This window comes from Amorphus coralli DSM 19760 (genome assembly GCF_000374525.1).
Classification (GTDB): Bacteria; Pseudomonadota; Alphaproteobacteria; order Rhizobiales; family Amorphaceae; genus Amorphus; species Amorphus coralli.
The window spans coordinates 1-56,948 of sequence record NZ_KB894575.1 but is presented as its reverse complement, the minus strand read 5'-3'; the positions used below and the strand labels follow the sequence as shown (position 1 = coordinate 56,948).

At 67.0% G+C, this 56,948-nt stretch carries 49 protein-coding genes and 1 pseudogene (1 of these 50 running past the window's edge); 17 read left to right on the top strand and 33 right to left on the bottom strand.

Annotated elements, in window-relative coordinates; genetic code table 11:
• Together dapE and C507_RS0115410 are read left to right on the top strand one after the other, a co-directional pair.
• On the top strand, positions 1 to 750 hold the 3' portion of the coding sequence (gene dapE / locus C507_RS21625) for a succinyl-diaminopimelate desuccinylase (protein ID WP_425386857.1). 462 nt of this gene lie to the left of the window's left edge; 750 of the gene's 1,212 nt are visible here — the last part of the coding sequence; the start codon falls outside the window, past its left edge; it ends in the stop codon at positions 748 to 750.
• Positions 750 to 1,340, top strand: coding sequence for a hypothetical protein (locus C507_RS0115410; protein ID WP_018700612.1), 591 nt, complete (start codon positions 750 to 752; stop codon positions 1,338 to 1,340). The genes dapE and C507_RS0115410 overlap by 1 nt, the downstream gene beginning before the upstream one ends.
• A 138-nt stretch (positions 1,341 to 1,478) precedes the next feature.
• Here C507_RS0115410 and C507_RS0115405 read toward each other — a convergent pair whose 3' ends face one another.
• From C507_RS0115405 to petA, 6 genes are all read right to left on the bottom strand, one after another.
• Complete coding sequence (locus tag C507_RS0115405; RefSeq protein WP_018700611.1) at positions 1,479 to 2,795, bottom strand: TRAP transporter large permease; 1,317 nt, start codon at positions 2,793 to 2,795, stop codon at positions 1,479 to 1,481.
• Between the two features lie 2 nt (positions 2,796 to 2,797).
• Positions 2,798 to 3,268, bottom strand: a complete 471-nt coding sequence (locus tag C507_RS0115400) for a TRAP transporter small permease (protein WP_040401279.1) — start codon at positions 3,266 to 3,268, stop codon at positions 2,798 to 2,800.
• 43 nt (positions 3,269 to 3,311) lie between these two features.
• Entirely contained in the window at positions 3,312 to 4,268 is a 957-nt protein-coding gene (gene dctP / locus C507_RS0115395; protein ID WP_018700609.1) for a TRAP transporter substrate-binding protein DctP, read from the bottom strand.
• A gap of 227 nt (positions 4,269 to 4,495) precedes the next feature.
• A complete protein-coding gene (locus tag C507_RS0115390) occupies positions 4,496 to 5,344 on the bottom strand; it encodes a cytochrome c1 (RefSeq protein ID WP_018700608.1) in 849 nt (282 codons plus the stop codon).
• Positions 5,345 to 5,375: 31 nt separating this feature from the next.
• Positions 5,376 to 6,653 (bottom strand): cytochrome b, encoded by a 1,278-nt coding sequence (locus C507_RS0115385; RefSeq protein ID WP_018700607.1) that lies wholly within the window; start codon positions 6,651 to 6,653, stop codon positions 5,376 to 5,378.
• A gap of 21 nt (positions 6,654 to 6,674) precedes the next feature.
• Positions 6,675 to 7,226 carry a ubiquinol-cytochrome c reductase iron-sulfur subunit gene (gene petA, locus C507_RS0115380; RefSeq protein WP_425386859.1) on the bottom strand — a complete coding sequence of 184 codons (552 nt, stop codon included), beginning with the start codon at positions 7,224 to 7,226 and terminating at the stop codon, positions 6,675 to 6,677.
• A 276-nt stretch (positions 7,227 to 7,502) separates the two neighbouring features.
• Here petA and C507_RS0115375 point away from each other — a divergent pair, with 276 nt between their 5' ends.
• Entirely contained in the window at positions 7,503 to 7,982 is a 480-nt protein-coding gene (locus C507_RS0115375; protein WP_040401258.1) for a tRNA (cytidine(34)-2'-O)-methyltransferase, read from the top strand.
• Between the two features lie 19 nt (positions 7,983 to 8,001).
• Here the strand turns inward: C507_RS0115375 and C507_RS0115370 are convergent, their stop codons facing one another.
• Both C507_RS0115370 and C507_RS21620 read right to left on the bottom strand, forming a co-directional pair.
• A complete protein-coding gene (locus C507_RS0115370; protein WP_018700604.1) occupies positions 8,002 to 9,852 on the bottom strand; it encodes an ABC transporter ATP-binding protein in 1,851 nt (616 codons plus the stop codon).
• A 272-nt stretch (positions 9,853 to 10,124) separates the two neighbouring features.
• Positions 10,125 to 10,985: pseudogene (locus C507_RS21620) on the bottom strand (GNAT family N-acetyltransferase).
• Between the two features lie 130 nt (positions 10,986 to 11,115).
• Here C507_RS21620 and C507_RS21615 point away from each other — a divergent pair.
• From C507_RS21615 to C507_RS0115345, 4 genes are all read left to right on the top strand, one after another.
• Complete coding sequence (locus tag C507_RS21615; RefSeq protein WP_018700601.1) at positions 11,116 to 12,114, top strand: sensor domain-containing diguanylate cyclase; 999 nt, start codon at positions 11,116 to 11,118, stop codon at positions 12,112 to 12,114.
• Positions 12,115 to 12,123: 9 nt separating this feature from the next.
• Complete coding sequence (locus C507_RS0115355; RefSeq protein ID WP_018700600.1) at positions 12,124 to 12,477, top strand: VOC family protein; 354 nt, start codon at positions 12,124 to 12,126, stop codon at positions 12,475 to 12,477.
• 226 nt (positions 12,478 to 12,703) lie between these two features.
• Positions 12,704 to 13,489, top strand: coding sequence for a Crp/Fnr family transcriptional regulator (locus tag C507_RS21610; protein ID WP_018700599.1), 786 nt, complete (start codon positions 12,704 to 12,706; stop codon positions 13,487 to 13,489).
• 121 nt (positions 13,490 to 13,610) lie between these two features.
• Positions 13,611 to 14,603, top strand: a complete 993-nt coding sequence (locus C507_RS0115345; RefSeq protein WP_018700598.1) for an aldo/keto reductase — start codon at positions 13,611 to 13,613, stop codon at positions 14,601 to 14,603.
• Between the two features lie 127 nt (positions 14,604 to 14,730).
• On the opposite strand, the gene C507_RS0115340 is transcribed toward C507_RS0115345, so the two are convergent.
• The gene (locus C507_RS0115340; RefSeq protein WP_018700597.1) at positions 14,731 to 15,141 is read right to left on the bottom strand and encodes a cupin domain-containing protein; all 411 of its coding nucleotides are present in this window, start codon (positions 15,139 to 15,141) and stop codon (positions 14,731 to 14,733) included.
• 134 nt (positions 15,142 to 15,275) lie between these two features.
• Here C507_RS0115340 and hemF point away from each other — a divergent pair, with 134 nt between their 5' ends.
• Genes hemF through C507_RS21605 form a run of 3 tightly spaced genes read left to right on the top strand, consistent with a single transcriptional unit; the run spans position 15,276 to position 17,861 of the window.
• Complete coding sequence (gene hemF, locus C507_RS0115335) at positions 15,276 to 16,193, top strand: oxygen-dependent coproporphyrinogen oxidase (RefSeq protein WP_018700596.1); 918 nt, start codon at positions 15,276 to 15,278, stop codon at positions 16,191 to 16,193.
• Positions 16,194 to 16,234: 41 nt separating this feature from the next.
• A complete protein-coding gene (locus tag C507_RS0115330) occupies positions 16,235 to 16,861 on the top strand; it encodes a trimeric intracellular cation channel family protein (protein ID WP_018700595.1) in 627 nt (208 codons plus the stop codon).
• A gap of 25 nt (positions 16,862 to 16,886) precedes the next feature.
• Positions 16,887 to 17,861 carry an FUSC family protein gene (locus C507_RS21605; RefSeq protein WP_018700594.1) on the top strand — a complete coding sequence of 325 codons (975 nt, stop codon included), beginning with the start codon at positions 16,887 to 16,889 and terminating at the stop codon, positions 17,859 to 17,861.
• A 72-nt stretch (positions 17,862 to 17,933) separates the two neighbouring features.
• Here C507_RS21605 and C507_RS21600 read toward each other — a convergent pair whose 3' ends face one another.
• The 5 genes from C507_RS21600 to C507_RS0115300 form a co-directional block, all read right to left on the bottom strand.
• A complete protein-coding gene (locus C507_RS21600) occupies positions 17,934 to 18,434 on the bottom strand; it encodes an MmcB family DNA repair protein (protein ID WP_040401273.1) in 501 nt (166 codons plus the stop codon).
• A gap of 125 nt (positions 18,435 to 18,559) precedes the next feature.
• Positions 18,560 to 19,774 carry a chromate efflux transporter gene (gene chrA, locus C507_RS0115315; RefSeq protein ID WP_051089792.1) on the bottom strand — a complete coding sequence of 405 codons (1,215 nt, stop codon included), beginning with the start codon at positions 19,772 to 19,774 and terminating at the stop codon, positions 18,560 to 18,562.
• 143 nt (positions 19,775 to 19,917) lie between these two features.
• Entirely contained in the window at positions 19,918 to 23,466 is a 3,549-nt protein-coding gene (locus C507_RS22500) for an AsmA family protein (RefSeq protein WP_018700591.1), read from the bottom strand.
• 164 nt (positions 23,467 to 23,630) lie between these two features.
• Positions 23,631 to 24,179, bottom strand: a complete 549-nt coding sequence (locus C507_RS0115305) for an ActR/PrrA/RegA family redox response regulator transcription factor (RefSeq protein ID WP_018700590.1) — start codon at positions 24,177 to 24,179, stop codon at positions 23,631 to 23,633.
• An 87-nt stretch (positions 24,180 to 24,266) separates the two neighbouring features.
• Entirely contained in the window at positions 24,267 to 25,646 is a 1,380-nt protein-coding gene (locus tag C507_RS0115300) for an ActS/PrrB/RegB family redox-sensitive histidine kinase (RefSeq protein WP_018700589.1), read from the bottom strand.
• A gap of 117 nt (positions 25,647 to 25,763) precedes the next feature.
• Here C507_RS0115300 and C507_RS0115295 point away from each other — a divergent pair, with 117 nt between their 5' ends.
• The 4 genes from C507_RS0115295 to C507_RS0115280 all read left to right on the top strand — a co-directional run bounded on the left by C507_RS0115295 (position 25,764) and on the right by C507_RS0115280 (position 29,906).
• The gene (locus tag C507_RS0115295) at positions 25,764 to 26,546 is read left to right on the top strand and encodes an ABC transporter ATP-binding protein (RefSeq protein ID WP_018700588.1); all 783 of its coding nucleotides are present in this window, start codon (positions 25,764 to 25,766) and stop codon (positions 26,544 to 26,546) included.
• Positions 26,547 to 26,555: 9 nt separating this feature from the next.
• Positions 26,556 to 27,392 carry an ABC transporter permease gene (locus C507_RS0115290; RefSeq protein ID WP_018700587.1) on the top strand — a complete coding sequence of 279 codons (837 nt, stop codon included), beginning with the start codon at positions 26,556 to 26,558 and terminating at the stop codon, positions 27,390 to 27,392.
• Positions 27,393 to 27,726: 334 nt separating this feature from the next.
• Complete coding sequence (gene phaZ / locus C507_RS0115285) at positions 27,727 to 29,409, top strand: polyhydroxyalkanoate depolymerase (protein ID WP_018700586.1); 1,683 nt, start codon at positions 27,727 to 27,729, stop codon at positions 29,407 to 29,409.
• Between the two features lie 164 nt (positions 29,410 to 29,573).
• Positions 29,574 to 29,906: a c-type cytochrome gene (locus C507_RS0115280; RefSeq protein ID WP_018700585.1), complete on the top strand. Its 333-nt coding sequence runs from the start codon at positions 29,574 to 29,576 to the stop codon at positions 29,904 to 29,906.
• A 69-nt stretch (positions 29,907 to 29,975) separates the two neighbouring features.
• On the opposite strand, the gene C507_RS0115275 is transcribed toward C507_RS0115280, so the two are convergent.
• From C507_RS0115275 to ccrA, 9 genes are all read right to left on the bottom strand, one after another.
• The gene (locus C507_RS0115275) at positions 29,976 to 30,926 is read right to left on the bottom strand and encodes an endonuclease/exonuclease/phosphatase family protein (protein WP_026319136.1); all 951 of its coding nucleotides are present in this window, start codon (positions 30,924 to 30,926) and stop codon (positions 29,976 to 29,978) included.
• 18 nt (positions 30,927 to 30,944) lie between these two features.
• Positions 30,945 to 32,594, bottom strand: coding sequence for an AMP-binding protein (locus C507_RS0115270; protein ID WP_018700583.1), 1,650 nt, complete (start codon positions 32,592 to 32,594; stop codon positions 30,945 to 30,947).
• An 81-nt stretch (positions 32,595 to 32,675) separates the two neighbouring features.
• Positions 32,676 to 33,200, bottom strand: a complete 525-nt coding sequence (locus C507_RS0115265; protein WP_018700582.1) for a CAP domain-containing protein — start codon at positions 33,198 to 33,200, stop codon at positions 32,676 to 32,678.
• Positions 33,201 to 33,226: 26 nt separating this feature from the next.
• Positions 33,227 to 35,860 (bottom strand): DUF3772 domain-containing protein, encoded by a 2,634-nt coding sequence (locus C507_RS0115260; protein WP_156829339.1) that lies wholly within the window; start codon positions 35,858 to 35,860, stop codon positions 33,227 to 33,229.
• A 146-nt stretch (positions 35,861 to 36,006) separates the two neighbouring features.
• Positions 36,007 to 37,224: a quaternary amine ABC transporter ATP-binding protein gene (locus C507_RS0115255; protein ID WP_018700580.1), complete on the bottom strand. Its 1,218-nt coding sequence runs from the start codon at positions 37,222 to 37,224 to the stop codon at positions 36,007 to 36,009.
• Between the two features lie 39 nt (positions 37,225 to 37,263).
• Positions 37,264 to 38,145 carry an ABC transporter permease gene (locus C507_RS0115250; protein WP_018700579.1) on the bottom strand — a complete coding sequence of 294 codons (882 nt, stop codon included), beginning with the start codon at positions 38,143 to 38,145 and terminating at the stop codon, positions 37,264 to 37,266.
• Positions 38,146 to 38,357: 212 nt separating this feature from the next.
• Positions 38,358 to 39,401, bottom strand: coding sequence for an ABC transporter substrate-binding protein (locus tag C507_RS0115245; RefSeq protein WP_018700578.1), 1,044 nt, complete (start codon positions 39,399 to 39,401; stop codon positions 38,358 to 38,360).
• A 298-nt stretch (positions 39,402 to 39,699) separates the two neighbouring features.
• The gene (locus tag C507_RS0115240) at positions 39,700 to 40,725 is read right to left on the bottom strand and encodes an ABC transporter substrate-binding protein (RefSeq protein WP_018700577.1); all 1,026 of its coding nucleotides are present in this window, start codon (positions 40,723 to 40,725) and stop codon (positions 39,700 to 39,702) included.
• A 206-nt stretch (positions 40,726 to 40,931) separates the two neighbouring features.
• Positions 40,932 to 42,209 (bottom strand): crotonyl-CoA carboxylase/reductase, encoded by a 1,278-nt coding sequence (gene ccrA / locus C507_RS0115235; protein ID WP_018700576.1) that lies wholly within the window; start codon positions 42,207 to 42,209, stop codon positions 40,932 to 40,934.
• Between the two features lie 221 nt (positions 42,210 to 42,430).
• Between ccrA and C507_RS0115230 the strand changes: the two genes are divergently transcribed.
• A complete protein-coding gene (locus C507_RS0115230; RefSeq protein ID WP_018700575.1) occupies positions 42,431 to 44,422 on the top strand; it encodes a protein meaA in 1,992 nt (663 codons plus the stop codon).
• A gap of 271 nt (positions 44,423 to 44,693) precedes the next feature.
• On the opposite strand, the gene C507_RS0115225 is transcribed toward C507_RS0115230, so the two are convergent.
• The 7 genes from C507_RS0115225 to ffh all read right to left on the bottom strand — a co-directional run bounded on the left by C507_RS0115225 (position 44,694) and on the right by ffh (position 51,393).
• Positions 44,694 to 46,625, bottom strand: coding sequence for a hypothetical protein (locus C507_RS0115225; RefSeq protein ID WP_156829338.1), 1,932 nt, complete (start codon positions 46,623 to 46,625; stop codon positions 44,694 to 44,696).
• A 235-nt stretch (positions 46,626 to 46,860) separates the two neighbouring features.
• Complete coding sequence (locus C507_RS0115220; RefSeq protein WP_018700573.1) at positions 46,861 to 47,136, bottom strand: BQ00720 family protein; 276 nt, start codon at positions 47,134 to 47,136, stop codon at positions 46,861 to 46,863.
• A 281-nt stretch (positions 47,137 to 47,417) separates the two neighbouring features.
• Positions 47,418 to 47,849 (bottom strand): Hsp20 family protein, encoded by a 432-nt coding sequence (locus tag C507_RS0115215; RefSeq protein WP_018700572.1) that lies wholly within the window; start codon positions 47,847 to 47,849, stop codon positions 47,418 to 47,420.
• A 173-nt stretch (positions 47,850 to 48,022) separates the two neighbouring features.
• Positions 48,023 to 48,721: a tRNA (guanosine(37)-N1)-methyltransferase TrmD gene (gene trmD / locus C507_RS0115210; RefSeq protein WP_018700571.1), complete on the bottom strand. Its 699-nt coding sequence runs from the start codon at positions 48,719 to 48,721 to the stop codon at positions 48,023 to 48,025.
• Positions 48,718 to 49,371, bottom strand: coding sequence for a ribosome maturation factor RimM (rimM, locus tag C507_RS21590; protein ID WP_083923590.1), 654 nt, complete (start codon positions 49,369 to 49,371; stop codon positions 48,718 to 48,720). Before rimM ends, trmD begins: the two co-directional genes overlap by 4 nt.
• Positions 49,372 to 49,398: 27 nt before the next feature.
• On the bottom strand, positions 49,399 to 49,803 hold the full coding sequence (gene rpsP / locus C507_RS0115200) for a 30S ribosomal protein S16 (protein ID WP_018700569.1): 405 nt from the start codon (positions 49,801 to 49,803) through the stop codon (positions 49,399 to 49,401).
• A gap of 57 nt (positions 49,804 to 49,860) precedes the next feature.
• Positions 49,861 to 51,393: a signal recognition particle protein gene (gene ffh, locus C507_RS22495; protein WP_018700568.1), complete on the bottom strand. Its 1,533-nt coding sequence runs from the start codon at positions 51,391 to 51,393 to the stop codon at positions 49,861 to 49,863.
• A 312-nt stretch (positions 51,394 to 51,705) separates the two neighbouring features.
• Here ffh and C507_RS0115190 point away from each other — a divergent pair, with 312 nt between their 5' ends.
• On the top strand, positions 51,706 to 52,116 hold the full coding sequence (locus tag C507_RS0115190) for a DUF3775 domain-containing protein (RefSeq protein ID WP_018700567.1): 411 nt from the start codon (positions 51,706 to 51,708) through the stop codon (positions 52,114 to 52,116).
• Positions 52,117 to 52,593: 477 nt separating this feature from the next.
• Here C507_RS0115190 and C507_RS0115185 read toward each other — a convergent pair whose 3' ends face one another.
• Entirely contained in the window at positions 52,594 to 53,205 is a 612-nt protein-coding gene (locus C507_RS0115185) for a ferric reductase-like transmembrane domain-containing protein (RefSeq protein WP_018700566.1), read from the bottom strand.
• Positions 53,206 to 53,225: 20 nt separating this feature from the next.
• Positions 53,226 to 53,720 (bottom strand): peptidase associated/transthyretin-like domain-containing protein, encoded by a 495-nt coding sequence (locus C507_RS0115180; protein WP_018700565.1) that lies wholly within the window; start codon positions 53,718 to 53,720, stop codon positions 53,226 to 53,228.
• Between the two features lie 542 nt (positions 53,721 to 54,262).
• Here C507_RS0115180 and C507_RS22865 point away from each other — a divergent pair.
• Positions 54,263 to 55,927, top strand: coding sequence for an AIPR family protein (locus tag C507_RS22865; protein ID WP_083923588.1), 1,665 nt, complete (start codon positions 54,263 to 54,265; stop codon positions 55,925 to 55,927).
• Between the two features lie 117 nt (positions 55,928 to 56,044).
• Here the strand turns inward: C507_RS22865 and C507_RS0115170 are convergent, their stop codons facing one another.
• On the bottom strand, positions 56,045 to 56,425 hold the full coding sequence (locus tag C507_RS0115170; protein ID WP_018700563.1) for a DoxX family protein: 381 nt from the start codon (positions 56,423 to 56,425) through the stop codon (positions 56,045 to 56,047).
• Between the last annotated feature and the right edge of the window lie 523 nt (positions 56,426 to 56,948).

Sequence of the window (56,948 nt, the reverse complement as noted above, 5' to 3'; positions counted from 1 at the left end):
TCGATCAACGGCACGGAGAAGCTGCTCGCCTGGTGTCACGAGCAGGGCATGCGCTTCGATGCCGCCCTGGTCGGAGAGCCCACCAATGTCGAGACCCTGGGTGACATGGCCAAGATCGGCCGCCGCGGCTCGCTGTCCGGCACGCTCCGCATCGAGGGCCGCCAGGGCCACGCGGCCTATCCGCACCGGGCCCTCAACCCGATGCAGGCGGTGGTCGCGATAGCCGATGCGCTGCAGGGCACGCCGCTTGACCACGGCAGCGAGGCCTTCCAGCCGACGAGCCTCCAGGTGGTGTCCATCGACACCGGCAACATGGCCTTCAACGTGATCCCGGCGGCCGCCGAGATTCGCTTCAACGTGCGCTTTTCCGACCGCTGGACGTCTGCGTCCCTGAAGGACGAGCTCCTGTCCCGCATCGAGAGCGCGCGGCCGGAGGGCATCGAGGTCGCGGTCGCCTGGGAGAAGGCGTCGGAATCGTTTCTCACCCGTGACGCGGCGTTGGCGGAACGGCTTTCCGCCGCCGTGCAGGCCGTGACGGGGCGCGAGCCGGAACTCTCCACCACCGGCGGCACCTCGGATGCCCGCTACATCCAGGCCTATTGTCCGGTGATCGAATTCGGCCTCGTCGGTGACACCATGCACCAGGTGGACGAGCGCGTGCCGCTGGCCGATCTCGAGGCCCTCACGGAAATCTACCGCGCCTTCATCGCCGCGACCCTGGCGGCGGATGCCGAGACCGACGAGGCGTGATGCTGCGTCGTGACGAGATCCAGCGCTCGCTCGTCGGCGCATGTGCGCTGTTCCTGAACCGTCCGGAGGGCATGCAGGCGCTCGACACGACGGTCGACGGCTTCTTCCGGTCGTTCGGCGTGATCTTTCTGCTGGCACCCCTCTACGCCGTTTCGGTGCTGGCCGAGGTCCGTCTGCTGCAGATCGACGGTGCCCCGATCGACGGCTTTCCCTACGTCTGGTTCTTCGGCTGGAAGTTCGTCGGCCTGGCCGTTGATCTCCTGGCCTTTCCGGTCGTGCTGGCGGCGCTGGCGCGCCCGCTCGGGCTGGCCGCTCGCTATGTGCCCTTCGTCGTCGCGCGCAACTGGACCAGCCCGGTTGCCATGTCGCTGTCGATCCTGCCCTCGGTGCTGTTCGCCTCGGGGCTGATCGGACAGGAACTCGCAGCGATCCTGTTCCTCGCGGTGGCGGTCGTGGTCATCCGCTACCTCTATCTCGTGGTCCGCATCGCGCTGCAGACGACCGTCGCGATGTCGATCGGGGTGGTGCTCTTCGACCTTCTCCTGAGCCTGGTGCTCGGCGAACTGGTCAACCGGCTCGCGGGATTCTGAGCCAGAGGCCGCCGATGACGGCGGGGTTCTGTCCGTCGCATGTCGGGACGGACGGCCCGTTTCCACTTTTCCCGGAAGCGCTCTTTGCTTGCGCGTTTCCGGTCGGAAAATCGCAAGAGCACTTTTCCTGAAAGCGCTTCAGCGCCCGAGTTGCGCCGGCAGCCATGTTCCCAGCGCCGGGACGGCGACGACCAGTGCCAGGACGACCAGCTTGATGATCAGGAACGGCGTCACGGCCGCGTAGATCTGGCGCATCCGGATGGCCGGTGGCGCCACCCCCTGCATGACGAACAGCAGCAGCCCGAAGGGCGGCGTCAAGAGCGCGATCTCCATGGTCAGGAGATAGACGACGCCCAGCACCAGTTCGTCGATCCCCACCGACTTCGCCAGCGGGATGAACACCGGGATCGTCACCATCAGCATGCTGATCTGGTCGATGAAGCAGCCGAGGAACAGGAGGATCACGATCATCCCGATCAGGATGTGCAGGGCGGAGAGGTCGAAGCCCTGGATCAGCCGGATCAGTCCCCCGGTGGCGCCTGAGAAGGAGAGGATCTGGCTGAAGGTCTGGCTCGCCGCGATGATGAACAGGATCATCACCGAGAGCTTCACCGTCTCCATCAGCGCGGTCGCCAGCGCCGGCAGCGTGACCGAGCGGTAGGCGAGGCCGGCGATGATGGCTGCGACGCAGCCGAGGGCGGCCGATTCCGTCGGGGTGGCGAGACCCGTGAGCAGGCTGCCGATGACCACGATGAAGATTCCGGACAGCGGTGCCACGTAGACAAGGAACGGTGTCCAGCGCTCGCGGAGGCTCATCCGCGGCTGGTCGTCCTGGGGGGCGAGGTCGGGCCGGATCGTTGCCGCGCCGGCGATTGCCAGAACGCACAGCGCCGACAGGATGATGGCGGGGAAGATGCCGGCCACCAACAGCCCGGCGATGGAGATCCCGGCCAGCGAGCCGAGCAGAACGGCGAGCGCGGACGGGGGGATCAGCATGGCGATGGCGCCCGACGCCATGATCGGACCCATGGCCAGCGTCGGGTGATAGCCGCGTTTCAGCATCGATGGGAGCAGCGTGGAGCCGAGCATCGCCGTGTTGGCGATGGTCGAGCCGGACAGCGCCGCGAAGATCGTGCCGCCGAACACCGTGACCACCGAAAGCCGGCCGGGCACGCGGGTGACCACCCGTTCGATGGCGTCGATGGCCCGGTGCGCCACCTTGGTCTGGAACAGGATCTCGCCCATCAGGATAAACAGCGGGATGGGGGCGAGGGAGAAGTTGGAGATGGACTGGGTGGCGTTGCGGGCCATCTGGATGAGCCCGTTCTCTCCGCCAAGGATGAAGAAGGCGCCGGCGATGTTAACGGCGATGAAGGCAAACGCCACGGGCAGCCCGACGGCGAGCAGCGCGACGAGCCCGCCAAGCATCAGCAGGAGCGTTGTGGACCAGTCCATGATCAGAGCCCGCTCGCCTGTCTGTCTGCGGTGTCGGTGCCCTCGATGGCGCGCCGGGCGAACTCCAGCGCAAGCAGGGCGCCGGAGACCGTCGGAGCCATCAGTGGCCACCACTCCGGATAGACCAGGATGCCGCGCACCATGGAGCCGCGTCCGAAACTGACGAGAACCGCCTGCAGCGCGCTCCAGAACAGCACCGCCGACACGGTCATGCCGACGAGGCACACGATGCGACCGAGCTGGCGGCGCCGGTCGGGCGACAGCTGCGTCGTAAAGATGTCCACGGTGACATGGGCGTTCTTGGACAGAACCCAGGGAGCGCCGAGGAAGGTCGCAGCCACCATGCCGGCTTCGATCAGGTCGACGAGGCCGCGGATCTGCGGCCCGTCAACGGCCCGCAGTCCGACATTGACGGCGATGGCCACGGCGATTGCAGCGAAGATCGCTCCCGCCACGAGGGCGAGAGCGTTCATCAGCGATTGCAGGGCAGAGGAAAACAGGCGCATGCCGGCCGGATCAGTCGGTCAGGCAGGCGCGCAGCTTCTCGGCGTTCTCGGCATTGACGGCCGAGATCGCCTTCCAGCCTTCCTCCTGGGCGGCGGTCAGCCACTTCTCGCGCTCGGCCCCATCGAGGCTGATCGTTTCGATGCCGGCCTCGGCCTGCTTGTCCCGCTCGCTGGCGTTGATGTCGGTGTTCTCGGCATTCTTCGCCTCGATCCACTCGATGCCGCGCTGAAGCAGGTTCTTCTGTTCGTCGCCGAGATTGTTCCAGGCGTCGAGATTCATGATCAGGTCGACATCCACCTGATAGAAGCCCGGATCGACACGGTACTTGGTCTGCTCGTCCCAGCCGAGATCCAGGACGCCCTGGGCCGGCCAGCCATATCCGTCGATCGTGCCGCGCTCCAGCGCGGTGTAGACCTCGCCCGGCGCGGTGCGCACGAGGTTGGCGCCGAGCGAATCGAACATCGCCTGGTAGACCGGCGTCGTCCGGATGGTGAGGCCGCTGAGATCGGCGCCCTCGACCGGCTTCGTCAGGTAGAGATGGAACGGAATCCCGTCGCCGGTGCGGCCGAGATATTTCACGTTCATCGCGTCCTGGTGGAGCCCGTCGATCAGGTCGTAGCAGCCGTTCGCGCGCTGTTCCTGGATGGTGTTGGTGGCCAGCTTGAGCGCGTCGCCCTCGGGGAGCAGGTTCGTATAGAAGGCGGCGGTCACGTTGGCGATGTCGACGACGCCGGAGGACACGGCATTGCCGACCTCGAACGGCGGCACGGCTTCCGGTCCGCCCACCACGTTGATCTGCAGCACGCCTTCGCCGTTCTCGTTGATCCAGTCGACGAACGCCTTGAAGGGGCGGTCGAAGGTCGTGCCGGCGGCGAAGGCGCTGGCGCCGCGCAGGGTAACTTCCTCGGCTGAGGCGCCGAGGGGCGTGCCGATGAGAAGGGCGAGGCAGAGCGAAGTGCGTTTCATAGGGGTCCTCCCGTGGCGTGTCGGTCCCGCTCTTCTGCCGGCACGCGGCGGGCGGGATCCGATGTGGCGTTATAATTCCATCTTAGAATTGATCTGTTTCGAGGGAAATGCATGCATTTGCATTTTTCTGCATCTTTTTGAGCCTGCCGCCCGACCCGTGGCCAACAAAAAACGCGCCCGGAGTGCTCCGGGCGCGTTCGGCAGTTTCGGGTGGTGCGTTGCCGGGCCTAATGCTCGACGTTGCTCCAGATCTTGCGCTTCGTGAAGTAGAGCAGACCGGCGAAGACCAGCAGGAAGAGCATGACCCGCATGCCCGTCTGCTTGCGTGCCTCCAGCTTCGGCTCCGCTGCCCACATCAGGAAGGCGGACACGTCGCGCGAGTACTGGTCGACGGTCTCCGGGGCGCCGTCGCTGTACTCGACGAGCCCGTCGGAGAGCGGCGGCGGCATCGCGATCTGGTTACCGGAGAGGAAGGCGGTGTTGTAGTACATGCCCGGCGCCAGGGTGACGTCCTCCGGCGGCTCCTCGTAGTGGGTGAGGAGCGCGTGGAGATAGTCCGGGCCCGCTTCCTGGTACTGGGTCAGCGCATCGAACACGAAGGTCGGGAAGCCGGCATGGGCGGCACGCGCCTTCGCGATCAGCGACAGGTCCGGCGGGTAAGCGCCGCCATTGGCCGCACGGGCCGCCTGCTGGTTCGGGAAGGGCGCGGGGAAGTGGTCGGACGGACGCGCTTCCCGCTCGAACATCTCGCCGCTGTCGTCCGGACCGTCCTCGACGGTGTACTCCGACGCGATCACCTTCACCGCGGCGTCCGAGAAGTACGGACCGCTCGGCGAGGCCAGGGTGCGGATCGCCACGAACTCCAGGGAGTGACAGGCGGCGCAGACCTGCTGGTAGACCTTGAAGCCGCGCTGCAGCTGGCCCGGGTCGTAGCTGCCGAACGGGCCGGAGAAGCTCCAGTCCTCGCGCGGAATGTGCGGAGCTTCGCCACCGGCGGCGGTGGCCGGTGTCCCGGCGCCCATCATCAGGGCGCCGGCGAGGCCGGCAGCAAGCGCCAGGCTGAGCCGAACGATCATCGGTTTCTTCCGTGTCACAAGCATTCCCGGCTCACCCCTTGTCCTGCGGTGCGGCCGTCGATCCGGCCGGCTGGGCGCCGCCGCCCGACTTCTTCCCGAGCACCGATTCGGTGATCGAGGCGGGAAGCGGCTTGGTGCGCTCGACGAGGCCGAGCACCGGCAGGATGATGATGAAGTAGGCGAAGTAGTAGGCCATCGCGATCCGGGCCAGCACCACGTAGATGCCTTCCGCCGGCTGCGCTCCGAGCCATCCCAGGAAGACGCACACGATGGCGAAGACCCAGAAGAACTGGCGGAACAGCGGCCGGAAGGCGCCGGAGCGGACCTTCGAGGTGTCCAGCCAGGGCAGGAAGAACAGGATGGCGATGGCGCCGAACATGGCGATCACGCCGCCGAGCTTGGACGGCACGGCGCGCAGGATCGCGTAGAACGGCAGGAAGTACCATTCCGGGACGATGTGCGCCGGCGTCACCAGCGGGTCGGCCGGGATGTAGTTGTCCGCGTGACCCATGTAGTTCGGGATGTAGAAGAGGAACCACCCGAAGAACAGGAGGAACACCACCATCGCGAACATGTCCTTGACGGTGATGTACGGGTGGAACGGAACCGTGTCCTGCCCCGACTTCACCGACACGCCGGTCGGGTTGTTGTTGCCGGGAACGTGGAGCGCCCAGATGTGCAGGATCACCACGCCGACGATCATGAACGGCAGCAGGTAGTGCAGCGCGAAGAAGCGGTTCAGCGTCGGGTTGGCGACGGAGAAGCCGCCCCACAGCCACTGCACGATGCTCTCGCCCACCAGCGGGATTGCCGAGAACAGGTTGGTGATCACGGTGGCGCCCCAGAAGGACATCTGGCCCCAGGGCAGCACGTAACCCATGAAGGCGGTGGCCATCATGAGGAGGAAGATCACCACGCCCAGCATCCAGAGGATCTCGCGCGGCGCCTTGTAGGAGCCGTAGTAGAGACCGCGGAAGATGTGGATGTAGACGGCGATGAAGAACATCGACGCGCCGTTGGCGTGCATGTAGCGCAGCAGCCAGCCGAAGTTCACGTCGCGCATGATCTTCTCGACCGACGCGAAGGCGAGCTCGGTGTTGGCCGTGTAGTGCATCGCCAGCACGATGCCGGTGATGATCTGCACCACCAGCATCATCATGAGGATGGCGCCGAAGGTCCAGAAGTAGTTCAGGTTGCGCGGCGTCGGGAAGTCGATCGCCTGCGCGTTCATGAGGGTCAGGATAGGCAGGCGCGAATCAATCCACTTCGCGAGCTTGCCCTGGGGCTGATAGGTCGAGTGTCCGGACATCGATACCGTTCCTTCCCGCCGTCAGCCGATCCGGATGACGGTATCGGCGGTGAATGCGTAGGTGGGCACCAGCAGGTTCTCCGGAGCGGGACCTTTGCGGATGCGGCCGGCGGTGTCGTAGGACGAGCCGTGACAGGGGCAGAACCAGCCGTCGTACTCACCCGCCTCGCCGATGGGGACGCAACCCAGATGGGTGCAGATGCCGACCATCACGAGCCACGGCTCCTTGCCCTCGGCCGCGCGGTTCGCGTCGGTCGCGGGCGCGTCGGAGGGAAGGTTCTCGTTGCGCGCGATCGGATCCTTGAGGTCGCCGAGGGGAACGTCCTTCGCCTCGGTGATTTCCTTCTCGGTCCGGTACCGGATGAAGACCGGCTTGCCGCGCCAGCTCACGGTGATCGACTGACCCGGCGCCATCGACGACACGTCCACCTCGGTGGTGGCCAGCGCGAGGGCGGCGGCGTCCGGGTTCATCTGGTCAATGAACGGCCACGCAACAGCCGCGACTCCGACTGCACCAAAGGCGCCTGTCGCCAGGTACATAAAGTCGCGACGTGTCGGTTCCGACGAATCCATGCTCGCCAAGGTCGGCTCCTCTCGATGCCGATGATGATCTTGTTTCGCCGCGTGCGGGGCGGACCTTGAAAGACCCCGGGTGTCCCATCGACAGCCATTGAGGACACCGCAGCTCACCGCACGCGATCGGCTCTTTTAGAACCGCTTGCGTTTTTGCACCCCTTCATGCGGTTGTCCAGTGGCGAGCAGGGGCTTTGGACGGTTTGTCGCAAATGGCGACATCATGCGCGCTGTATTGGATTTTTCCCCGTTCCGTCCGGCCCAAGCTCACCCCAGGTGACGGAAAGACAGACGGTGCGGATTGCGCTCTATCAGCCGGACATTCCCCAGAATACCGGAACGATTCTCAGAATGGCGGCCTGTTTCGGGCTCTCCGTCGACGTGATCGGCCCGGCGGGCTTCTCGCTGACGGATGCCGCATTCAGGCGAGCGGGGCTCGATTATCTGGAAAAGGCGGCGCTGGTCCGGCACGCCTCGTGGGAGGCCTTCATGGCGGAGAGGGCCGAACGGCCGGGCCGGCTGGTGCTGTCCACCACCCGCGCGTCGCAGACGCACGCCGGGTTCGGGTTCGCGCCAGACGACATCCTCCTGTTCGGCCGGGAATCGTCGGGGGCGCCGGAAATCGTTCACGCCGCGGCAGACGCGCGCATCCGAATTCCCATGGTGGACGGTGTGCGGTCCCTCAACCTGGCCGTATCCGTGGCGCTGGTCGTCGGCGAGGCGCTCCGTCAGACCGGCGGTTTCCCACCGGCCTGACGGAGCCTGTCGTGCAGGTCTAGACGGCCTCGGCTTCGAGGTCGATCTCACCGAGGAAGCCGCCCGACTGATGCGCCCAGAGGCGGGCGTAGATCCCGCCTGCCGCGACGAGCTCGTCGTGGCGTCCGGTCTCCACGATGCGGCCGGCATCCATCACCACCAGCCGGTCCATCCGCGCGATGGTGGACAGGCGGTGCGCGATGGCGATCACCGTCTTGCCCTCCATCAGCGCTTCCAGATCCTCCTGGATCGCCGCTTCGATCTCCGAATCGAGGGCCGAGGTGGCCTCGTCGAGGATCAGGATCGGCGCGTCCTTGAGGAGCACGCGGGCAATGGCGATCCGCTGGCGCTGGCCGCCCGAGAGCTTCACGCCACGCTCGCCGACGTGGGCATCCAGCCCCCGCCGTCCGCCGAGGTCCACCAGGTCGGGCACGAACCCGTCGGCATGCGAACGCTCCAGAGCCGCCTGGATGGCGGCGTCATCGGCGTCGGGCAGGCCGTAGCGGATGTTGTCGCGCACCGAACGGTGGAGCAGCGACGTATCCTGGGTCACCATGCCGATGGCCGAGCGCAGGCTTTCCTGGGTCACGGCGGAGATGTCCTGGCCGTCGATCAGGATGCGCCCGCCTTCCACGTCGTGGAAGCGCAAGAGCAGGTTCACCATCGTGGACTTGCCCGCCCCGGACCGGCCGACGAGGCCGACCCGTTCGCCCGGCGCGATGGTCAGGCTCAGCCGGTCGATGACGCCGCGCGTCTGTCCGTAGTGGAAAGACGCGTCCTCGTAGCGGATCTCGCCCCGGGTGACGGCCAGCGGCTTGGCGTCCGCCCGGTCGGTCACCGCGTAGGGCCGCGCGATCGCCTCCATGCCTTCCGCCACGGTGCCCAGGTTCTCGAAGATCCCGGTCACAACCCACATGATCCAGCCGGACATTGCGTTGATGCGCATGACCAGCCCCGCGGCAAGCGCGATGGCGCCTATGGTGATCGCACCGCTCTGCCACAGCCAGAGGGCCGTGCCGAGCGTTCCGGCGATCAGGAGCCCGTTGATGGTGACGAGCGAGATGTTCATGCCGGTCACCAGACGGGTCATCGTCCGGAACTTGGCCGTGTGATCGACGATCGACTCGCGGGCGTAATCGTCCTCCCGCTCGGCGTGGGCGAACAGCTTCACCGTCATGATGTTGGTGTAGCTGTCCACGATCCGCCCGGTCATCGTCGACCGTGCCTCCGCCATCACCGTCGCCTGGTTCTTCACCCGCGGCACGAAATGCACCAGCACCCACACATAGGCGACGATCCAGAAGATCAGCGGCACCGTCAGCCAGATGTCCGCCTGGGCGAACAGGACCAGCGCCGACCCGGTGTAGATCGTCACGTACCAGATGGCGTCGATCATCGAGACCACCGCCTCGCGCAGCGAGGGCCCGGTCTGGACGATCTTGTTGGCCAGCCGGCCGGCGAAATCGTTCTGGAAGAACGACACGCTCTGCCGCAGCACGTAGCGATGGGTCTGCCAGCGGATGAGGTTGGTCAGCCCCGGCTCCACCGCCTGGTGCACCAGAAACAGATGCAGCGTCGCCGCAAGCGGACGCAGGACGACCGCCACGAGCGCCATGACGAGCAGCGTCGTGCCGTGCTCGGCGAAGAGCGCGGAGGGCGGCGTGTCCGCCAGCATGTCGACGATGCGGCCGACGAAGTCGAACAGGCTGACCTCGATAAGCGCCACGATGCCGGCGACCACCAGAAGCGCGGCGATCACCCGCCATGCTTGGCGCACGAAATGCCAGACGAACGGCCAAAGCCGATCCGGAGGCCGGGCGTTGGGACGGTCGGTGAGGGGGTCTACGAGCGACTCGAAATACGAGAGCATGGCTGAGCTCCGGGCATGGCTGCGACTTGGAAAAGGTTCGCGCCGATGCGGAGCTCTGCGGCCGGAGGCCGGGAGCAGGCAGGGCGCGTCAGAAAATGGGCGTGACGCGTCGGATCATCTCGATCTCCGGTTGGGTATGACGTCGGAGGCTGTCTGGTTTGCCGTTCCAACGAAGCAGGGTGGACATACGTCAGACGTTCGGGGAATGCATCCCCCGCAATTCCGGATTCCGGCGACTGTTGCCGCGCGGCCACGGGTGGCCGCACCCGGCATTAGCCAAGCTCGAAGGTGGTGACCCCGAAGGATCGGCCCGTGGGCAGGTCGGGCGCGGGGCCGCGGTACATGCGGGCCGTCTCGAACGAGGGCGTCAGCCCGAAGCGTCCGGCGAGCGCGGTCGCCTCCCGGTTCGTTTCCGGCACGTCGAGGCTGACCGGTTCGCCGGGCGCCGCCGTGGCCGCGAGCGAGACGAACAACGCCTCGGCGGTTCGCGCATCGTCGGCGAACAGCGGTCCGATCTTGTGGCCGGTCCGGCAGGCGCGGATGACGCCGAACCCGGTGAGCGATCCGTCTGCTTCTGCGACATGTGTCTGCCGGGCCGTGCCGGCGCGCGGCGCCACCCATACCCGCATGAACCCCTGGCGGTCATCGGGGAAGAACGGACGGTCGTAGGCCATCACGGCCGGCAAATCGTCGGGCTCCAAGGGGCGGGTGACGGCCATGCCGGCCTGCGCCGGCGCTCTCGGCGCCGGTCCGGTGAAGCGGATGTTGCGGCCGGCGAGAACGAAGCCGCTCTTTCGTTAATTGTCCTGCTGCGCCACCACGCCGTCGAGGCCCACGATCCGGTCGCCGAATCGCGCCATGGCAGCCTGCCAGACGGCAAGCCCATGGCCTGCGCCCCACGCCTCGGGCACCACGATATAAAAGCCCAGGAAGCCGAAGCGCTCGCCGTAGCGCACCGCCGAGATCGACGCGACCGGGCGTCCCCCGACCCGGCCGAGGATCAACCCGTCCGGGTCGGCCGCCCGGAAGGCCGCGAGGTCGTCGAGGCCGGGGTTCCAGCCCTCCGCCGCGGCCCAGTCCACCGCACAGGCGAACGCGTCATCGCGGGCCGGTCCGATGTCGATGGCGTCCATTGGCATTTCCTCCCCCGGGTCGGTGGTGCCGGCTCCCCTCCGGAGCACAGCTTGGCGCAGGCTACGGTTTCTATAGGTCGTGTGATCCGAGGAGAATTGCGAGGGAACAGTGAGACAAGAGACATTCGCGATGTCCGGCGACGATAGCGGCGGCTACTTTGCCACCGGGATCTCGGAATCCCTGTCGATCCGGGACGCCGACATTCATCGCGTCCTCGTGGACTATTCCACGGACGTGCTCTGGCTGCTCCACCCCGATTACACGATCCGCTATGTCTCCAACGCGGTGACCGCACTGCTCGGCTGGCAGCCGGACGACCTGATCGATCGCCAGCCGATCGAGATCGCGCACACGGCGGACGTCCCCATCGTCGAGGATGTCGTCCGCCGTGCCGTCGTCGGCGAGCCGGGACCGTTCACCTTCACGCTGCGGGTGCGGCGCACCGATGGTGCCTTTGTCTGGGTCGAATGCCGCGCAGTCCGTATCCGCGATCCGCAATCCGGCGATTTCCTGCAGGGCGTGGTGGTGACCATGCGCGACATCACCGCGCGCAAGAAGCTGGAGATGGAGCTCGCCACCCTGGCCTCCACCGACGCTTTGACCGGGCTTGCGAACCGGCGTGCCCTGGACGATGCGCTGACGGGTTGCTGGTCGAACAGCGACCAGATGTCCCTGATCATCGGCGATATCGACCACTTCAAGAGCTTCAACGACAGCTTCGGCCACCAGGCCGGCGACGATTGCCTGCGCGCGGTGGCGGGCGTGTTCGGTTCGGTCGCCCGGCGGATGCCTGGGGCCGTCGCGGCCCGCTATGGCGGCGAGGAACTGGCGATCGTGCTGCCCGAGGCGGACCTGGACACCGCGTGCGAGGTGGCCGACACGGTCCGCACCAAGGTCGAGGCGCTGAAGATGCCGAAGGGGAAGTGCCGGTCGGGCCAGGCATATGTTACCGTGAGTTTCGGCGTCGCAACGGCGAAGGCCGACAGCGAGGAGGCGGTCCCGATCCCCCAGAGCCTCATCTTCGCGGCGGACGTTGCCCTTTACCGGGCAAAGCGCGAGGGGCGGAACCGGGTCGCGGCCACCTACCCGGAAACGGCGGACCGTGCAGCCGGGGTGCGGCAGCGCTGAGGGCAGGCGATGAAGGTCAAGCGGATCGTGGCGAACCTGGAGGCGACCGATCCGCAGGCCGCAGTGGCCTTCTACCGCGATCTGCTGGGCCTCGATGTCCTGATGGACATGGGCTTCATTGTTACCTGCGAGTCAGACGCCACGGCGCGTGTCCAGCTCAGCCTCATGTCGGAGGGTGGATCGGGCACGCCGGTTCCCGACCTCTCCATCGAGGTCGACGACCTCGATCAGCTGATCGCGCGCCTCGATGCAGCGGGTCTGGTGCCTGAATACGGCCCCGTGGACGAGCCCTGGGGCGTGCGCCGGCTGTTTGTCCGCGATCCGCTGGGCCGGCTTCTCAACATCCTGCAGCACCGCAACTGAAGTCTCGGCGCCCTGCGGCGTGTGGCGTCCCCGACTGTGATAACCTAAGTTAATGTTCGGCGGTGAGCGACCGCCTAGACTTGCACCTTATCCAGTCTGGACTGGTCGGGCAGACGCGGGTCGGGGCGACGGCGTCGGTCTGGTGAGCCGAAATTGGCCGATGAGACCGCGCGGTCACGTCGGCGATGGGCTCGGCCAGGCTCTTCAAGGGGGAGACGCGGAATCCATGCTCGTTGGCGAGAACCCGATGCTGCGCAAGTTGCGCGCGCTCGAGCCGTTCTCGGAGGAGGAGCAGCGTCTTCTCACCTCCCTCTACACCCGCACGGTTCATCTTGGCCCGCGCCAGGATGTTGTGCGGGAAGGCGACCGGGCGCGCGAGTGCAGCCTGCTGCTGTCCGGCCTGGCCTGCCGCTACGCCATGACCGCCGACGGCAAGCGCCAGATCACCGCCTTCATCGTCCCCGGCGACATCTTCGACATTCAAAGCCTGCTGCTTGAGGTCATGGACCATTCGGTCGGCACCATCGCGCCGTCGACTGTCGCCATGATTCCGCACGAGACGCTGATCCAGATCAGCAACGACTCGCCGCGCGTCAGCCGCGCCGTCTGGAAGGAATCGCTGTTCGAGGCCGCGGTCTTCCGCGAATGGATCGTGAATCTCGGGCGGCGCAGCGCGTATCAGCGCATCGCCCATGTCATGTGCGAGTTCTACGCCCGCCACAAGCTGGTCGATCTCGTCGACGGCGACAGCGTCGCCTGGCCGATGACCCAGACGGAAATCGCCGACGCCACCGGCCTGTCGGTGGTCCACGTCAACCGGTCCATCCAGGCCTTGCGGGGCGAGGGGCTCATCCGCCTCGCTGCCGGCGTCCTGACCATCCAGAACTGGTCCGGGCTGGCCGAGGCGGGCCAGTTCGAGGGGCGCTACCTGCAGGGCGGCTTCCCGAAGAGCGCCCCGCCGCTTTCCGGCGAGCGTGGCACCGACGGCATTCGCACTGGCCGGACAGGGTAGGCGCCGCGATTCCAGCGGACACCTTTTATCACCGCACGCCGTCCCCAAGTGAGGGCCACCAAGCAAGGCCCGACCGGTGACGGACGGACCAAACACCCATTCAGACGTGCGGAGCACATCCATGGAAACGATCGAGATCGGCCGGTCCGGCCTGTCCGCCTCGCGCATCGGCCTCGGAACCTGGGCCATCGGCGGCTGGCAATGGGGTGGTACCGACGAGGCACGGTCGATTGCCACGATCCGCGGCGCCATCGAGCGCGGCGTCACCCTCATCGATACCGCGCCCATCTACGGGTTCGGCACCTCCGAAGAGATCGTCGGCAAGGCGCTCGCGGAGAGCGGTCTGCGGGACCGCGTTGTCATCGCGACCAAGGCCGGTCTGGACTGGTCCGGGGATGGCGTGGTGTGCGATTCCCGTCCCGGGCGTCTGCGGTCCGAACTGGAAGACTCGCTGCGGCGGCTCCGGACCGATGTGATCGACCTCTACCAGATCCACTGGCCGGACCTGGAAACGCCCTTCGAGGAAACGGCCGAGACGCTGGAAGCCTTCCGCGCCGAGGGCAAGATCCGCGCGATCGGTGTCTCCAACTTCTCGCCGGACCAGATGGACGCCTTCCGCAAAGCGGCGCGGCTCGACACCGTGCAGCCGCCCTACAACCTCTTCGAGCGCGAGATGGAAGCGGACGTGCTGCCCTATGCGGCGTCCACCGGCCTGACGCTCCTGACGTACGGGGCGCTGTGCCGGGGTCTCCTGTCCGGCAAGGTGTCGAAGCAGCGCGTCTTCGAGGGCGACGATCTGCGTCAGTCGGATCCCAAGTTCCAGCCGGGGCGCGTCGAGGCCTATCTCGATGCCGTCGACCGGCTCGACGCGCTGGCCCGCGAGCGCTTCGGCAAGTCGGTCCTGTCGCTTGCCGTGCGCTGGGTGCTGGACCAGGGGCCGACGATCGCGCTGTGGGGCGCGCGGCGACCGGACCAGCTCGATCCGATTGCCGACGTCGATGGCTGGAGCCTGGACGAGGAGACGAAGACCGAGATCGACCGGATCCTGTCCGAAACGGTGCCCGAGCCGCTGGCGCCGGACTTCATGGCGCCGCCGGAAACGCGCGGCGCGTGACACACTCCGTGGGGCCGGTTCGCGTCGTGCCGCTCACGGCGCGCAACCGGCGTCCGCGGCAAAAGGGCGGCCGATGGATTGAGGCGCGGGGTTGGCGGAGCGCGTCCCGGCGAAGCCCGGCGCGCCGTCAGCCGGCGTCCGACTGCTTCTCGAACCAGTCGACGATCATCGGCATGTTCCGCTCGAACCCTCCCGGAAGAAAGACGTTCAGGAGCCCGGCGCGCGCATCGGTGCGGTTGCTGAAGTCGTGCAACACGCCTGCCGGGATGCGCAGGAAAGCGCCGGCGGAAGCGTCCCGCCACGTGTCGCCGACGAGAAACGACATCGTGCCTTCCAGCACATAGAAAAGCTCCTCGTTGGCGTCGTGGGAATGGGCACCCGGTCCCTCGCAGCCCGGCTCCAGCCACCATTCCGACACCGAGTAGCGGCAGCCGGTCTCGGCCTCGTCGGCCTTGAAGACCGCGCGCATGGCGCCCATCGCGTAGTGCCGGCCTTCGCCCTTTTCCAGCATGATCGATCGGCTGTCGTCTTCGGCCATGAGTGTCGGGCTCCGGATGAAACGTGGGATTGTGGAGCATAGCGTCCTTCGTGGTTCACCGGGAGGGGGCCGCCTTGCGCTCTCCGGCGCTTTCCGCCACACCGGCCGGACCTGTCGATGGAGAGCGCACGACCATGAGCGACCAGAAAGTCCCCGACCGGCCGCTGCCCGACGATCTGGACACCAAGAAGAGCTTGGCGCAGGACTGGTTTCAGGCGCTGCGCGACCGGATCTGCGCCTCCTTCGAGGCGCTGGAGGACGAGGCGGAAGGCGCGCCGGGCACCGGCGACCTGCCGGCCGGACGCTTCGAGCGCACGCCCTGGGAGCGCACCAACGCCGACGGCGAACCCGGCGGTGGCGGCACCATGAGCATGATCGGCGGCCGCGTCTTCGAGAAGGCCGGCGTCCACACCTCCACGGTCCATGGCACCTTTTCGGAGGAGTTCCGCAAGCAGATCCCCGGTGCGGACGCGGACCCGCGCTTCTGGGCCTCCGGCATCTCGCTGATCGCCCACCCGCTGAACCCGAACGTGCCGGCCGTGCACATGAACACCCGCATGGTGGTCACCACGCGCCAGTGGTTTGGGGGCGGGGCCGACCTGACCCCCGTGCTGGACGCGCGCCGCACCCAGGACGATCCCGACACCGTCGCCTTCCACGCCGCGATGGAGGCCGCCTGCGCGCCGCACGCCGTCGCCGACTATCCCCGCTACAAGGCGTGGTGCGACGAGTATTTCTTCCTGAAACACCGGGGCGAGATGCGCGGCATCGGCGGCATCTTCTACGACTATCTGAACTCCGGCGACTGGGAGGCGGACTTCGCCTTCACGCGGACCGTGGGCGAGGCCTTCGCCGACATCTACCCGGATCTGGTGCGCCGAAACCTGCGCACTCCCTACGGGGAGGCGGAGCGCGACGAGCAACTCGTCCGGCGCGGGCGCTATGTGGAGTTCAATCTGCTCTACGATCGCGGCACCATCTTCGGCCTGAAGACCGGCGGCAACGTCACCTCGATCCTGTCGTCGATGCCGCCGCTGGTGAAGTGGCCCTGAACGCACACCATCCTGCACCGTGGCCGAGGGGGCCGGCTGCCATGAGCGAAACCGTCCTGCACATCTTCTATCTGATCGCCGTCAGTGCCGAGGCGATGACCGCCGCGCTCGCAGCGGGGCGCCGCAACATGGACTGGTTCGGCGTGGCGATGCTGGGCTGCATCACCGCGCTGGGCGGCGGCTCCATCCGCGACGTGCTTCTGGGCCACCATCCGCTGTCCTGGGTGGCGCATCCCTCCTATCTCGCCATCGCCGTCACCGCCGCCTGCGCCACCATCGTGCTGGCCCGGTTCATGGAGCGCCTGCGCGGCGTCTTCCTCGTGCTGGATGCGATCGGCCTGGTCGTCTTCACGGTCATCGGCTGCAACGTGGCGCTCGACATGGGCCAGCCGCTCGCCATCGTCGTGGTCGCGGGCATGATCACCGGCACGGCCGGCGGTGTGCTGCGCGACATCCTCTGCACCGAGGTGCCGCTCCTCTTCCGCCGCGAGCTCTACGCCAGCGTCTCCATCGTCACCGCCGGCCTCTATGTGGGCGGACTGGCGGCTGGCCTGCAGCACGACCTGGTGATGGTGTGTGCCATGGCCGTCGGCCTCGCGCTGCGGCTGCTGGCGCTGCGTTACGATCTCCACATGCCGAAATTCGTCTATACGAAGGATCTGCACTGAGGGATCGCGGGGAGGTCGGGACCGCATGAGCCAGAGCCTGGAGGCGGCGCAGGCCGCGACGCCGTTCCGCTACCGGCACTACCGCGCCTTCCACGGCGTGCGCACCGGGGTGGGCGTGCTTCTGTGCATCGGTGTCGGCGTCGTGTTCGGCATCCCGCACGGCCTCTGGACGGCCATCTCCTTCCTGGTGGTGATGACCGGCTTCCATCACCACGGCAACATCCGCCACCGGGCGCTGGAGCGTGCGCTCGGCACCATGATCGGGGCCGCCGCCGGGCTTCTGGTGCTTCTGCAGCAGGAATGGCTCCAGCTGACACCGCTGACCTGGGGGCTGATCGCCGGCTTCTGCGCGATCTGCGCCTATCACGCCATCGGCAAGGGCGGCTACACGGCGCTCCTGTCGGGGCTCACCCTGGTTATCGTCGCCGGCCACGGATCCGAGCCGCTTGATGTCGGCCTCTGGCGGGCGCTCAACGTGATGATCGGCATCGCCATTGCGCTGGCGCTCTCCTTCGTGCAGCCCATCTACGCCACCTGGTTCTGGCGAGACGTGCTGTCGCGCGCTCTCGGCCATTGCCGGGAGGTGCTGCACGCGGTGGAGACCACGCCGGAGCGGCCCGGCCTTGCCGGCATCGGCGGCACGCTTCAGAGCCTGCGCGGGCTGATGCCGTCGGCGGCGCGCGAGGGCGGCCTGCCGCTCGCCCACCTGGAGGAGATCCAGCGCAGCGTGCGGGTGATCGTCTCGTCGGTGGAGCTCATCGCCGCCGCGCCCATCGATCCGCCGGACCTTTCCGTTCCCTGCCGGATGCTGGACGAGATCGCCGCCGCGCTGCGGGCCGGCCGTCTGGCCGCCATGCCGACGGCGGAAATCCCGGCGGCGCCGGTGACCGATGACGCGGACCTGTCGCTGGTCCGGGTTCTCGACCGCGAACTCCACACGCTCGCCCGGCTGCTGCGCGAGGCGCCGGGCCTCTGGCACGGCGAAAGCGTGTCCCGCTGACGCGCGGGGGCGTTGCTCCGGTCCAGCCGCGCCGCGCCGGAGCGGCAGCCGGATGGCACCTCGTGGCGACCGCTACCAGACGGGCAGTTCCACGTTGCCGGCCTCGGGATCCTCCAGCAGATGCAGGCGGCTGGAGGCAAGCTGCGCCACCTTCAGCGTCATCGATTTGCGCGTCGCCCCGGCGAGCTTGTGCGCCGGCGCCTCGCGCAAGATCTCCGCCTCGAAGCCGTCCGACAGGATCAGCCCGGCCTCTTCCGGAAAGGGCTCCAGAGGCACGTCGGGATGGGTGGCGAAGAACAGCCGGTCGCAGTGCAGCCGGTAGAAGGGCCACTTGGCATCGGCGCGCAGGTCCTCCAGCGATGACTTGATCTCGACGATCCAGATCTCGCCGCCCTTGCCCACCGCGACCAGGTCGGCCCGCCGTCCCGATGCGAGCCCCACCTCCGGCAGCGTGGAGAAGCCGAGCTGGCGCAACAGCCGGCAGGTGCCACGCCGCACCTTCAGCGCGTTCGGCGACTGGCGGCCGTCGACGGGCAGCGACGGCTGGGGAACAGGCGAGGGCGTCAGCGACATGGGCAGCTTCGACATGTGCGGCAGGAACGGATCGGCCCATAGTTCCGCTTTTGTTCCGCGCGATCAACCCCGCCACGTCAGTTTGTCGGCGGTGCGACGACCGGAAACCGTGGGCGCGGGCGTCTCTACAGGACGATCCCGCCGATGACGCCCGCCGCGATCACCACGGCCCAGGGCGGGGCCTTCCACTGGGTCAGCGCCACGAAGGCGGCGACCGCGATGGCCAGCGCCACGGGCGACGTGATCCCCCGGGTGAAGACCGGGTCGTAGAGGGCCGCGGCCAGCAGCCCGACGACCGCGGCGTTCACGCCGGCAAGGGCCCGCCTCGCGTTCGGCCGATGGCGCAGTGCCGACCAGAAGGGCAGCGTGCCGAGCACCAGAAGCGCCGAGGGCAGGAAGATCGCGAGCAAGGCGACGATGGCGCCCGCCACCCCGGTCAGCGGACCGTCGAGCACGGTGCCGAGGAAGGCCGCGAAGGTGAACAGAGGACCCGGGATCGCCTGCGCCGCGCCGTAGCCGGCGAGAAACTCCGATTCCGTCACCAGCCCCGGCGCCACCACCGACTGTTCCAGAAGCGGCAGCACCACGTGGCCGCCGCCGAAGACGAGGCTGCCGGCCCGGTAGAAGCGGTCGATGATGGACAGCGTGAAGCCGTCGCTTGCCGCTGCCGCCAGCGGCAGCCCGATCAGCAGTGCGAAAAACAGCGCGAGCGAGGCCAGCGCGACACCCTTGCCCACCGGCACGGCGAGCCCGCCCGGCTCGGGGGCCTGTTCGGGTTTCGGCAGGACGGCCAGGCCGGCCAGCGCGCCGAGCGCGATCACCCCCACCTGCATCCAGGCGGCGGGGGCGACCAGCAGCAAAACCATGGCGCCGCCGGCGATGCTGGCGCGCAGCGCATCCGGGGCCAGCGACCGGGCCATGCCGATCAGCGCCTGGGCGACCACGGCCACGGCGGCGGACTTGAGGCCCGCGATCCAGCCGGCGCCCTCGGTGTCGCCCACGGCGGCGAGCCCGTAGGCGAAGGCCACCAGCACGATGGCCGAGGGCAGGGTGAAGGCCACGAAGGCCGCCGCCATGCCGGGATAGCCGGCGCGGCTGAGCCCGATTCCCATGCCCACCTGGCTGGACGCCGGGCCGGGCAGGAACTGGCAGAGGGCGATCAGGTCGGCATAGGCCGCCTCGGAGAGCCAGCGGCGGCGCTCCACGATTGCGGTGCGGAAATAGCCCAGATGCGCGATGGGGCCGCCGAAGGAGGTCAGGCCGAGCAGGAGGAAGACGCGAAACACCTCGGCGGGCGTGCCGCGGGCTCGCTCAGCGTCCGGGGTAGGGCTGTCCTGCATGTCGTGAAATCGCAACGCTGATGAGGGGGAGGCCGCCCGGCCGGGCGACGCTGGCTTGCGGGATGCATCCGACATCGCCGCACGGCGATGATACGGTCGGTCGGCCACACTTTTGCGACGGGCGAGGGCCGCGCCCGTCGTGATCAGCGGCGCGGGTTCGGCTTCGGGATGACGTCGATGGTGACAACTGGGGCCGGCTGTTGTGGCGCCGCTGCGGGAGCGGCCTGCTGTTGCTGCTGCCGGCCGCCGAAGGCCTGGCCCAGCAGGGCGGCGGCGTTGCCCGACTGCGCGGATTGGCCGGCCGCCTGTCCGAGGAGGCCGCCCACCAGCCCACCGATCGCCTGCTCGGTGGTCGGCGCCTGTTGCTGCGGCTGCGCCTGCTGCGTCGCCTGGGCGGGCGCGGACGCGGCCGGCTGCTGGCCGAGAAGACCGCCGATCACGCCGGACACCACCTGGGCCGTGTCGGGTACGGGAGCCGGCGCGGGAGCCGGGAGCGTTTCGGACGGCGCCGGGGCTTCGGCAGGCGCGACGGGCTGGGTCTGCACCGGGTCGGGGGCGGACTGGTTCTGTCCTCCCGCCAGCCCCCCCACGAGACCGCCGATGGCCGTCCCGAGAACGTCGTTCGCCGTGCCGCCGGACGTCCCTCCCGTGGCGCCGCCCAGCTGCTGCTGAGCGGCACTGGCCAGCGCCTGCTGCAGGCTGTTGCCACTGCCGGATCCGTCGCCGCCGCTGATCTGACCAAGCTGCTGGTCGATCAGCGAGCCGATGGCACCCTGGGTGTCGCCGGAAGCAAGCTGGCCGACCACGCCGGCGGCGTTGCCGAGCCCGTCGATGTTGGCGATGTCGCCCAGATTGCCCAGCGACTGGAGCTGCTGCAGCGCCGCTTGCGGGTCCTGCAGGATGCCCTGGATGTCGGGGTATATGCGCGGTCCCGACCAGGCGCCCTCGATGACGATCGGAACGCCCAGGCCGGTCGTCTCCGCCTCGCTGCCCTGACCCTCCAGGTTGGCCACCAGCCGGGGATCGACGCGAAAGGACAGCGTCTTCTCCGCCAGGTCCGCGTTGCCGGTGCCGGTCATCCGCACCAGCGGTCCGATCAGGCTGAGGTCGTCGGTGGCGGCGACGCCGTCGGTGATCTGGAAGGTGGCGCCGAACGCCGTGAAATCGGTTTTCTGGCCCGGGTCGGACTGCCAGCCGGACAGGATCGACGAAGTCAGACTGCGCAGCATACGCGGAATGTTGATGCCCATGATCGCGCCGTCGGCGATCTGCAGCGAGGCGGTTCCGTCGAGCGAATCCACCAGCGCGTAGACGCTGTCACCGGCGCCCGCGACGCTCAGGGCCACGTGGCCCGTGCCCGCGAGCGCGCCGAAGCCGGCGGCGTCCTTGAACAGCCGGTGGACGTCGACGCCCTCCATGGTGAAGTCCGCCTTGGTGGTCGCCCCGTTGTCGTTGGCCAGCACCACCTGGCCGGTGCCGGTGCCGGAATAGAGGTCAAAGCGCGACAGCCGGGCATCGAGATTGCCGCCGCGAAGCGTCACGCCAAGGATGGCGGTCCCGGTCTTGAGCGTGTCGATGACGATCGAACCGGTGGTCATCGACAAGGTGGCGTCCAGCATGTCCAGGACGGAAAGATCGAGCGGTTCCCGGCTCCAGCCGCTGCTTCCGCCGGCGGCGGGCTGGGCGTCCGTGGTGCCGCCCGACAGGTACGGGGTCAGGTCCAGCGTATCGAAGGCAAGATCGGCCTGAATCACGGGCTTCGCGCCATCGAGCGCCACCGATCCCGACCCGCGCCCGGTGCTTCGGTCGACCGCGAACACCGTGTCGGACACCGCCACGCCGGTCTGGGTCGCGGAAAACGTCCCTTCGATGGACACGGTCTGCAGCCCGTTGCCCTCGCCGAGCGGGCGTTCGAGCCAGGCCATCAGGTCGCGCAGCGACGGCGTTGACAGGCCGACCCGGCCGTTGGCCGCGCCGCTCAGGCTGATGGTGCCGTCATAGCTGGTGGCGACCCGGGGCGACTGCAGCGATGCCTTGAGCGCCGACGGTGCACCGGAGAGGAGCACGCCCGGCGGGCCGGAGGTGCCGGACAGGCTGAAGCGCTCGCCGCGCCAGACGAACCCGCCATCCAGCGAGACCGGCTGGTCTGCCCCGGCAAAGCGGGCGTTGACGCTCACCTGGTCGAGGGTGCCGGCGGAGGCGTCGCCCGGCACGGCCTCCGCGAGCGGCAGCCCGGAAATACGGCCGCCGCGCAGGCCCAGCGAACCCTCGGCGTAGGCATTCAGCAGCAGCGCGTCGGTGGTGGTGCCGCGGGTGTTGAAGCCCACGTCGGCGAAGACCTGGCCGCTGGCCTCGTAAGGGGCGGGGGCGAAGGCCAGCAGGGTGGCGAGCGGCATGTCGGCCACCGTCGCCGTGCCGGCTGCGACCGCCGTTCCGTTCTCGTCGAAGGCCCGGGCGGAGAAGGCCACCGATCCGCCGCCGAAGCCGACCTGCGGCACGTCGAGCTGCAACACGCCGTTCTGCAGCAGCGCGCGGGCGGTGAGCCCGCTCAGTGTGATCTCCGGCGCCACGAGTTCGCGAACCGTCAGCGTGAGGTCCGCGTCCACCGACGACAGGGCGGACAGGTCGACCGCGCCGTCGTCGGCTTGCCCGCTCTGAGCCTCTGTCTCGGCCTGCTCGGGCAGGAAGCGCGCCACGTCGATGCGGTCGGCTGCGATGCGGCCGCGCACCTGCGGAACTTCCGTGGCGGTGGGCAGGGTGATCTCGCCGGTGAAGGCGGTACCGTTGATGGAGCCGGCGATGTCGGTGAGAGCGAGCGCCAGAGGGTTCATCACCGCGGTCGCTTCCAGCGACATTTCCCCGATCGCCACGCCCGGTGCGCTACCACTCGCCCACGCGACCGCGTCTGACAGGTTGGCGCTGGCCAGCGACAGGGTGCCGTCAAAGCTTACGCTGTCTGCCAGGATGGCCGTCCCGACGATCGACCCCGTGACGGGACCATCGGCGATCTCGAGCGAGACGGCCGTCGGCGCGGTGCGCGCCAGCGTCTGGGGCGTCTCGATGTCGGCCTGCACGGCCAGGGCGCGGCCGCGGAAGACCAGGCTTCCCTCCGCGTGGGCCGGCTGATCCACCCCGGGAAGCCGGATCTCCAGCGCCACGTCGCTGGCCGTTTCGCGCACGCCCGAAGCTACGTCCTCCAGCACCACCAGCCCGTTCTGGACGCTGAAGCGGCCCACCGAAAGGCGTTCCAGCATGGCGAGGGGATCGGTTTCTTCGCCGCCGTTGGCAGGCGCATCCGTTGCCGCGGTCCGGCCGGCGAGGCCCGGCAGCGTGATGGAGCCGTCCTCAAGCCGCACGAGCGCGACGTTAAGCCCGTCGAGCACGATCTCGTTGACGGTGACGTAGCCGGACAGGAGCGGAATCAGCGCAAGGTCGGCGCGCAGCGTCTCCAGCGACATCACGTCGGCCCCGTCCGGGGCGCGCACGCGCACGGCGTCGGCGGAGAGCGCAACGGTGGGGAAGGCACGCAGCCCCACCGGCCCGTCGATGGAGATCGCAAGGCCGGTCGCCTGGCTGATCTGGTCGACCACCGTCTGCCGGACCCATTGGGTCGAGACGAACAGGGGCAGGGCCATGAGCGCCGCGACGACCAGGACGCAGAAACCCGCCAGGGCGATCAGGACGCGTTTCATCACTCACTCCGGCGCGTACGAATCGGGAACCGAATCAGGCGCGACTCTACCCGATCCCCTGGCGATCATGGGGACACAGTCTGCTCACCGGCGGCAACACGGGAAGCGGCCGGCCCCATCCGGGGTCTGCCCGCGCCTGCCATGCGGCCGGGACGTCCGTGCGCCTAGCGCGGCGCGCGCTTGGCGAGGATGCGTTGCAGCGTGCGCCGGTGCATGTTCAGCCGGCGGGCCGTTTCGGAAACGTTGCGGTCGCACAGCTCGTAGATCCGCTGGATGTGTTCCCAGCGCACCCGGTCGGCAGACATCGGGTTGTCCGGCGGCAGAGCCCGATCGTCCGGGCTGCGGGTCAGCGCGGCGAAGACGTCGTCGGCGTCGGCCGGCTTGGACAGATAGTCCATGGCCCCGAGCTTCACGGCGGTGACGGCCGTCGCGATGTTGCCGTAGCCGGTGAGCACGACGCTGCGGGCGTCAGGCCGCGCCCGACGCAGACGGTCCACCACGTCGAGGCCGTTGCCGTCACCAAGCCGCATGTCGACGACCGCGTAGGCCGGCGGGCTGCGGTCCACCTTGCCGATGGCTTCCTCGATGGTCTCCGCCGTGTCCGTCTCGAACCCGCGCTTTTCCATGGCGCGCGCCAGGCGCTGCACGAAGGAATGATCGTCGTCGACGATCAGCAGGGTGGGGTCGTCTCCCAGGTCTGTGGTCTCGGTCATTGGGCTACACGCTTGCTCTCGACGGTGGCGGGGCGTTGCGCCAATAGGCAGCGATGCCGGCCCATCCGTACGGTTCCTTTGTCATATTTATAAGTACGCACCGGCGTCGGGCAAAGATCTGTCCCCGTCGTCCGCGTCCGCCGGGCGGCCGTCCACGGTTCCCGGCAACCGGCCGAGGTCGACCGCCTGCCGGTCCCAGTGCACCTTGACCACGGCGCCGCGGTCCGGCGGACGGCGGTTGGAAAAGGCGAGGTGGGCACCGGTGCGTTCCAGGAGCGTCTTGGCGATGAAGAAGCCGAGTCCCAGGCCGCCGCCCGACGACCGCGTGGCGCGGCTGGTGACGTAGGGGTCGCCCAACCGGTCGAGGACCGTCTCAGAGAAACCGCGCCCATCGTCCTCGATGGTGATGGAGACCTCGCTCTCGCTCCACTCTGCGGTCACCGTCACGTGGCTTTCGGCAAAATCGACCGCGTTTTCCAGGAGATTGCCGAGGCCGTAGAGAATGGCGGGGCTGCGCGCGACCACCGGCTCGCGACCCGTGGTGCCGCCACGCGTCACGTCGACCTCGATGCCGAAATCGCGGGTCGGCGCGACCACTTCCTCGATGAGCTGGGCGAGGCTCATGCGGTCGAAATGGCCGTCGGGCTCGTTGGCAAGCGTGGTGAGCTTGCGCAGGATCTCCCGGCAGCGGTCCGTCTGGCTGCGCAGGAGATGGATGTCTTCGGCATGCGGCGAGGACGGCTCGATCTCGCGCTCCAGCTCCTTGGAGACGAGGGCGATGGTGGCCAGCGGCGTGCCGAGCTCGTGCGCCGCCGCGGCCGCCAGTCCGTCCAGCGCGCTCAGATGCTGCTCGCGCGCCAGGATCAGCTCGGTGGCGGCGAGGGCGTCCCCCAGCTGGCGAGCCTCCTCCGCCACGCGGAACGTGAACACGCCCATCAGCGCCAGGCTGCAGGTCAGGGCCAGCCAGACGCCGCCCACGAACAGCAGCGGCAGCTCCAGAAGCTCGCCGGGATACCAGGGCAGCGGGAAATGGTGGATCGCCAGCAGGGTCGCCATCACCAGGACGAGGCTCGCCAGCAGCACCGTCTTCTGGGGCGGCAGCGCGGTGGCCGAGATCATCACCGGCGCGATCATCAGGAAGGCGAACGGATTGAACAGACCGCCGGTCAGGTAGAGGAGCCCGGCAAGTTGCAGGATGTCGAAGGCAAGCAGGATCGCGGTGTTCGGCTCCGACAGGCGCCGGCTCGAGGAGAACCGGAGCCTGAGAACGACGTTGAGAAAGGCGGAAGCCGCGATCAGCAGCATGCAGGCGCCGAGCGGCAGCGGGAAGCCGAAGCCGAACGCCACGACGAGAACGGTGACCGTCTGGCCGAACACGGCCAGCCAGCGCAGCCGGATCAGCGTGTCGAGACGAACGTTGCGCTGGCCGAAGGCCGGCGTACCATCGAGCAAAACGGGAGCGGTCATGGCAGGCGCCTCATCTCCGGCATTGGACCGGGGATCCCGCGGCCTGCCGGTTGGCGGTTCGGCGTCGATCGCCGGGCGGTGCGCTCCGCAATCGACAAGAGGTTACAAGGCGGTTTCATGGACACGACTGTCGCAGGCGCGCCACGGCGCCCCGCCGCCGAGGCGGTGATCGAGGTCGACGCAATCATAAAGTCATATTCCGGGGTTCGCGCCGTCAATGGAATCTCCTTCGCCATCCCGCGCGGATCGGTCACGGGGCTCCTCGGCGGCAACGGCGCCGGCAAGACCACGACGATCGCGATGATCATGGGGCTGGTGCTGCCGACCTCCGGCGCCATTCGCGTGCTCGGTCACGACATGGCGCGGGAGCGGCACCGCGTGCTGCACCGGATCAACTTCGAGAGCCCCTATGTTGAAATGCCCATGCGGCTCACCGTTCGCCAGAACCTGACCGTTTTCGGCCGCCTCTACGGCATCGCCGATGTGCGGGGCCGGGTGGCGGAACTCGCCGAGGCGCTCGATCTCGTCGAGGTTCTCGACCGGCCGTCGGGCAAGCTCTCTGCGGGGCAGAAGACGAGGGTCAGCCTGGCAAAGGCCCTGGTCAACATGCCGGAGGTCCTGCTTCTCGACGAGCCCACCGCCTCGCTCGACCCCGATACCGCCGACTGGATCCGCACCCGGCTGGAAGATTACCGGCGCGAGCGCGGCGCGACCATCCTGCTCGCCTCCCACAACATGCGCGAGGTGGAACGCCTCTGCGACGACGTGATCATGATGCGCACGGGCGCGATCGTCGACCGCGGTGCGCCGGACGACCTGATCGAACGCTACGGCCGCGACACCCTCGAGGACGTCTTCCTCGACGTCGCCCGTGGCCGCTCGGCCACGCCGGTCGAATAGGAGATCGCCATGCTCTACTCCACCTCCGGCCATGGCGAGGCCCGCTACAGGTCCATCTCCGTGGCGCGCACCTCTGCCATGGTGTTGCGCTACTGGTATCTCCTGCGCTCCTCCTGGCCGCGGCTTCTGGAACTCGTCTACTGGCCGACGGTGCAGATGCTCATGTGGGGCTTCCTGCAGCTCTATCTCGATGAGCAGACGGGCTTCGTTGCCGGCGCCGGCGGCGTGCTGATCGGCTCGGTGCTCCTGTGGGACATCCTGTTCCGCGGCCAGCTCGGCTTTTCCATCTCCTTTCTGGAGGAGATGTGGGCGCGCAACATCGGCAACCTGATGATGTCGCCGCTCAGGCCCGGCGAATTCCTCGCCGCCCTGATGGCCATGAGCGTCATCCGGCTGGCCATCGGCATGGTGCCCGTCACGCTGATGGCCTACGCCTTATTTTCCTTCAATCTCTGGTCTCTCGGGCTGGTGCTGGTGGCCTTCTTCGTCAACCTGATCCTGACGAGCTGGTCGATCGGCATCGCCGTGTCGGGTCTGGTGCTGCGCCACGGGCTCGGCGCGGAGACGCTGGCCTGGTCGATCGCCTTCCTGCTGCTGCCGCTGACCTGCGTCTACTATCCCGTCGCGGTGCTGCCGGGCTGGCTGCAGACCGTCTCCTGGATGCTGCCGCCCACCTACGTGTTCGAGGGGATGCGCGCGGTTCTGATCGACGGCGTCTTCCGGGCCGACCTGATGGCCTGGGCGCTCGGCCTGAACGCGCTCTACATGGCGCTCGCCGTGACCATCTTCGTGCGGCTGTTCAACCAGTCGCGCCGGGTCGGCTCGCTCTTGTCGCTGGGCGAATGATGCCCACCTGATTCGCACGTCCTGCGCATCCGCCGTGCATCCCGGACCGGCCGCCGCCGGGTGCACCCAGTCCATCGCCTTGATCGCACTCAGCTTCCCGCAAGCCAGGCATGGCAGACTGGGTGTGGCTTGCGGAGCTTACTTTCGAACCGCTATTCTTTGCTGCGGCGCGAAATCGCGAGGTTTGCGAGCGGGCATTGCACCAGGTCTCGCGAGGACAGCTTGAAAACCCGTGTCCTTGCCGGGCGCTGGATCATGAAATCGATCGTGTCGAACGGCTTTGGACGGCTCCGGCCGCGCGTCGCCGCGATCTTCGACCACGGGACATCTCGTCGTGTACTATGAACTCTACGAACTGAATCATGCCGCGCTGAGCCCGTGGCGGGCGGCAGCCGACGCGACGCGCCTTTATTTCCGCAACCCGCTCAACCCGTTGTCCCACACCACGTTCGGCAAGAGCCTCGCCGCCGGCAGCGAGCTGTTCGAGCGCATGACCCGGCGCTACGGCAAGCCGGAATTCGGGCTCGAAGAGACGACCGTCGGTGGCACCCGGGTGTCGGTGCGCGAGGAAATCGTCTGGGAACGCCCGTTCTGCCGGCTGCTGCACTTCGCCCGTGCCCTGCCGCGGGGCCGGCGCAACGACCCGAAGGTGCTGGTGGTCGCCCCCATGTCGGGCCACTACGCGACGCTGCTGCGCGGCACCGTCGAGGCGCTGCTGCCGAACCACGACGTCTACATCACCGACTGGATCGACGCCCGCATGGTGCCGCTCACCGACGGGCTGTTCGATCTCGACGACTACATCGACTACGTGATCTCCATGCTGCACTTCCTCGGCGGCGACACGCACGTTATGGCCGTCTGCCAGCCGGCGGTCCCGGTGTTCGCGGCCGTGGCGCTGATGGAGGAGGACGATGATCCGTACGCGCCGCGCTCCATGACGCTGATGGGCGGGCCGATCGACACGCAGGTCAATCCCACCGGCGTCAATGATCTCGCCAAGCAGCACGACCTGAACTGGTTCCGCCACAACGTCGTCATGCGGGTGCCGTTTCCGCATCCCGGCTTCATGCGCGAAGTCTATCCGGGCTTCCTGCAGCTCACCGGTTTCATGAGCATGAACCTCGATCGCCACATGACGGCGCACCACGACTATTTCCACCACCTGGTGCAGGGCGACGGCGATTCCGCGGAGAAGCACCGCGACTTCTACGACGAATATCTCGCGGTGATGGATCTGACGGCCGAGTTCTACCTGCAGACGGTGGAGAAGGTCTTCATGAAGCACGACCTTCCCAACGGGACCTTCATGCACCGCGACCGGCTGGTGAACCCGGGCGCCATCAAGCGGACCGCTCTGCTCACCGTGGAGGGCGAGAAGGACGACATCTCCGGCGTGGGCCAGACCCAGGCGGCGCACCGTCTCGCGGCCAACCTGCCGGACGACAAGCGCGGCCACTACGAGCAGCCGGGCGTCGGCCACTACGGCGTCTTCAACGGCTCCCGCTATCGCTCGGAAATCTGCCCGCGCATCGCCGACTTCATCCAGACCCACGAGCAGTCCTCGAAGGCCCCTGCAAAGGCCAATGGCGCGGCGCCGGCCGCCCCGTCGGCGGCCTCCGACCCGAAGCCGGCCGCGGCGAAAAAGCAGGCGTCTGCCCCGAAGGCGAAGCCGGCCCCGCGCAAGCCGGCCGCGACCTCGGCCGCCAAGGTTGCCGCTGAGGCTGCACAGGCTCCCGTCGCCGCCATGGCATCGGCCGCCGTGGCGCTCTCCGATCTGGCGCTGTCCGCGCCCAAGGGGACGGCCGACGATCTGACGAAGATCGTGGGCATCGGTCCGCGTCTCGCCCAGCGCCTCAACGAGATGGGCATCTGGCACTTCTCCCAGCTTGCCGCCCTCTCCGACGCCGCCATCGAGGAGATCGATGGCGTGCTGGCCTTCCCCGGCCGCATCCGGCGCGACGACTGGGTGGGCCAGGCGGCGGCAATGAGCGTCAAGGCGAAGATCGACGCCTGAGGCGCCGTCCCGTGAGTGCCTCCATCAGCACTTGATCGAGATCAGGGGATCGCGGATCCGGACGTGATTGTCTCGGGATGGTCGCTCAGGCGGCCGTCCCGAAGCCATCCGCCGCGTGAGCCGTGATCCACGACCGGCCGCGCGGTCTTCCTGAGAGGTCCGCGATGTTCGTCAGGAAAGCTCTCGCAGCCGGCCCGTTCCTCGGCCTTGCTGTCCTCCTGGCGACAGGCTCCCCGGTCGCTGCCGCCGGAAGCGTCGCCGAAGGGCATCTTCTGGCGCGGCAATGGTGTTCGGCCTGCCACATCGCCGATGCCGCCCAGGCCAGCGGCAGCGCCGACGTGCCGCCCTTCACCGAGATTGCCGCCGCCGAAACCCTGACGGCGGACAACCTCGCCGCCTTCCTCGCCAATCCCCATCCGGTCATGCCGGACATGGCGCTGACGCGCGATGAGATCGCCGATCTCGTGGCCTATATCCGCTCGCTTCGGTCGGAGTGACGCCAGAGCGTTTCCCGGTGAAGTGGAGACCGGTTCACCGGCAGGAAACGCGCCAGGACGACCGCTCCCTCAGAGATCGAGATCCGCCCACACCGGCGCGTGCAGCGATCCCCGGAAGCCGTTGGGAATGTCGGTGTCGTCGATGAGGGCGTCGTTCTCGATGTCGACCCCCGCCAGTTTCTCCGCCAGCGCCTGCGACATCAGGATGTGGTCGAGGAGTTGCCGCCGGCCGGCGTGCAGGGCGGAATGGCGTCGCTCGGCCGGCACCCGCATTTCAGCCGCCGCCAGCGCCCGGTCGGCCAGGTCCGGGGTCTCTGTCTCGTCCACCGGCGCCATCAGCATGCGCAGCGGGGTCTCGAACAGATCGGCGTTCAGATCGCCAGCCACGGCGATCAGTGCGCGGGGATCCGCGTCCAGGAGCAGGTCGATGGCGTGGCGGATTTCCAGTGCCTGTCCCGTCCGCTTCAGCGCTGCCAGGTGATAGCCCTCCGCCCAACCCGTGGCGCTGCGCCAGCGGTGCGCGTCGAGCTTCTCGCCGGGCACGGGGGCGGCCAGCGGCGCCCTCAGGTGGGCATTGAAGACCTCCAGCGTCCGTCCGTCGGCGAGCGCAAGGCAAGCCTGGAGCACCGGGCGGTCGAAGCGTACGTCGACCGGATCGTCCGGGGCGGTGGGCAGCCGGATGGAGACCGGCGGTACCAGGTCGTGGCGCAGGCTGCGGTGGGCGGTGACGGGCAGGCGCGATAGGGTCACCAGGTTGTGCCGGTCGCCGACCGGCCCGTCCGGCCCGGCCGAGACGCGGTGAAAATCCGCAAGCGGCGTGCCCTCAAGCAGCGCATCGAGGTCGGCCAGCACGCGCTCGCCGCCGCCGACGGGGCGCTGGCCATTCACCTCCTGCAGGCAGAGAATGTCGGGGTCGAGCGAGACGAGCCGCTCCCGCATGGGTGCGAGGCGCGCCTCGGTTTCGCTGTCGCCGGCCCGGTCGCCTCCAAAGGATTCCATGTTGAAGGTGGCGAGCCGCATCATGGTCGCCCCGGCCGCTCAGTCCGTGCCGTGATCGGGTGACTGGGCCTCGTCGCGCACCCGGTCGCGGAAGACGCGCCGGATCACCTTGCCCGTGGTGGTCAGCGGCATCTCTTCCACGAATTCGATCTCGCGCGGATACTCGTGCGCGGAGAGGCGGTCGCGGACATGGCCCTGGATCTCGCTGGCGAGCGTTTCCGCCGGTTCCACGTCCGGGCGCAGCAGCACGAACGCCTTGACGATCTCGGTGCGGATGGCGTCCGGCTTGCCCACCACCGCCGCCAGCTGGACGGCGGGATGGGCCACAAGGCAGTCCTCGATCTCGGTGGGGCCGATCCGGTAGCCGGCCGAGGTGATGACGTCGTCGTCGCGGCCGACGAAGGTGACGTAGCCATCGTCGTCCATGGTCCCCTGGTCGCCGGTCATCAGCCAGTCGCCGCGAAACTTGTCGGCCATGGCCTGGTCGTTGTTCCAGTAGGTCAGGAACATCACCGGGTCCGGCGCCTTCACCGCGATGGTGCCCTGCGTGCCATGGGGGACCTCGCGACCGTCCGCGTCCACGACGGCGACCTCGTGGCCCGGCACCGCGCGGCCGATGGCGCCGCCCTTGTTGACGCCGATGGCGGCACACGAGGAGAGCACCAGGTTGCACTCGGTCTGGCCGTAGAACTCGTTGATCGTCAGTCCCAGCGTCTCCCGGCCCCAGTCGAAGGTGCCGCGGCCGAGGCTTTCGCCGCCGGAGCCGATGGAGCGCAACGCAACGCCAGCCGGTGGCGGCGCGGCCTTCAGCATCCTGAGCGCCGTCGGTGGGATGAAGGCGTTGCGCACCTCCGCGTCCACCATCAGCCGCCAGGCCTCTTCCGGGTCGAACCGGTCGAAGCGGCGCGCCACGACGGGAACGCCGAGCTTCAGCGCCGGCAGCAGCACGTTCAGGAGCCCCCCGGCCCAGGCCCAGTCGGCCGGCGTCCAGATCCGGTCGCCCGGTTGCGGCAGGAAATCGTGATGCATCTGCACGCCCGGGATGTGGCCGAGCAGCACTCGGTGGCCGTGCAGCGCGCCCTTGGGCGGTCCCGTCGTGCCGGAGGTGTAGATCATCATCGCCGGCTCGTCGGCGCCGGTGTCCACCGTCTCGAACCGGTCGGAGGCCCGGTCGACGAGGGTGCCGTAATCCTCCGCGCCGCTCTCCGTCCCGTCGATGGAGACGACCAGGCCAAGCGCGGGCAGTGCGTCGCGGATGCCGGCGACCTTCTCCGCTCCGGCCCGGTTGGTGATCAGGGCGCGCACGCCGGCATCGGCCAGCCGGAAGCGCAGCGCCTCGGGTCCGAACACGGCGGCGAGCGGCAGCGCGACGGCGCCCATCTTGTAGATCGCCAGGTGCGCGACCGCCGTTTCGCTCACCTGCGGCAGGAACACGGCCACCCGGTCGCCGCGGGCGATGCCCTTGGCGGTGAGCGCGTTGGCCAGCCGGTTGGAGAGCCGGGCAAGCGTGCGGTAGCTGAGCTCGCGCCGTGTGCCTTCCGGGCCGAACTCGATCAGCGCGCGCCGGTCCGGATCGCGCCGGGCCCACGCGTCGCAGGCGTCGGCGGCAATGTTGTAATGCTCCGGGATTTGCCAGCGGAAACCGGCAACCAGGCTGTCATAGTCCGCCGCAGGGGCAAGCGTCGTCACGGGGTCCGTCCTTTCGTTCTCTCCGCCCGGCCGGCGGCGTACTATGGGAACGGACCCGCGCGACTGCAATCGGGGTGGTGCTCAGTCCACCGCGGCCGAGGCCGGCGCGGCGAAGATGGCCGCCCAGAACACCTTGTATTTCGAGTTCGGCGCATACGCCGTGGCGATGCCGAAGCGGGTCGCATCCGGGTCGAGCATGTGGGCGTTGTGGGTCTTCAGCTCGCGCCAGCCGGAGAAGGCTTCCGCCGTGGTGCGGTAGCCGGCGCTGACATTCTCCACGGCGCTGGATGCCGCATAGCCGGCCGCCTCCAGCCGCGCCTTGATGGCACGCTCGCCGGAGAGCGACAGCTGCACGCTGTCGCGGGCGGCCAGCGCATTGGCCTGTTCCTGGGCGATGGCATTCAGCGCCGGGTCGACGGTGAGCGCGCCGAGCCCGTTGTTCTGCCGGTAGGAGTTGATCAGACCGAGGGCGGCGGTCGGATCGACCTGGGCCGTCGGCGAGCCGAGATCCTGGTAGAAGGCCGGCTTTTCGGTGGGCTGGGCGCAGGCGGCAAGGCCGGCGAGCGCGGCAAGCACCAGAATGCGGGAAACGCGGCGGAGGGGCATCGGCAGGTCCTCGGGGAAGGGGTCGGCTATATCTCGGCGCCGTCCCCGTCGGGCGCGTCGGAGATCGGTTCGGCGGACGGGTTGGTATCGTGCGGCGCAGACTGCGCGCCGCCCCGGCCATCCGTCTGGCGCCCCGCGCGGCTTTCCGTCAGGTGCACGTCGCGGCGCGTGTAGGGAATGGAGATGCCGTTCTCCCGGAGGGTCCGGTAGACGGCGAAACGCAGCTCGGACTTGGCGCTCAGGATGTAGTCCACGTTGCCGAGATAGCAGAAGATCTGGAACTCCAGCGCCGATTCGCCGAAGTCCGAGAGATACACCTTCGCCTCCGGGTAGGCGAGCACGTTCGGATGTGCCTGGGCGACCTCCAGCAGGAGATCGTGCACCATGTCCGGATCGATGTCGAAGGGCACCCGCACGTCGATGATCACCCGGCCGGAATTGTCGGTGTGCATCCAGTTCTTCACGACCCCGGAGATGAGGTCGGAGTTCGGCACGATCACCGTGGAGCGGTCGAAGGTCTCGATTTCCGTGGAGCGCACGTTGATGCGCTTCACGTAGCCCTGTTCGGCGCCCACGACGATCCAGTCGCCGGCCTTGATCGGCCGCTCCGCGAGCAGGATCAGGCCGGAAACGAAGTTGTTGACGATGGACTGCAGGCCGAAACCGACACCGACCGAAAGCGCGCCGGCGATGATCGCGACGTTCTGCAGGTTGAAGCCGGCGATGGAGAACGCGACCATGCCGGCGAAGATCACGCCGATATAGCCGAGCCCGGTGCGCACCGACGTCTTCAGGCCGATGTCCATGCGGGTGTGCGGCAGGAAGCGCGTGTCCAGCCAGCGCTGGAAGGCCCGGGTGGCCAGCATGCCGATGACGAACACGACCAGCGCGCCGACGATGGCCGTTGGCGAGATCGTGACAGAGCCAATGCTCATGCCCGTCGCCAGCCGGCGCAGCGCGCTCGACAGATCATCGCTGTTCAGGCCGAACGGCGCGAGCATCACGCTCACCGCCACGATGATCAGGAAGATCCTGATGATGCCGGACAGGACCGCGCCGGACTGCTCGATGGTGGCCGTGCGGAAGCGCAGGTTTCCGGAGAGGATGTTGCCGACGGTGGTGCCGGACCGGAAGCCGGCGCTGATCGTCTCGTCGGTGAAGGCCAGCGCCAGGAACAGCACGCTGAGAACCACCGATACCCACACCGACTGGCCGACGAGGAACCAGCCGAGGGTGAGATAGCCGGCGAGCGGCGCGAGCGCGGCAACGATGGCGGTGAGCCAGGCGGGTGGCAGCAGCCAGCGCCAAACCTCCACCGTGCTGGATTCGGCGCTGTCGGTCTCCTCGTTCAGCCCGCGCGCAATGGCGTGCAGCGTGCCCATCGAGGCGATGGCAGTGAGCACGGCGAATATGCCCTGCAGGCCCTGGATGACCGGCAGCGGCATGGCGAGCACGTCGGACATGTTCACGATGAACAGCCCGACGGAGAAGATGCCGCCGTAGACCAGCACCCATTTCATGATGCCGGCGGCGGCTTCATCGCCCACCGCGAGATAGCGCCAGGTCGGCCGGCTGGGCGCGATGATCGCCTGGCTCAGCCCGCGCACCGCGGCGAACAGGGCGACCGACTGCAAGGCCGCGATCAGCGTCTCGTCGATGCGCTGCGGCGACAGGTCGAAGGCATCGAGCAGCAGGATGAAGCCGCCCAGCAACGTCACTGCAATGCCGACCGTGACGGTTGCGATGGCCGAGGCATGGGTGACGCGCGGGAGCGCCGCCACGTTGGTGGCGTCCGGGTTGCGGTTGGTCCGCCGGTCGAGGAAGCGGCGCACCGGACCGACGACGATGAGGCTGGCGATCAGCAGGATGATGATGGCCGCGGCCGACGTGCCCCCGGCGCGGTTGTGGATCAGTGTCGTCCAGTCGTCGACCAGCAGGTTCAGGCTGACCGCGGCCCGAGGAAGTTCGGAGACGATATCCGACCAGAGATTGGGGTTGAGGATGCTGCGCCGCCGTTCTCCGACCTGCTCGGCGAACAGCTTCCGGCGCCGTTCCTCGATGGTTGCGATGAGTTCGTCGGCGCGCAGCCGTGTCGCCTGGGCCTGCTTAAGAATGGCCTCGTGGGCCACCAGAAGGCGGGTCTGCAGTTCACGTTCCTGCTTGAGGGTGGCTGGCTCCAGCGCGCTCTGCTCGTCCGGCAGGCTCAACTCTTCCAGCCGCGCGGTGAGGGCGTTTGCCCTCGGCTGAAGCCGTTCGGTCAGCGGGTTGATGGTGTCGCGCAGCTCGATGATCGAGCGTCGATGTTCGACCAGGGCGTGGTCGCCGATGTCCTCGGAGGCGAGCTGCTCGGCGATTCGATCGAGTTCGGCGCGCCACTCGTCCACGAGCGCCTGGTCGTTCGGATCCACCGTCGCGGGCGGTGGTGGCGGCTCGGCCGGCTTCTGGCTGGGCGTGGCATCGCTCTCGGTCGACGAGTCCGCTTCTGGCTGGCTATCTGCCGAGCCGGTCCCGGGCGTTCCGCGGAAGGTGCCGGTGATCGGCGAGGTGAGGGGAGAGACCTGTCCCGTCGTGGAGGTCTGCGCGGTCGCAGCCGACAGCCCGGTGGCGAGAACCGCCGCCACCACGAGGCCGCTCAGGATATGGCGAAGTGTGTGTCGCACGGCCGGGCCATCTGCTGGGTGCCGGAAAGAATGACGGTCCCGGCGACGCGCGGCTACCGGTTGCGTCCGCACCCTGCAACAGAACGCGGCGTGGATAAGGCAGCCCGTCGGCCGTGCCGACACGCAAGGCAGCCGGCCGGCCCTCCTCAGGCCCGTTCGACCGGCTTTTCCTCGTCGCCGTCCTCTTCCTCGGGCGGGGTCAGCACGTCGGACATGCCGTCGGAGCTTACGACGCCCCGCAGCCGGCCCTCGTTGTCGACCACCGCGACGGGATATTCCGCGGCCAGCGTGGTCGGCAGCGCCACCTCGAGCCGGTCGTCTTCCTTGAGGACGGGCAGATCCTCGGCGACGTCCCAGATCGTCTTCGTTCCGTTGGGCTCGTCAAGCGCCGCCTGCACGGCGTCCTGGGTGACGAAGCCGCGATAGGCGTCTCCCTCCACCGCGTAGCCGTATTCCGCGCCCCTGCGGCGCATGTCGCTGAGCGCGCGCTCCAGGTTCTCTTCGGTGATGCGGTACTGCGGGGCGTTCATGATCACGTCCACCGTCAGCACCCGCGCGCGGTTCACGTCGCGCACGAAGGCCCGCACATAGTCGTCCGCCGGCTGCAGCAGGATCTCCGGGGGCGTGCCCACCTGCGACAGGCGGCCGTCCTTCAGGATGGCAATCCGGTCGCCGATCCGCAGCGCCTCGTCGAGATCGTGGGTGATGAACACGATGGTCTTGTTCAGCTCCGCCTGCAGCGAGATCAGCTGGTCCTGCATCTGGCTTCGGATCAGCGGGTCGAGCGCGGAGAAGGCCTCGTCCATTAAGAGCACCTCGGCGTCCGTCGCCAGGGCCCGGGCGAGGCCGACGCGCTGCTGCATGCCGCCGGAGAGCTGGCTCGGATACTGGTGCTCGAAGCCGGAGAGCCCGACCGCGTCGATCCAGCGCTGGGCGTGCTCGTCGCGCTCGCGGCGCTTCATGCCGCGCACTTCCAGCCCGTAACCGACATTCTCCATGACGGTGCGGTGCGGCATCAGACCGAAGCGCTGGAACACCATGCTCATGCGCCGACGGCGGAATTCGCCGAGATCGTGCATGTTCAGGCCGATGATGTCGGTCCCGTCGACGACGATGTGGCCGTCGGTGGGATCGATCAGCCGGTTGAAGTGCCGGATCAGGGTGGACTTGCCGGACCCCGACAGCCCCATGATCACGAAGATCTCGCCCTTCTTGATGGAAAGGGAGACGTCGTGCAGGCCCAGCGTGTGCCCGGTTTCCGCCAGGAGTTCGTCCTTGCCCATCCCCTGCTTGACCAGCGCCAGCGCGCTCTTGGGGTCGGGGCCGAAGATCTTCGTGATGTGCTCGACTTCGATCAGCGCCATCTCGGTGTCCTTGTGGTCTTCTGCTTTGGCGGGGTGGGATCAGGAGTTGGCGACGTTGCGATAGGCCTGGGCCCGCTGGCCGATCGACTGGCTGATGCGGTCGAACACCACGGCAAGGATCACGATGGCGATGCCGCCGACGAGGCCCTGGCCGGAATCGTTGCGCTGCAGGCCGAGCAGCACCGTCTCGCCGACGCCGCGCGCGCCGATCATCGAGGCGATCACGACCATGGCCAGCGCCATCATGGTGGTCTGGTTGATGCCCTGCATGATGGACGGCAGCGCCAGCGGGATCTGCACGCCCTTCAGCATCTGCCAGCGCGTGGCGCCGAAGGCGCGGCTGGCTTCCACGACCTCGCTGTCGACCAGGCGGATGCCCAGGTCGGTGAGGCGGATCAGCGGCGGCGTCGCGTAGATGACGGTGGCGAGGATCGCCGGGACCTTGCCGAGGCCGAACAGCATGGCCGCCGGGATTAGATAGACGAAGCTCGGAATCGTCTGCATCAGGTCGAGGATAGGATTCAGGATCGTCCGGGTCGTGTTGGAGCGCGCCGACAGGACGCCGAGCGGGACGCCGACCACGATCGCGATGCCCACCGAGACGAGCATGATCGCCACCGTCTGCATGGCCTGTTCCCACAGGCCCAGCGTGCCGATGAACCACATGGCCAGCATCATGGCGAGCGACAGCACGATGCGCCGGCTCGCCGCGTAGGCAAGGATGCCGATCAGCAGGATGATGGTCCAGGCGGGCGCGGCGCGCAGTCCCTGCTCGAGTGCCACGAGCACCGTCAGGAGCGCGTCGGAAATGGCTTCGAAGAAGTTGCCGTAATTCACCACCAGGAAGGTGACGAAGTCGTTGGTGGCACCGCGGATTGCGCGGCCGACGTTTTCGCCGAGAAAGAAGGCTTCCTGGTTCATGTTCGCCTCTGGCTTACTGGCCCGGTTCGTCCCGCAACGCCTGCGTGCTGTGGGGTCCGGATCTCAAAAAAGGGGCCGGCGGCGAGGCCGGCCCCCAGGTCATCACAGGTGTCGATGCGCGATCCGCCGCCCGGCTGCTGCCGCACTGCGTGGCAACACGACAACGCATTGGCGGACCGATGGTTCATCGTGCCCGGTTCGCGCGGGCCCGATCAGCCGCCGTTGAGCGAGGCCTTCACGGTCTCCGCCACTTCCGCCGGAACCCACTGCGTCCAGATGTCCGGGTTTTCCTTCAGGAAGTGCTCGGCGGCCTCGTCGGCCGTGGCGTTGTTGTCCTGCATGTAGGCCAGCGCCTTGGAGACCATGGCGTTGGTGGTCTCGTAGTTGGACAGGAACTCGATCAGGTCCGGAGCCGTCTCGGCGAACTTGTTGTTCACCGCAAGGGAGACCTCCACCAGCGGGTAGGCCGTGGCTTCCGTCACGTCTTCCGGGTTGGCCGCCTCGTTCAGCTTGGTCCAGATTTCCTCGTTGTACTCAGGCTCTTCGAGCGCGACGACCTGGTCGCCGATCTTGCCGAGCACCCAGGTCGGGCCCCAGTAGTAGAAGACGATCGGCTGTTCGCGCAGGATGGAGCTCTCGATGGCCGCGGACAGCGCCGCGCCGGTGCCCGGGCGGAAGTTCGTGTAGCTGTCGGTCAGGCCGTAGGCGTGAAGCTTCTTGGTGTTGATCACCTCGCAGCCCCAGCCGAGGATGCAGTTGTAGAAGCGGCCCTTGCCCGGCTCTTCCGGATCTTCGAACACGTCCTTGAACTTCGGCAGGTCGGAGACGGACTTCAGGCCGGCGGCCGGCGCATCGTCACCCTCGACCAGGTATTTCGGCACGAACCAGGCCTGCGTGGCGTCGGGGAAGTTGATGCCCACCGACTTCACCTGGCCGCGCTCGACAGCCTGCTCCCAGGCGTCGCGCACGTTCGGGATCCACATTTCCATGGTCACGTCGATGTCGCCGCGGGCCATGCCGTTGAGCAGCGGGATCGTGGAGCCGGGAATGGAGTCCGTCTGGCAGCCGTAGCCCTTCTCGATGATGTAGCTGGCGACGCCGTTGTGGAAGGAGTTGGAATCCCAGTCCAGACCGGCGAAGACGACCGGGCGGTCGATCTCGCAGACCGGGGTGTCCTGGGCCATGGCCGGCGCGGCGAACGCGGCAAGGCCGAGCGGTGCCGCAAGGGCGATCTTGGCGAGGGCGTGGTTCAGCACGGATATCCTCCTTGGCGCGGATCGACATCCGCGGCGCCGGGCTGGCGCGCAGGACGATCCGTCCAACTGGCTTGTGAAAAGAGGCATGGCCCAGCCATGCGTTCACATGGACGGGCGATGCGCTCAGCGCATAGCTCAGTATAGAGGGTCGGGCCCGTTTGTGAACCCGTGTGGCCGAAATGGGGCAGGCCACACAGCCGTCCGCCCACCCCGAGCGGCCCCGCTCACCGATCCACGCGATCCGGGCGGGCGGCCGCCGGACACTGGTTCAAGATCTTGGAAAAATTGACGTTTTAGGCTAGAGCGCCGCCTTCACCTTCTCCGCCACGGACGCCGGAACCCATTTGGTCCACACGTCTTCGTTGGCCTTGAGGAAGGTCTGCGCCGCCACGTCCGCGTCGCCGCCATTGTCTTCCATGTCGGCCAGCGCCTTGCTGGTCAGCGCGCTGGTCGTCGAGTAGGCGTTGAAGAAGGCCGTCAGGTTCGGCGCGCTTTCGGAGAACGCCTTGTTGGCGCCGATGATCACCTTGCTGACCGGATAGGCGGTGGCGGCATCCGGCACCTCGGCCGCCATCATCGCGTCCCAGATCTCGCGGTTGAAGGCCGGCTCCTCCAGCTGCACGAACTCGTGCTTGCCCATCAGCGCCGTCGGCGCCCAGTAGTAGAACAGGATCGGCTTCTTGCGCAGGTAAGCGGAATCGACCGCGGCCTGCAGCGAGGCGCCGGTGCCGGGCCGGAAGTTGGTGTAGGAGTCCTCCAGCCCGTAGGCGACGAGCTTCTTGGAATTCACCACCTCGCACTGCCAGCCGGCCGGGCAGTTGTAGAAGCGGCCCTTGCTCGGCTCCTCCGGGTCGGTGAACAGCGGCGCGAACTGCGGCAGGTCCTCCGCCTTCTTCAGCGTCGGCGCCGGCGCTTCCGCGCCTTCCACCAGGTAAGTGGGCACGAACCAGCCTTCCACGGCGTCAGGGAAGGTGGTGCCGAGCGCCACGACCGTGCCCGCCTTTTCCGCATCGACCCACGCCTGGGCCGGGTTGGCCGTCCAGATCTCCATGATCACGTCGACGTCGCCGCGCGCCACGCCGTTGATCAGCGGGATGGTGGAGCCCGGCAGGTCGTCCACCTCGCAGCCGTAGCCGGTCTTGACGATGAACTTGGCGAGCGCGGTGTGGAAGGCGGCGGACTGGTAGTCCAGGCCGGCGAACATGACCGGCCGATCGATGTCGCAGCTGTCGTCGGCCGCCCGGGCGGCGGTGCCGGCAAGCGTCGAGGCCGCGAAGGCTGCGGCGGCGAGGGCGACAAGGCGGGCGGAGCGGGAAGCGGGCATCGTCCGGGTCCTCACGGTGCGTCTGCAAAAGGGTGAAGGCTGGCCCCCTCGGGCCGGATGCGGGGTCGGGCCGTGCCTGCGCGCTGCCCGTGTCTCGACTGACTGTCTTGGCGACAAGCCTAGTCAAGCGCTTCGGCAACGCAAGCGCGTGCTGTCCCGCACCGCAGCGTGGCGGTGCGGGAGCCGTCCGGTCGCCGGCGCGGTGATCAGGCCGCGGCCTGGCCGCTCGCTTCCAGGATGTCGTCGAACGTCCTCAGTCCGGTGGTCGGGGCCGACACCAGCACCGCCATGTTTCCGGGAGCATGCTGGTTGTTCCACATCTTGGTGTGGGCGCGCGGGATCTGCGCCCAGGGGAAGACCTCGCTCATGCACGGGTCGATGCGCTGGTCGAGGACGAACCGGTTGGCCTCGCTCGCCTGCTTCAGGTGGGCGAAGTGCGAGCCCTGCACGCGCTTCTGGTGCATCCAGACGTAGCGGGCGTCCATGGTCAGGTTAAAGCCGGTCGTACCCGCGCAGAATACCACCATGCCGCCGCGGCGCACCACGAAGGTGGAGATCGGAAACGTCGCCTCGCCGGGGTGCTCGAAGACGATGTCGACATTCTTGCCCTTGCCGGTTATGTCCCAGATCGCCTTGCCGAAGCGGCGGCCTTCCTTGCCCCAGGCGTCATATTCCGGGCTGCCGACCTTGGGCAGCTGGCCCCAGCAATCGAAGTCCTTGCGGTTGATGACGCCGCGCGCGCCCAGGCTCAGCACGAAGTCGCGCTTGGTCTCGTCGGAGATCACGCCGATGGCGTTGGCGCCGGCTGCCGCGCAGATCTGGATGCCGAACACGCCCAGCCCGCCCGAGGCGCCCCACACCAGCACGTTGTCGCCGGGCTTCAGGGTGTGCGGCGGGTGGCCGTAGAGCATCCGGTAGGCGGTGGCGAGGGTCAGCGTGTAACAGGCCGACTCCTCCCAGGTCAGGTGCTGCGGGCGGGGCATCAGCTGGCGCGCCTGCACCCGGGCGAACTGGGCAAAGCCGCCGTCCGGCGTCTCGTATCCCCAGATGCGCTGGGAGGAGGAGAACATCGGGTCGCCGCCGTTGCACTCCTCGTCGTCGCCGTCATCCTGGTTGCAGTGAACCACCACCTCGTCGCCCACCTTCCAGCGGGTGACCTTGGAGCCCACCGCCCAGACGATGCCCGACGCGTCGGATCCGGCGATGTGATAGGGCTGCTTGTGGCCGTCGAAGGGAGAGATGGGCTCGCCGAGCGCCGCCCAGATGCCGTTGTAGTTCACCCCCGCCGCCATCACGAGGACCAGCACCTCGTGGCTGTCGATCTCCCAGGTCGGGAGGACCTCCACCTGCATGGCCTCGTCCGGCGGCCCGTGGCGCTCGCGGCGGATCGCCCAGGCGTACATCTTCTCCGGCACGTGGCCGAGCGGTGGGATCTCGCCGATCTCGTAGAGGTCCTTCTCGGGTCGGGACTCGGCAATCGACATTGTTTTCCTCCCCTGTCGACGGCGTTTCGGGCATATTGCAGTGCAATATCCGCTCCTGTCCAGCGGTCCCGACGTCGCTTTCGATGCTGGCACGTTGCGGATCGTTCGCCAATCGCGGAGAGCGGAAGCCGGGAGGAGGGCGGCCGGTCGGCGAATGATGCTGGACGCGCCGCGATGCACGTTGGCATTGTGCCAATGTCGTGAAAGGGGAGGCGAGAGCCATGACCGACGAGAGCAAGGCGCCTGCGCGCGACAAGCCCTGGATCTTCCGCACCTACGCGGGTCATTCCTCGGCCGCGGCGTCCAACGCGCTGTACCGCTCCAACCTCGCGAAGGGGCAGACCGGGCTCTCCGTCGCCTTCGATCTCCCCACCCAGACCGGCTACGACCCCGACCACGCGCTGGCGAAGGGCGAGGTCGGCAAGGTGGGCGTCTCCATCGCGCACATCGGCGACATGCGGGCGCTGTTCGACCAGATTCCGCTCGACCGTATGAACACGTCGATGACCATCAACGCCACGGCCGCCTGGCTGCTGGCGCTCTACGTGGCGGTCGCCGACGAGACCGGCGCGCCGCGGCAAAGCCTCACCGGCACCACCCAGAACGACATCATCAAGGAATATCTGTCGCGGGGCACCTACGTGTTCCCGCCGGCGCCGTCGCTCCGGCTGATCACCGACGTCATCGCCTGGACGGGCCGCGAGGCGCCGAAGTTCAACCCGATCAACGTCTGCTCCTACCATCTGCAGGAGGCCGGCGCGACGCCGACCCAGGAGCTCGCCTTCGCGCTTGCGACCGCCATCGCCGTCCTCGACGCGGCGAAGGCGTCCGGCGCCATTCCCGAGGCCGAGTTCCCGCAGGCCGTCGGCCGCATCTCCTTCTTCGTCAACGCCGGCCTGCGCTTCGTCACCGAGCTCTGCAAGATGCGGGCGTTCGTGGAGCTGTGGGACGAGATCTGCGCCGACCGCTACGGCGTCGAGGACCCGAAATTCCGCCGCTTCCGCTACGGCGTGCAGGTGAACTCGCTCGGCCTGACGGAAAGCCAGCCGGAAAACAACGTCTACCGCATCCTCATCGAGATGCTGGCCGTCACCCTGTCGAAGACGGCGCGGGCCCGCGCCGTGCAGCTTCCGGCCTGGAACGAGGCGCTCGGCCTGCCGCGGCCCTTCGACCAGCAATGGAGCCTGCGCGCCCAGCAGATCCTCGCCTACGAGACCGACCTTCTGGAATATGGCGACCTGTTCGACGGCTCCACCGTCGTGGAGGCTCGCGTGGACGAGCTGAAGGAGGCCGCGCGCGCCGAGCTCGCCCGCATCGACGCCATGGGCGGCGCCGTCGCGGCCATCGAGTCCAGCTACATGAAGCAGCAGCTTGTCGAGGCGAACGCCCGCCGGCTCGCCCGCATCGAGACCGGCGAGCAGGTGGTCGTCGGCGTCAACGCCTACACCGAGGGCGAGCCGTCTCCGCTGGCCACCGGCGTCGGCGCGGTGATGACGGTGCCGGAAACCGTCGAGGCGGAGGCGATCGAGCGCCTGGATGCCTGGCGCGCGGGACGCGACGAGACGGCCGCGCAAGCCGCGCTGGCCGATCTGGAGGCGGCAGCGCGCGAGGGCCGCAACGTCATGGAGCCGTCCATCGCCTGCGCCAGGGCGGGCGTCACCACCGGCGAATGGGGCGCCACGCTGCGCCGCATCTTTGGCGAGTTCCGCGCGCCCACCGGTGTCGGCCAGGCGATGCGCTCATCCAGCGACGAACTGGCGGCGATCCGCGCCGAGGTGGACGCCGTCTCGGAGCGGCTCGGGCGGCGGCTGAAATTTCTGGTCGGCAAGCCGGGGCTCGACGGCCATTCCAACGGTGCTGAGCAGATCGCCATGCGCGCCCGCGACTGTGGCATGGAGGTGGTCTACGAGGGCATCCGGCTGACGCCGGCGGAGATCGTCAACGCGGCGCTGGAGGAGGGCGTCCACGTGGTCGGCCTGTCGGTGCTGTCGGGCTCGCACGTGGCGCTGGTCAGCGAGGTCATGCAGCGGATGCACCGCGCCGGGCTCGACGACGTGCCCGTCGTGGTCGGCGGCATCATCCCGGCGGAGGATGCCGAAACCCTGAAGGCCCGCGGCGTCGCCGCCGTCTACACGCCCAAGGATTTCCAGCTGTCGGAGATCATGCGCCAGATCGTGACCATCGTCGCGGCGGGCGAGACCGAGGCGGCTTGAGCGACAGCCAGACTCGCAATGGTTGCAATTATTGTACGAATGCACGATATAGGGGTTGTCTGGCTTCAGTTTAGAGCGGGAGAAGCCCTATGCGGCATCTTATGTTTGCCCTGGTCTGTGCGGCGGTGCTCGTCCCCATCGGGGTTGCGGTGGCGTCTGCCGTCATTCCGTGAGAACCGGAATACTGACAGGCTATCGAGCCGGGGCCCCAGGGTCCCGGCTCTCTTGTTTGCCTAGGATAGCCATTTGGGCGCCATCGCTGGACAGGAAGTTAGTCGGTGATTGACCGGCTGAGTTGACCAACCAGCGCGTCGATCCTCCGGCGCCGCGCCCTGTTACCGTCTTCGCCATCTTCGATGGTTTCATGCCAGGAATCTGTATCGGAGCGGGTTGCGGTTATGCCGGCCTTGTCTAGGTAGGACTGAGCGAGAATTAGGTGCCGGAATGCTTCCCGATTGATCTGGTCGGACCGAATGCCGAGCACGAACAACTTTTTCTTCCAGACGTCAGTCGCGGAAAGAATGACGCGTCCGTAAAGTTCGTTGTGCTTCGCAATCAGGACATACGCGTCCTTCGGATTCTTCATTCCCTGCGTGAAAACACATTCTTGGACGAGCGCGTTTCGCCGCGCTAGCTCGATTGTGGGAAGTGAAACGTTGCCGGAAATGTAGGCGCTTTCCACGTATAAATACGAAAAGCTTAGGTAGCTAACTGCGAGTAAAGCAATCGATTTGGAGTGGTCAAGCTGCTCATAGTTGTCCTTCTCCTGAAAGAGGGCGTTTTCGACGGCAGTCTTGTGGAAGTCGCTACGAAATCGGACCCACTCATCGGTTTTCGGATAGCGTTTGCGGAATGCACTGCAGATGGATGATTTTGTCCATTCCGAACGGTTTGCAAGAACCTCCCCCGAGACATCCACTGGCGCCTGGGCAAAGGCCGCTTCCATCCGTCCGAGGAGCGCCCTGAGCAATTCCTGACGTGCTGTCTCCATACCTTGTTGCGAGAGCGCAAGCTGGAGATATTGCATGGCTCGGATAATGGCCCATTCGGCGGTGATGTCGTCGGTATCCTTTTGTTGGCGTTCGCTATTGGCCTTGATCCAATCTGCTAGGTGCCTGATCGCAGCTTCATTGGCCCCGGCGCTGCCCAACGCAAAGCTGACGAGCAGTTCCTCATAAAGACTGGATAGGGTGTTGCCGTTGTTGTCATGGCGCCAAAGATCGAAATTCCACTCGCAAGGCTGAATCCGTCTTCCAAGAAGATGATCCAGGAGGCCGAAGTTATATTCTTGCCTGGCCCGGATTCCGTAGAGAAGGAGCTTCGGATTTGGAATATTGGCGAGTTCGATCCAGTTGAATGGCGGTGCATCTAGCCGCTTCAACAGCGACAAGAAGTTGCCGCTGTATCTGCTTCGTGCCTGGTGCAGGAAAACGCCGTAGAAATCATGCAAGAGTTTCGGATCATCGGTCTCCTCGATGATCGAAGAAAGGCATTGTACAAACGAGTTTCGCCGGTTGAACTGCTTGATTGCGCTGACGCTATTCTCAGTTATTGGCTCTCCTTTCAGTATGAAAATGTATTCATTATCGGAGGCTATGTTGTTCTTTAAGTATGGGATGGCTGAACATGTGTAGTAGTCGGAAAGAGTGAGAGGAGAAGGTTGTTTGCGTTCGCCTCGAAAGGTGCCTTGGACAATTGAGGCATCGGGCGTCGCATTGGCCCGTGGTTGTGCGAGAGAAAGTTGCAGCGGTGCAGACCGGATTTCGGTGATCCTCTCCAGCAGCCCTTTGAGCCCTGGGCCGACAATTGCCATGAAGATGATTAGCGCGAGCGCATAGCCCCATCGATTGTGAACCAGTCGCGCGCTCTCGGTCTCCAGTTGGTCTGGAGACATGATCATGAAACTCCCAAAGCCAAACAGCAGGCCGAACAGAATTCCGAGAACTGCCGAATAGCCTATCGACGAGTTGACTAATACAAATACAAACCAGACGTGTGTTCCAATTGATGGATGTAGGTCTAGTGAGTATACGGCGATACTCGAAAGTAGAAGTGCAAATATTCCAAGGCATATATAGGTGATTTTCGGCTTTTCGAACCACTCATAGTATTTGTCGGGGTGCTCTGGCTCCCAGATGTAGTGGAATATTGCGAAGCCCAGTGCCGCAGCGAGAGAGAAGACAAGAATGCTAGTCGGGCCCATCATACTGCTCCAATGCAATTATTGAGAGCATTTTTGCACAGAACACGCAATAAGGGAATATCAGGGGGCGGACCCGCTTCGTTCCTTTGCGCTGCCTGAAACGCCCTAAAAAAGGGGGCGCTGGACACGAAAACGCCGCCGAAGCTGGGCCTCGGCGGCGTTCATTCGATAGGCTTGTGCCGGGTCGCCCCGTCGTCTGAGGGCGCTGCGACCCGTCAGCGGGCCGCGTCGTGGCTCAGTGCACCGTCGCCATGTGCAACTGGTTCTGGTGCGCGTTGGCGATGACCGCCTCGCGGGAATCCGCCACCATGATCGGCGTGCCGTCGGCCGAAAGCAGCGCCCAGAGCTTGTGGTCGGGGGAAAGCTGCGGCGCGTCGGGGAAGAGGCTCTGCACCTCCTGGCCCGTCATCGGCTTCATGTAGGCGATCTGCCCGCCGCCGAGCTGGGCGAGGGCTTCCGGGGTGATGGCCGGCGTCTCGTTGCTGCCGGTGCGGTCGAACCGATGGTTCATGATCCTGTACTCCTCTACCTGTCCACGCCGACCGTCCTTCGGGACCGGTTCGGCGATGCCCCCGTTTCCGGCGGGCCTCTTCTCCGTTGCGTCCGGCCGTGCTGGCCGGATCGTGCGGGAGCCGTCTGGCTCGGCCCGACGTCCCAGAGGGCGTTTGGGCCGGCCGAGGTCTGTCCGCCCATGCCGCCTTCCTCGGGCCGCTGGCGTGGAAGGGTCGGGCAGCGTGGCCGCGCCCCGATCCGGTGAGCCGAACGGGCGCGACGCTTGGGCGGTGCTGCGCTCTAGTCGCGGGCGGTGATGTCGATCTTGCGGACGATGCGTTCCGGCTCGGGCCGTACCAGGTCGATGGACAGAAGCCCGTCCTTCAGCTCTGCCGTCTTGATCTCGATGCCCTCGGCGAGCACGAAGGTCCGCTGGAACTGCCGCGCCGCAATACCGCGATGCAGGAACTGGCGGCCGCTGTCGTCCTCGCTCTGCCGGCCGCGGATCACCAGCTGGCTTTCCTCCAGCGTGATTTCGAGCTGGTCGCGGGTGAACCCCGCCACCGCCAGCGTGATCCTCAGGACGTCGCCGCGGCCCGGATCGGCGGACAACCGTTCGATGTTGTAGGGCGGATAGCCGTCGTTGGCGGCCTTCGACACCCGGTCGAGCACCCGCTCGATATCGTCGAACCCGAGCAGGAACGGGCTCGAAAACGTCGTCAGACGTGACATTGCGCAGTCCTTGTTCAAAGCGACCGTGCGGCGGCCGGACCCGAACTGGCATCCGGCATGCCGGGGCGTCTTGCCCGACTGGAAATATGGGGAAAGTCCGGACGCGTTCAAGCAGCCGGCCCCGGCGCTGGGACCCGGGAGCCGCGCGCGCGGGCGGCGCGCAGGGGGCCGCCTCAGTCGGTGCCGTCGTCGCGCGCCAGGAGGTCCGGCCGGCGCGCCCGGGTGAGCGCTTCCGCCTGGGCGCGGCGCCAGGCCGCCACCTTGCCGTGATCGCCGGAGGTGAGAACCGGCGGGATCGTCCGCCCCTCCCATTCGGCTGGCCGGGTGTACTGGGGATATTCCAGCAGCCCGCCCTCGAAGCTTTCCTCGCTGGCGGACTCGGCCGCCCCCATGACGCCCGGCAGAAGCCGGACCACGGCGTCCAGCAGCGTCATTGCCGCCACCTCGCCGCCGGAGAGCACGTAGTCGCCGACGGAGACCTCGACGAGGCCGCGCGCCTCGATCAGGCGCTCGTCGACGCCCTCGAAGCGGCCGCAGAGGATCGTCAGCCCCGGTCCGGCGGCGAAGCGCTTCACGTCGGCCTGGGTCAGCGGCTTGCCGCGCGGGCTCATCAGCAGGCGCGGCCGGGCGTCGCCCTCCGGGCTTGCGGCGTCGATGGCCCGGGCCAGCACGTCGGCGCGCATGACCATGCCGGGACCGCCGCCCGCCGGCGTGTCATCGACCGAGCGGTGCCGATCGCTGGCATGGTCGCGGATGTCGACGGTGTCGAGCGACCAGCCGCCCTCACCGAGCGCGCGTCCGGCCAGCGAAAAGCCGAGCGGGCCGGGAAACATGTCGGGAAACAGGGTGAGGACGGTGGCCCGGAAGCTCACGGCCGCCCCTCCGGCGGTGTGTCCTGGTCGGGCGCCTCGTCGTCCGGCCCGTCCTCCGCCTCGCCCGGCTCGGGGGAGGCATCGTCGAACAGATTGTCCGGAAGCGTCGCCACCAGCCGGCCGCCGGCAATGTCCACCTCGGGCACGCAGGCGCGGGTGAACGGCAGGTAGACGCTGGGTCCGTCCGGGCGGGCCACCTCGATCAGGTCGCCGGCACCGAAATCCTGGACGGATTTCACCGTACCGAGCACCGTTCCTGCGGCGTCGACGACGGCGAGGCCCATCAGGTCGACATGGTAGAAGGTGTCGTCTTCATCGATCTCGGGCAGCCGGGCGCGGGGCAGCCAGAGCGTCTCGCCCCTCAGCGTCTCCACCGCCGTGCGGTCCGGGATGCCGGAAAACCAGGCGATCAGCTTGCCGCCGGACGTCTCCAGCCGGGTGATCTCGATGGTGCGCCCGTCGGAAAGCGCCAGCGGGCCGCAGTCCGTCAGCGTCTCCGCCTCCTCGGCGAAGACGCGCAGACGCGCGGCCCCGCGCACGCCGTGGGCCGCGCCGATCTCGGCGAGCGCCACATAGTCCGCGGGGGTCGCTGCGGGGCCGGTCTTCGCCGGCCGCCGCCCGGTTCGTCTGTCCCTGGGCCGGTCCGCCATGGCGGCAACGCCCGGAGCGGGGGCCGATTACTCGGCCGCCGCCTCTTCCGTGGCCGGAGCCTCCTCGGCGGGAGCGGCCGCGGCTTCGGCCGCATCGGCCTCGGCCTGCTTGCGGGCCTCGGCGCGCTCCTGGGCCTTCTTGCCCGGCTGCGCCTTGTTCGGGTTGTTGCGCGCCGGGCGCGACTTGATGCCGGCGGCGTCGAGCAGGCGCAGCACGCGGTCGGTCGGCTGGGCGCCGGCGTCGAGCCAGTGCTTCACGCGCTCTTCCACCAGGGTGAAGCGCTCCGGGCTGTCCTTCGGGAGCAGCGGGTTGAAGGTGCCGACCTTCTCGATGAAGCGGCCGTCGCGCGGCGCGCGGGCGTCGGCGATGACGACGCGGTAGTAGGGGCGCTTCTTGGCGCCGCCGCGGGTGAGGCGGATCTTGAGAGACATGGGATCAGTCCTTTTGTTGATCTTGACGTGTTCGGGTTGAGGGAGAAGCGCCGCGTCTCAGCGCTTCTTGAACTTGAACTTCTGGCCGCCGCCGGCGCCGGGCATGCCCGGCAGTCCGGGAAGGCCGCCGGGAGCGCCGGGGAAGCCGCCGGGCATCGGCGGCAGTCCGGGGGGCATCCCGCCGCCACCGGGCAGGCCGCCCTGCTTGGCGAGCTTTTCCAGCTCCGCCGGATCCATCTGCGGCATGCCGCCGCCGCCACCGCCGCCCATCAGGCCGGAGAAAAGGCCCTTCTTCTTGCCGACGGTCTTCATCATGTCGGCCATCTGGCGGTGCATCTTGAGGAGCTTGTTGACCTCCTCCACGCGGGTGCCGGAGCCGGCGGCGATGCGCTTCTTGCGGCTGGCCTTGAGGAGCTCCGGCTTGCGCCGCTCCTTCGGCGTCATCGAGTTGATGATCGCCACCTGCCGGCCGATGATCTTGTCGTTGATGCCGGAGGCTTCCATCTGCTTCTTGGCCTTGCCGATGCCGGGCATCATGCCCATCAGCCCGCCCAGCCCGCCGAGCTTTTCCATCTGCTGCAGCTGGCCCTTGAGGTCTTCCAGGTCGAAGCCGCCCTTCTGCAGCTTCTTGGCCATCGCCTCGGCCTGTTCCTGGTCGATGTTGGCCGCGGCCTTTTCCACCAGGGAAACGATGTCGCCCATGCCGAGAATGCGGTCGGCGATGCGCTTGGGGTGGAAGTCCTCCAGCTGGTCGGCACGCTCGCCGACGCCGATGAGCTTGATCGGCTTGCCGGTGACGGCGCGCATGGAGAGCGCCGCACCGCCACGCCCGTCGCCGTCGACACGGGTCAGCACGATGCCGGAGACGCCCACGCGCTCGTCGAAGGAGCGCGCCACCTTCACCGCGTCCTGGCCGGTGAGCGCATCCGCCACCAGCAGGATCTCGTGCGGGTCGGAGATCCGCTTGACCTCCGCCATCTCGTGCATCAGCGCCTCGTCGACGTGCAGCCGGCCGGCGGTGTCCAGGAGCACGATGTCGAAGCCGCCGAGCCGGGCGGCGGTCAGCGCGCGCTCGGCGATCTGCGGCGGCGTCTGGCCCGGCACGATCTTCAGCGTCTCGATGCCGTTTTCCTCGCCGAGCACCTTGAGCTGCTCCATCGCGGCGGGGCGGCGCGTGTCAAGCGAGGCCATCAGCACCTTGCGCTTGTCGCGGGTGGCGAGGCGCTTGGCGATCTTGGCAGTGGTGGTCGTCTTGCCCGAGCCCTGCAGGCCGACCATCATGATCGCCACCGGCGGCGGCGCGTTCAGGTCGATCGGCACGGCCTCTTCGCCCAGCGTGGCGACCAGCTCGTCGTGGACGATCTTGACCACCATCTGGCCCGGCGTGACCGAGCGGACGATTTCCGCGCCCACCGCCTTTTCGCGGATGCGCTCCACGAAGGGGCGCACCACTTCCAGCGCCACGTCGGCTTCCAGGAGCGCGCGGCGGATCTCGCGCAGCGCGGCGTCGACGTCGTCGGCCGACAGCGCGCCGCGCCGGGTCAGCTTGTCGAATATGCCGCTCAGGCGGTCACTCAGACTGTCGAACATCGCTTCTCGCACTCCTCGCCGCCGGACCTCCCGGCCATCATCCAGACCAACGCAAAACGCACCCGCGGGCGAACATCGCTGGCGGGTGGTGGCCTCCGGGATCTCAGTCCCGGTCGGCGGGTCTCGGTGATCGCTCAGGATCGGTGGACCCCGCTTCCTAGTCCGTCCGCCGCGCAGCGTCAACATTCCCCGCGCGATGGCCGGCCTCCTGAGATAGGATGACAGGGTCCGTCTTGTCAGGGGCGGGCGTGCCTGCAATCAGTCGCAGGCCGGATGCCGCGCTGACAGACTCGCTTGCAGAAAGGACCCGTCATGGCCGTCGACCTGTCGATCTCTCCCGAAACCATCCGTCTGGTGATCGACAAGGCGCGCACGGTCTCCGCCGAACTCACCGACACCTTCGAGGACGGCGGCGAGCACGACACCGAGTTCGATCCGGAGACGCTGGAGCGCAGCCACGCCCATGACGGCCTCGAGGAGGAGGAGGAATCCAACCTCACCGAGGAGGAGCTGAAGGAGCTCATCGACGACCTCAACGTCGACGAGGCGGCCGATCTCGTCGCGATCACCTGGGTCGGCCGCAACGATTTCGAGGCCGCCGAGTTCGAGCAGGCCCGCCGCGAGGCCCAGGACCGGGCGGAAGGCCCGACCTCCGCCTACCTGATGGCGATGCCGCTTCTGGCCGACTATCTCGAGGCCGGCCTCGACGCGCTGGAATTATAAGCAATCGCAGGAAAAGTGCCCTTGCGGTTTTCCGTCCGCGATTGCGGCTAAACGAGCCAATCGCAGGAAAAGTGCCCTTGCGGTTTTCCGTCCGCGATTGCGGAGTAAAGAAGCTTTCTAGCCCCTCGCGCCGAGTGCGCTTCGCGCACCGGCTCCGGGTGGGCGACCTGGTCTTTTTGAGTCGCAAAGCCGGACGGCGAACCGGTTCCCACTTCGCCTGGCTTTGCTCGGCGGCCCGCAGTCGCGCTTTGGGGGAGCAGTCCGGCACGACCGGGATCCTGATGCCCGGAGCATTCGCATTTACTCCGCTCATCCCCGCGAAAGCGGGGATCCATAGGGCCTGCCGGCCGCCTCCCAACGGAATGATGGGTTACTCCAGACCCCGATCCAAACACCGCTCATTCCCGCGAAGGTGGGAATCCAGGGCCACAGACCGGAGGCTTTCAACTGGGAACCCCGGCGGGTCCGGCCCGCCCATCACTCCGCCCGTCTTCCTGTGACCCTCCGCTTGCTCCGATCGACGAGCAGCTTCACCGTCGCCGCGACCACCAACCCGCACAGCGCGATCTTCGACACGCTCTCCATCGTCCCCTCGATCAGCAGCGCGTGCGCCACCACGCCGGCGACGATCACCACCGCCAGCGACAGGTGGCCGGCCCGCCACCAGCGCGGCGGGATGCGCAGGGGGCGGCGCAGGGCGGCCAGCCCGGCGCTCGCAAACACCGCCCACATGGCAATCACACCCCAGGCGGAGAACGGCGTCGGCGAGCGGAACAGGAGCGCGTCCACCACGTCCGGCGGGCTGGTGATCCACAGCCCCGCCACGTGCACGACAAGCGCCGCGACGAGGGCGACGCCGACAAAACGGTGCAGCCGCCGGCGCCGCGCGGGCGAAAGTCCCGGCAGGAACCCGCCGATCGCGAGCGGCTGGAATAAGAGCAGGCCCAGCGCGACGATGCCTGCGAACCCGGCCGCGATATAGACCGGGCTCCGCCAGGCGAGGAGCGGGCTCAGGGCGGCGAGCGCCAGGGGCACGGCGACGGCCGCTCCCGCCACGGCCCATATCAGGATCGCGCGGGCCGGGCGCATGCGCGGTGGCGTCAAGGGGCTCAGGCCGGCTGCAGCACGAAGTGGGCTTCGAGGCTGGTGTCGCTGGAGCTCGCCATCACGGGGCGCAGGAACACCGTCTGGAAGTCGCCGCTGTCATAGGCGAGGTGTCCGTGCGCCTGGCCGAAGGCCGGCACGATCTGCGGCATCTCCAGCCGGAACACGCCGTTTTCGTCGGTCAGCGTGGCGCCGTGGCTTTCCGGGTCGCGCTCGTAGCCCTCGGTGGTGTGGGCCCAGACCTGGATGCGCTGGCCGGCCAGCGGCGCCCCGTCGCCGACGCGGCGCACCGTGCCGGTCATCCAGAACCCGCCGCCGCCGATGCGCTCCACGATGGGCGCGCCGGGCCGGTAGTTGTTGGAGCCGCCGCGCATGGAGGGTGTCGGCGCAACGCCGCTGGCGCGGGCCCGGGCGGGAACGAGCAGCCCGGTAGCGCCGGTGGCAAGGGCTGCGCCTCCGGCGGCGAGAAGCGCGCGGCGGTCGATCAAGCTGGAACTCATGAGGGGGCCTCCTGATGATCGCACGGTCGGACGGGCCGGGTCGTCGTCGGACGGATCCCGACCGCCTTTGACACCGACCTAGGGCGTCACCCCGCCAATTACCAACGGAGGTGGGCATTTGCGCGGCAGCGCACACTCACAGTCGCGTGAGGCTATTTTGGATTCCGCTCGCGCGAGTTCGCTGCGCTCACCGCTCCGCGAGGGCGGCCTGACCGGCCGGCGCGTGGTCGCGCTATGGTGGGGGCAGTCCGGTCAGGCGGAGATTGGTTCGCTCCGAACGAACCACTCACTCCGCTCATTCCTGCGAAGGCAGGAATCCAGGGCGACACCCCGCAGCTTCAGGTCGTCGCGCTCCTAAAGTCCGATCACACAAGTTCGCTTGACCCATCACTGAGCGCGTGAAACCGGGTCGGTCGGCGCGCAGTCACTTGCTGAAACAAACAGCGGAAGCAATATTTCTCTTGCGGGTCGGCCGAATAAGGGATTGGTTTTAATGGACGGCCGAAGCCATCTTGCGTCAATTTCAGTGGGAGGTTTAGCTCATGATACCCGAAGATCTTCAATACGGAAATCTCACCATACTTCTATCTTCTTATTCAGACAAAGGGCGTGGTGAATCGGTATCTTTTCTTAATTGGTTCTTAGAAAATATCTTTCGCCTAGATTCAATATCTGCGGACGATTCGATTTGCGATCGGCCTAATGATCGAGGTATAGACGGCGTTTATGTTGATCATGACCAAGAAAAAATTGTTATATTGCAAGGTAAAATTCGACAAAAAGAAGCAACTGTCGGCGACGCCCCTCTCCGCGATCTTGCGGGAACACTGACTCAGTTTAAAGATCGAGCTTCAGTGGAGGCTCTGCAGTTGGGTGGCGGAAATGAAGAGCTAAAAAAGCTTCTCTTGCGTGAGCATGTGGCCGACCTGGTTGAAAAAGGATACGGGGTCATCGGTAGCTTTGTCACGAATCTACCTCTTGACGCAAATGGCAGAGAATTTCTGGATCAAGCAGGCAATATCCGCGCGTACGACCGTAATAGGATATGTTCAGAGTTTATTGATATTGAAGCTAAGGGTGGTGTTGAGGGGGAGTTTTCTTTGGACGCAAGTTATGTAGATCCAATGAAGATTCAGACGGGCGATGAAGCTACAAGCTATATTTTCCCGGCAAAAGCTTCCGAGCTTGTTGGAATGTCAGGAATCGATGATGGAACACTATTCTCTCAGAATGTTCGACTTTCACTAGGCAATACAAAAGTAAACAAATCTCTCGAGGAAAGTATAAAAGATAAGAGAGAACACAAAAATTTCCCCCTGTATCACAATGGCGTAACGATTCTCTGTTCGAGCGCGCGATATATAAACGAGACGGTGGTGATTAATAATTATATGGTTGTCAACGGCGCTCAGAGTATTTCTACTTTTAAAAAATCGTCGTCTCATTTGACAGACGATCTGAGAGTTTTAGTAAAAATAGTTGAGCTAAACAACACAGGCTTGGCACGTAAGATAACGGTAAATAGCAATAATCAAAATGCAATAAAAGCAAGAGACTTGAAGTCAAACAATGAGGTTCAGATTCGTCTAAAGGAAGAGATGAAGGAGGTGTCAGGTGGCGAGTTCGATCTTGAGATCAAGCGTGGTGAAAAAGCGCGCGAAGGCGCCAAGGTTATCACGAACGAAGAGGCCGGACGCCTTCTCCTGGCAAGTGATCTAGGTGAGCCTTATTCTTGTCATCAGATTTATAAGCTTTTTGATGAAAAGTATGCCGAAATATTTGCTCGGCCGGCTGTTAGTGCTTGGAGAATAATATTGCTCCATAAGGTAATGGAGCGTGTCGAGGCGTCTCTTGAGAGGATAGATTACAAGCCTCTGGCAAGGTACGGGCTAACTCGATTTTTTATACTTTCTTGTGTATTTAGTCTCATTCAGGAGGATGAGGCATCGCGCGACCTTATGCGAAGTCCAAGGAAAGTTTTTGAAGATGGATTGGACGAGAAATTTTGCGATGCTGTCACTGAGGTATTGAAGACACTTATTGTCGACTTGAATTATGAAGTAAAATCTCTGGGGGAAGGCTTCGACTATAAGGGAGATCTGAAAAGTCCGAGTAAGGTCGCCGAGCTTCGTGGGGAGTTAATGAGAAGCCACAAGAAAGATGTTGAGCGTGAGAAAGCAGCGGCGTTCGGTCTCTTGTTAGTTTAATGGTGTGTGCAATGCGGACACGAAACCGTATCCGCATTGCACGAAGACCTCACGATCTCCGATAATGCGTCGTCTTCGGTTGTGCTGGCGGCGCTTCGCGACCTTCTCCACTCCCCTCTAAAACTTCCTCTGATCCGCGCTCCACGGCCCTGGGCCGGCGAAGACGAGGTACAGGAACAGGAAGCAGAACAGGACCGCCGCGTCCCCGCCGTTGGTGGCGGGGAAGAAGCCTCGCGGCGCGTGGACCATCCAGTAGGCCACCGCCATCATGCCGGAGGCGACGAAGGCGGCGGGCCGCGTGAACAGGCCGATGGCGATCAGCACGCCGGTGACGATCTCGATGACGCCGCCCACCCAGAAGAGCGACAGGAAGGCCGGCGCGTGGTCGGTGGCCGGGATGCCGATCAGCTTCTGGGTGCCGTGCTGCAGGAACAGGAGCCCGGCGACGAGCCGCGTGACGCTCAGCACCCGCGGTGCGATCCAGCTCGGAAATGTCATGGCCCGGTCCCCCTTCGACCCGTTGAAAACGCTCTGTGGCTCCAAGGGTTAGCAAAGACGCGGCCGGTGCGGAATGCAGAAAGCGCGGCGAGCGCGGCGGGTGCCGGGTCTCCGCGGGCGTTCCGATCTCGGCTCGTTCCGGCGCAGGCCGGAACGCAGGTGCCGAGTCGGCTGTAGATGGCGCGGCGGGACGAGACCCGTCGCCGGTGGCGGCGGGCATCCTCTCGCCCAGTCGGCCCCGTTTTCCGCCGCAACTGGATCCGGCCTTCGCTGGACTGCGCGGCGCAGAAGGTTGGTCCTGGAGCAACCATCATTCCGTTGGGCGCCTGCCGACAGGCCCCATGGATTCCCGCCTTCGCAGGAATGAGCGGAGGGTGGGGCGGGCACTGACTGACACAACTCCCGGCCTTCCCGGACAGCACTCACCAGCGCGACCGCGCGCCGGCCCAAGCAAAGCCAGGAAAAGTGGCACCGGTTTTCCGTCCGGCTTTGCGACCAAAGAAAGCAAAGCCAGGAAAAGTGG

Bases quoted from the DNA above. Each gene is read 5' to 3' on its own strand.
- C507_RS0115230 (WP_018700575.1), top strand. From the start codon at position 42,431: ATGACCGACGAGAGCAAGGCGCCTGCGCGCGACAAGCCCTGGATCTTC.
- C507_RS22500 (WP_018700591.1), bottom strand. From the start codon at position 23,466: ATGAAACGCGTCCTGATCGCCCTGGCGGGTTTCTGCGTCCTGGTCGTC.
- C507_RS0115225 (WP_156829338.1), bottom strand. From the start codon at position 46,625: ATGGGCCCGACTAGCATTCTTGTCTTCTCTCTCGCTGCGGCACTGGGC.
- rimM (WP_083923590.1), bottom strand. From the start codon at position 49,371: ATGGCGGACCGGCCCAGGGACAGACGAACCGGGCGGCGGCCGGCGAAG.
- C507_RS0115355 (WP_018700600.1), top strand. From the start codon at position 12,124: ATGAAGGTCAAGCGGATCGTGGCGAACCTGGAGGCGACCGATCCGCAG.
- C507_RS0115295 (WP_018700588.1), top strand. From the start codon at position 25,764: ATGGACACGACTGTCGCAGGCGCGCCACGGCGCCCCGCCGCCGAGGCG.
- C507_RS0115400 (WP_040401279.1), bottom strand. From the start codon at position 3,268: ATGAACGCTCTCGCCCTCGTGGCGGGAGCGATCTTCGCTGCAATCGCC.
- C507_RS0115290 (WP_018700587.1), top strand. From the start codon at position 26,556: ATGCTCTACTCCACCTCCGGCCATGGCGAGGCCCGCTACAGGTCCATC.
- ccrA (WP_018700576.1), bottom strand. From the start codon at position 42,209: ATGTCGATTGCCGAGTCCCGACCCGAGAAGGACCTCTACGAGATCGGC.
- C507_RS0115410 (WP_018700612.1), top strand. From the start codon at position 750: ATGCTGCGTCGTGACGAGATCCAGCGCTCGCTCGTCGGCGCATGTGCG.
- C507_RS0115330 (WP_018700595.1), top strand. From the start codon at position 16,235: ATGAGCGAAACCGTCCTGCACATCTTCTATCTGATCGCCGTCAGTGCC.
- C507_RS22865 (WP_083923588.1), top strand. From the start codon at position 54,263: ATGATACCCGAAGATCTTCAATACGGAAATCTCACCATACTTCTATCT.
- C507_RS0115240 (WP_018700577.1), bottom strand. From the start codon at position 40,725: ATGCCCGCTTCCCGCTCCGCCCGCCTTGTCGCCCTCGCCGCCGCAGCC.
- C507_RS0115305 (WP_018700590.1), bottom strand. From the start codon at position 24,179: ATGACCGAGACCACAGACCTGGGAGACGACCCCACCCTGCTGATCGTC.
- chrA (WP_051089792.1), bottom strand. From the start codon at position 19,774: ATGCAGGACAGCCCTACCCCGGACGCTGAGCGAGCCCGCGGCACGCCC.
- ffh (WP_018700568.1), bottom strand. From the start codon at position 51,393: ATGTTCGACAGTCTGAGTGACCGCCTGAGCGGCATATTCGACAAGCTG.
- C507_RS21600 (WP_040401273.1), bottom strand. From the start codon at position 18,434: ATGTCGCTGACGCCCTCGCCTGTTCCCCAGCCGTCGCTGCCCGTCGAC.
- C507_RS0115185 (WP_018700566.1), bottom strand. From the start codon at position 53,205: ATGCGCCCGGCCCGCGCGATCCTGATATGGGCCGTGGCGGGAGCGGCC.
- C507_RS0115275 (WP_026319136.1), bottom strand. From the start codon at position 30,926: ATGCGGCTCGCCACCTTCAACATGGAATCCTTTGGAGGCGACCGGGCC.
- C507_RS21610 (WP_018700599.1), top strand. From the start codon at position 12,704: ATGCTCGTTGGCGAGAACCCGATGCTGCGCAAGTTGCGCGCGCTCGAG.
- C507_RS0115250 (WP_018700579.1), bottom strand. From the start codon at position 38,145: ATGAACCAGGAAGCCTTCTTTCTCGGCGAAAACGTCGGCCGCGCAATC.
- C507_RS0115170 (WP_018700563.1), bottom strand. From the start codon at position 56,425: ATGACATTTCCGAGCTGGATCGCACCGCGGGTGCTGAGCGTCACGCGG.
- petA (WP_425386859.1), bottom strand. From the start codon at position 7,226: ATGGATTCGTCGGAACCGACACGTCGCGACTTTATGTACCTGGCGACA.
- C507_RS0115300 (WP_018700589.1), bottom strand. From the start codon at position 25,646: ATGACCGCTCCCGTTTTGCTCGATGGTACGCCGGCCTTCGGCCAGCGC.
- C507_RS0115180 (WP_018700565.1), bottom strand. From the start codon at position 53,720: ATGAGTTCCAGCTTGATCGACCGCCGCGCGCTTCTCGCCGCCGGAGGC.
- C507_RS0115390 (WP_018700608.1), bottom strand. From the start codon at position 5,344: ATGATCGTTCGGCTCAGCCTGGCGCTTGCTGCCGGCCTCGCCGGCGCC.
- C507_RS21605 (WP_018700594.1), top strand. From the start codon at position 16,887: ATGAGCCAGAGCCTGGAGGCGGCGCAGGCCGCGACGCCGTTCCGCTAC.
- C507_RS0115265 (WP_018700582.1), bottom strand. From the start codon at position 33,200: ATGCCCCTCCGCCGCGTTTCCCGCATTCTGGTGCTTGCCGCGCTCGCC.
- C507_RS21615 (WP_018700601.1), top strand. From the start codon at position 11,116: ATGTCCGGCGACGATAGCGGCGGCTACTTTGCCACCGGGATCTCGGAA.
- C507_RS0115370 (WP_018700604.1), bottom strand. From the start codon at position 9,852: ATGCTCTCGTATTTCGAGTCGCTCGTAGACCCCCTCACCGACCGTCCC.
- C507_RS0115220 (WP_018700573.1), bottom strand. From the start codon at position 47,136: ATGAACCATCGGTTCGACCGCACCGGCAGCAACGAGACGCCGGCCATC.
- C507_RS0115340 (WP_018700597.1), bottom strand. From the start codon at position 15,141: ATGGCCGAAGACGACAGCCGATCGATCATGCTGGAAAAGGGCGAAGGC.
- C507_RS0115405 (WP_018700611.1), bottom strand. From the start codon at position 2,795: ATGGACTGGTCCACAACGCTCCTGCTGATGCTTGGCGGGCTCGTCGCG.
- hemF (WP_018700596.1), top strand. From the start codon at position 15,276: ATGAGCGACCAGAAAGTCCCCGACCGGCCGCTGCCCGACGATCTGGAC.
- C507_RS0115255 (WP_018700580.1), bottom strand. From the start codon at position 37,224: ATGGCGCTGATCGAAGTCGAGCACATCACGAAGATCTTCGGCCCCGAC.
- dctP (WP_018700609.1), bottom strand. From the start codon at position 4,268: ATGAAACGCACTTCGCTCTGCCTCGCCCTTCTCATCGGCACGCCCCTC.
- rpsP (WP_018700569.1), bottom strand. From the start codon at position 49,803: ATGTCTCTCAAGATCCGCCTCACCCGCGGCGGCGCCAAGAAGCGCCCC.
- C507_RS0115280 (WP_018700585.1), top strand. From the start codon at position 29,574: ATGTTCGTCAGGAAAGCTCTCGCAGCCGGCCCGTTCCTCGGCCTTGCT.
- C507_RS0115385 (WP_018700607.1), bottom strand. From the start codon at position 6,653: ATGTCCGGACACTCGACCTATCAGCCCCAGGGCAAGCTCGCGAAGTGG.
- C507_RS0115345 (WP_018700598.1), top strand. From the start codon at position 13,611: ATGGAAACGATCGAGATCGGCCGGTCCGGCCTGTCCGCCTCGCGCATC.
- C507_RS0115215 (WP_018700572.1), bottom strand. From the start codon at position 47,849: ATGTCACGTCTGACGACGTTTTCGAGCCCGTTCCTGCTCGGGTTCGAC.
- C507_RS0115190 (WP_018700567.1), top strand. From the start codon at position 51,706: ATGGCCGTCGACCTGTCGATCTCTCCCGAAACCATCCGTCTGGTGATC.